Here is a 56,887-nt window from a genome sequence, read left to right on the forward strand (position 1 = left end):
GCTGGCTGAGTTGGAACGCGGTAAAACGAGCCGCCAGCCTGGGCTATACCTCTGTGTATTGGTATCGCGATGGCTTGGATGCATGGGAAGCGGCAAAACTGCCAGTGATGGCTGCGACACCCGAACCCTTTGAATAAAAAACCACAACAAGAAGGTGAACGGCCATGTACAAAATTCTGATTGCCGACGATCACCCGCTGTTTCGCGAGGCGATTCATAACGTCATCAGCGACGGTTTCCCAGGCAGCGACGTGATGGAAACCGCCGACCTGGACAGCGCCCTCGCCCTGACCCAGGAACACGACGACCTCGACCTGATCCTGCTGGACTTGAACATGCCCGGCATGCACGGCCTCAACGGGTTGATCAACCTGCGCAACGAGTCACCGACCATTCCGGTGGTGATCGTCTCGGCCGAGCAGGACAAGCAAATCGTGCTGCAAGCCATCACCTACGGCGCCGTGGGTTTCATCACCAAGTCATCACCGCGCCTGCAAATGACCGAGGCAATCCAGCAGATTCTCAACGGCAACGTGTACTTGCCGCCCGACATCATCCGCACCCAGAAAAACACCGGGCAACGGCGCATGCACGATAGCCCGGGGTTTGCCCCGGAGCTGCTGCAGGCCCTCACGCGAAAACAGTTGCTGGTGCTGGAACGCATGACCAAAGGCGAGTCGAACAAGCAGATCGCCTATACCCTGGAGATTGCCGAGACCACGGTGAAGGCCCATGTTTCGGCAATTTTGCGCAAGTTGAATGTGCATAATCGGGTACAGGCGATTTTGAGCGCGGGAGATATCGACTTCGGTTCGTACCTGCGCCGCTGACTTTATTGCCCCGTGTAGGAGCCGGCTTGCCGGCGATGAGGCCTTTAAGCCTGGCATCGCCTTCGAGGACGCCATCGCCGGCAAACCGTCTCCTACAGTTGGGCGTGTTGGCCGAGCAAATGGCTCATGGCGGTTTTCAACTTCATCGGCCTTACCGGCTTATGCATCAACGTATGCCCCAGCTCGCGGATCTGCAGCTTCAACTCGTTGCTGTAGTTGGCCGTGATCATCAACGCCGGCACCGCACGGCCTCGTCGAGCGTTGATCCGCGCCACCGCGTCCACGCCGTTCTGGTCGTCGTCGAGGTGATAATCGGCAATCAACAGGTCTGCCTCTGCATGGTAGTTGTCCACCTGCCGGGCCAGGTCCTGTTCCGACAGCGCGGTGATCACCCGGCAACCCCAGCCTTCGAGCAAGGTGCGCATGCCGGCGCAGATCGCCGCGTCGTTATCCAGCACCCACACCCGCGCGCCTTGCAGGCGTTCGAGCATGGGCTCGCTCATGCACGGGGCCGGCAATGACTTGGGTGCAGTGGCGCTCAACGGCACCTCGACCGAAAACATCGAGCCCTTGCCTGGCCAGGATTTGACGCTGATACGGTGGCCGAGGATGCCGGCGATCTTTTCCACGATGGCCAGGCCCAGGCCCAACCCGCGATCCTGGTCAGGGCGCTGCACATCGCCGCGCTTGAACTCCTGGAAAATTTCCTCCAGTCGGTCTTCGGTAATGCCCATGCCGCTGTCCCACACCTGGATCAACAGGCGCTGATGCTGGCGCCTGCACCCCAACACCACGCGACCGTTATAGGTGTAGCGAAGGGCATTGCTCAGCAGATTGCGCAGGATCCGCGCCAGCAACTGGATATCGCTGCGCACCAGCGCCGAACACCCGACAAAGTGCAGTTCGAGCCCTTCGGCACGGGCCAGTTCGGTGTACTCGGCAGCCAGGTTTTCCAGCAGTTCACTCAGGGCAAACGGCGCGATATCCGCCTTGATCACCCCAGCATCCAGCTTGGAAATATCGACCAACGTACCCAGCAGGTTTTCCACGTCTTCCAGAGAGTTGCTCACATTGCGCACCAGGGTTTCGCTGGGGCGCTCCAGCAAGGCACTGGTGAACAACCGCGCCGCGTTCAGTGGTTGCAGCAGGTCATGGCTGACGGCGGCAAGGAATTTGGTCTTGGACAGGTTGGCCTGCTCGGCCTCCAGCTTGGCTTCGCGCAGCCTTGTTTCCATGCGGCGGCGTTCGTCGATTTCCTTCAATAACTGGTCATTGAGCGAGGTGAGTTCCGACGTGCGCTGCGCCACGCGCTGCTCCAGGTGCTGATAGGCCTGGTGCAAGGCCTCGGCGGTGCGGCGGCGTTCGGTGATGTCGCGGATCAACACGAAGATCCCCACCACCTCGCCACTGGCCAACAGGTTCGGCACATAGGAGCGCAGCATGTAGCGCTCCTGGTTGTTGATGTTGGTTTCGGCAAATTCGAAGGTCACGCTCTCCCCCGCCAACGCGCGGGCGACGTAGGCGTCCAGGCGCTGGCAATGTTGCTCACTGTGCACTTCGCGCAGGCTCTGGCCGAGCATCATGCCGCGCGGCCAGCAGTACCATTCCTCATAGACTTTATTGGTGAATTCGTAGACCAGATCAGCATTCAAGTAGCCGATCAGCGCCGGCACGTTGTCGGTGATCAGGCGGATCCAGCGTTCGCTTTCCTGGGCCTTCTGCGCGGCGGCCTGCTCGCCGCGCAGGGTTTCGGCGCGTAGCCGGGCATTGATCAGCAGGTGGTTGCTGGCCTTGAGTTCGGCCATTGCCTGGTTCAGCGCGTCGGTGCGCTCGCGCACTTGCTCGGCCAGCACCACCGAATGCTGGAAGGTGGTGTAGGGGTTGTTGCCCTGGGTCATGCCGGACTCGATGCGCTCGATCAGCGCCGCGTTGATCCGCGCCAGCTTGTGGTTGTCCTGTTGCAGCCGGGCCAGTTGAGCGGAAAGGTCAGCGCCGGCCTCGGGCAATGGCGACCCCGGTGAAGGTCTGGTTGATGTGCATGCCATTGAACTGTTCTCCGTAGGTGTTGAAGCCCATCACCCGCTGGTCGCGCAAATACCCGCCGATCTGTTCCAGGTTGCCGGTGTCTTCCAGTTCCAGGCGGCGCAGGAAGCAATCGCAGCCGATGGTCAGCAACAGGTCGCCAAGGCGCGCTTGCAGGCCGTCGAACAGGGTTTCCAGATTGGGCAGGATCGGGCCAGGCTTCATGACGGTGAGCACGATGCCGTTTTCCACCGCGCAGTAGAAACTCAGGCTGAGGTCGGCGTGTACTTGCTGGATCGAGCGCACGTAGTACTGATCGTGAATGCGCACCGCCAGCGGGTGGGCGGCGAAGACGCGATGGTCGAGGTCGGCCACTGCCACGCCGATATGCCGTGCGTACTCTTCGGCAGCGGGCTCGGCGTTGAGTTCGAAGACGCGGCGTGACGGGCTGTCGGCGCCGGTGACCACCAGCTTTTCCGTGCGCGGCAGGATGTGGTGCGTGGTGAACACCTCGAAATCCAACCAGGTATTGACCAGCACCACCACCGCCGCGCCACTGTGGAATACACCGTTGAAATACACGTGGGTGTGGGTGAGGAAGTTGTCGTCACCGGCCGAGCCGCCGAAGTGCGGGATATCCCCGAGGGCCGCACTGAGCGCGGCCAATACCATTTCTTCGCGGCTGGACAGGCCGTCAAGCAAGGTCAGGGCAAACGTGTTGCCCTTGATCGGCGCCAGGGTATTGCTACGGCAACCGCCCACCAGTCGCTCGACCATGTCCTGGGCGTTGATCAGGTTGAAATGCTCCACCTGGTCGATGAGTTCGGTGGCGATGGAAAAGTGCGCATGGTTGAAGCCGACTGCCGTGATGCAGTTGCGACCGTAGCCTTGGGGGGTGATCTCACCGGCGCTGGTGCAGCCGACCACTCGCACATTGCCGAAGCACTGTTGCAAGGCCTGGCCCAGGACCTGTAGATCGTAGGACGCCGAGCAGAAAAACAGCACGAAACCCAGGTACGGATGCAGCAGTTGCCGCGCCAGTTCCTCGGCGGCCTGCCCGGCATCGGTGGCCTGGGACATGGCGCTGACTACGCCTTCACTGTTGTGCATCGTTGACTCCCCCTCTGAAGCATCAGTGTACGAAGGGCCTGGGAATGGACCTATGCTACTTGGGTACTGGGTGGGGGATTCAATGGGATGAATTGCCACTGCCTCTGCAGAGGCCGGCTTGCGCCAATCCGGCACCTGCAAAGTGAGGGGGACCAGGTGAGGACTGCCGGCAAATTCGATTTAGTCCAGGTCCGGCACTTAGGACGTAAGACCGGCCTTGACCAACATGCCAACGGCCACCAGTACACACAGGCTGGCAAACCCCATCTGCAAGGTGCGCGCAGGAATCACCGAACACAGGCGTCGACCGGCCAGCATGCCGACGATGCTCGCACCGATAAACACCCAGCCCACCGATTCGATGCGTACACCGGCATGGAACGCGCCGGCCACACCGACCAAGGAGAGCAGGCTGATCACCATCAAGGAGGTGGCGACGATGCCGCGCATCTGCACATCGGTGAGTTGCTTGAACGCCGGCACGATCAGGAAGCCACCGCCCACACCGAGCAGGCCGGATACCGCACCGGTCACCGCGCCGAGGGCGGCCAGGGTCGCGCTGCATTTGGCGGTCCAGGCGAAGCGCCCGGTCTGCTGATCGAGCATGCAGTTCTTCTGACCCCAGGACGCCGTGCCATGGCCACTCGGCCCGTCCTCACGTTTTTCACGCTGCAACATGCGCCAGGCCACCAACACCATCAAGCCACTGAACAGCCCCATCAGCAACGCTTCCGGCAGTTGATGGGCGAGAAACACACCCACCGGCGAGAACAACGCACCGAGCAAGGCGATCAACAACGCAGCGCGGTAACGCACCAGGCCATGCCGCAAACCATCGACCGCTCCCACCGCCGCCGCCGCACCAACCGCAAGCAACGACACCGGCGCGGCCTGGGTCATGCTCAAGCCCAAACCAAGCACCAGCGCCGGCACCCCAAGGATGCCGCCGCCCGCGCCGGTCAGGCCCATGACCAGGCCCATCAATAACCCCAACACACTCGCCAGCAGCATTCAGTCCACCTTGCTCAGTCGGGTCAGCCACTCGCGGCCCTTGAGCATGCCATTCCAGTAGAACCACGGCAGCAAGGTGGCCTTGAGGAACCACATCGAACGCCGCGCCTGGGTCGGGTCCAGGGGAAAGGTCGGCAGCAGCTTGCCGCCGTAGCCGAACTCTGCCAACACCACCTTGCCCTTCTCCACCGTCAATGGGCAGGAACCATAGCCATCGTATTTGAGCGGCAGCGGCGCCTGTTTGCGCAGGGCCAGCAGGTTTTCGGCGACCACCACGATCTGCTTGCGCACCGCCGCCGCGGTCTTGGCGTTGGTGGTGCCGCACACGTCACCCAGGCCGAAGATGTGTGGGTAACGCAGGTGTTGCAGGCTCTGCGGGTTCACCTCGCACCAGCCGGCGGCGTCGGACAGCGGGCTTTGGCGGATGAAGTCCGGAGAAACCTGCGGTGGGACCACGTGCAGCAGGTCGAAGGATTTTTCTTCAACGCGGGCATTGCCTTCGGCGTCCTTCACTTCGAACCAGGCCTTACGCGCTGGGCCGTCGACTTTCACCAGGTTGGCGTTGAACGCAAGGCGGGCGTTGTACTTCTCCACGTATTTCATCAACGGCGGCACGAAGGTCGCCACGCCGAACAGCGCGGCACCGGCCAGGTTGAATTCGACGTCGATGTTTTTCAGTACGCCCTGCCTGAGCCAGTGATCGCAGGACAAATACATGGCCTTTTGCGGCGCGCCTGCGCATTTGATCGGCATGGCTGGCTGGGTGAAGATCGCCTTGCCGCCCTTGAGTTGCTGCACCAGTTGCCAGGTGTAAGCGGCGTGCTGGTAGCTGTAGTTGGACGTGACGCCATGCTTGCCGAGGGTGTCTTGCAGGCCTTCGATCTTCTCCCAGGCCAGGCGCAGGCCGGGGCAGACGATCAGGTTTTGCCAGCTGACACGCTGGCCGCTGTCGAGGATCAGGGTCTGCTCGTCGGGCAGTACTTCGGTGACGGCGGCTTGCACCCAGGTAACGCCGTTGGGCAATACATCAGCCAGCGGGCGGCGGGTCTTTTTCAGGTCATAGGCGCCGCCACCCACCAGGGTCCAGGCGGGCTGGTAGCAATGCTGGTCGCTCGGTTCGATCAGGATGATATTCAGGTGCGGGTCGCGCTTGAGCAGGCTGGCCAGCAGGCCAATGCCCGCCGAGCCGCCGCCGATGACTACGATGTCGCCACTGATGGTTGGGCCCCAGTGTTGGTCGGTCATGGTCTATCGCCTTTGTCATACATGCACACAAGGGTCGCTGCCGGATGGCGTCACGCCCAGCTTTTTATGACCGCGCCGCAGTACAAGCCGGACAGGGTCTTCATTACTTGAATCACTTCGTGGCTGGCCAACCCGTAGAAGATGTATTTACCTTCCCGACGGGTGGCGACCAACCCTTCGTCACGCAGGATGCCCAACTGTTGAGACAGCGTGGGCTGGCGCACGCCGGTCAGGGCTTCCAGTTCGCCGACATTGCGCTCGCCCTGGGTCAACTGGCACAGGATCAACAAACGATCCTCATTGGCCAGGGCCTTGAGCAAGGAGCAGGCCTTGGACGCCGATGCGCGCAACTGGGCGACTTCGCCCTCACTCAGAGTAGATTCCATTTGCCTCGGGTCCTTTTTGTCACTTAAGCTCAAAACATTATGTGAAAACGTAAACTGATTGTAACTACTTTTTTCTTCATCCGGGACAACCGCCATGCCAGCGCTGATCCAAGCCTTTCTGGACGAGGCATCGTCGACCTACACCTACGTGGTATATGAAACCGATGGCGGCCCCTGTGCCATCGTCGATTCGGTGCTCAACTACGACCCGGCCTCGGGGCGCACCGACACCGCCCAGGCCGACAAGGTCATCCGCTTTGTGCGCGAGCATGGGCTGCAGGTGCAATGGCTGCTGGAAACCCACGCCCACGCTGATCACTTGTCTGCCGCGCCATACCTGCGCCGCACGCTGGGTGGCAAGATCGCCATCGGGCAGTCGATCAGCAAAGTGCAGGGCGTGTTCAAGAACCTGTTCAACCTGGAGCCGGAATTTCGCGTGGATGGCTCGCAGTTCGATCACCTGTTTGCGCCGGATGAGGTGTTTCACATCGGCACGATCAAGGCCCAGGCCCTGCATGTGCCAGGGCATACCCCGGCGGACATGGCCTATCTGATCGACGACCGACTGATCCTGGTGGGTGACACGCTGTTCATGCCGGATGTCGGCACGGCGCGCTGTGATTTCCCTGGCGGCGATGCGCGGCAGTTGTATGCGTCGATGCGCAAGTTGCTGGGCTTTCCCCTGGAAACCGAGTTGTACGTCTGCCACGACTACCCGCCTGAAGGCCGTGAGGCAAAGTGCCGGACCACGGTAGCCGAGCAGCGTGCGGGGAATATTCATGTGCATGATGGCGTGGATGAAGCCACGTTTGTCGAGATGCGCACCACGCGCGACGCAGGGCTGGGGATGCCGACGCTGTTGCTGCCGGCGATCCAGGTGAATGTGCGGGCGGGGAATATGCCGCCGGCGGAGGACAATGGTGTGGTGTACCTGAAGATTCCGGTCAACCACCTCTAACCCAGGTTGATGCCGTTGGCCGGTAGCGGCAACGCGGTTTTGTAGCGCACCTGCTTGAGGGCGAAGCTGGAGCGGATGTTGGCGACGCCCGGCACCTTGGTCAAAAAGTCCATCATGAAACGCTCCAGCGACTGGATTGTCGGCACCAGCACCCGGATCAGATAGTCCGGGTCACCGGCCATCAGGTAACACTCCATCACTTCTGGCCGGTCCGAGATCGCGCCTTCGAACTGCTGCAACGCCAACTCATTCTGCTTTTCCAGGCTGACGTGGATGAACACATTGACGTGCAGCCCCAATAGATCGGCGTCGAGCAGCGTGACTTGGTCACGGATCAAGCCCAGCTCTTCCATCGCCTTCACCCGGTTGAAACACGGCGTGGGCGACAGGTTCACCGAGCGGGCCAGGTCGGCGTTGGTGATGCGGGCGTTCTCCTGCAGGGCGTTGAGAATCCCAATATCGGTACGGTCCAGTTTGCGCATGAGACAAAATCACCTGTTTATTATGTTTATGCAGTTTTTTTATCCGCAAATGATCCCGAGCGCAATGAAACACAGATAAATATTCTTCTACGCCCCGCCTATGATTGTTGTAGGACAAGATTTCTCCTATCCGGAGACTGACTGTCAGCTAGCGCGCCCACTACAAGAAATTCACAAGATAGAGCGTAGAAAGCCATGACCCAGCAGTATGAACCACTGCGCCTGCACGTCCCTGAACCCTCGGGACGCCCAGGCTGCAAGACCGACTTCACGTACCTGCGCCTGACCGACGCCGGTCTAGTGCGCAAACCCGCCATCGACGTAGAACCCGCCGACACCGCCGACTTGGCCAAGGGCTTGATCCGCGTGCTCGACGACCAGGGCCAGGCCTTGGGGCCATGGGCCGAAGGTGTTCCCGTCGAGATCATGCGCCGCGGCATGCGCGCCATGCTCAAGACGCGGATCTTCGACAACCGCATGGTGGTCGCCCAACGTCAGAAAAAAATGTCGTTCTACATGCAGAGCCTCGGCGAAGAAGCTATCGGCAGTGCCCAGGCCCTGGCCTTGAACATCGACGACATGTGCTTCCCCACCTACCGCCAGCAAAGCATCCTGATGGCCCGCGAAGTGCCACTGGTGGACCTGATCTGCCAACTGCTGTCCAACGAGCGCGACCCGCTCAAGGGCCGTCAGTTGCCGATCATGTATTCAGTGAAAGACGCTGGCTTCTTCACGATTTCCGGCAACCTCGCCACCCAGTTCGTACAAGGCGTGGGCTGGGGCATGGCCTCGGCGATCAAGGGCGACACCAAAATCGCTTCCGCCTGGATCGGCGACGGTGCCACCGCCGAATCCGACTTCCACACCGCTCTCACCTTTGCCCACGTTTACCGCGCGCCGGTGATCCTTAACGTGGTCAACAACCAGTGGGCCATCTCCACCTTCCAAGCCATCGCCGGCGGCGAAGCCACCACCTTTGCCGGACGCGGCGTGGGTTGTGGCATCGCCTCCCTGCGTGTGGACGGCAACGACTTCATCGCGGTGTACGCTGCTTCCGCCTGGGCTGCCGAGCGTGCGCGCCGCAACCTTGGTCCTACGCTGATCGAGTGGGTCACGTATCGAGCCGGCCCGCACTCCACTTCTGATGATCCGTCGAAATATCGCCCAGCCGACGACTGGAGCCACTTCCCCCTGGGCGACCCGATTGCCCGCCTCAAGCAGCACCTGATCAAGATTGGCCAGTGGTCCGAAGAGGAACACGCGGCGGTCAGTGCAGAACTTGAAGCCGAAGTGGTCAAGGCACAGAAAGAAGCCGAACAGTACGGCACCCTCGCTGGCGGCCAGATTCCAAGCGCCGCGACCATGTTCGAAGACGTCTACAAAGAGATGCCGGAGCATTTGAAGCGCCAGCGTCAAGAGTTGGGGATCTGACATGAACGATCACAACAACAGTATTGAAGTGGAAACCGCCATGACCACCACCACCATGACCATGATCCAGGCCCTGCGCTCGGCCATGGATGTGATGCTCGAACGAGATGACAACGTGGTGGTGTTTGGCCAGGACGTCGGTTATTTCGGCGGCGTGTTCCGCTGCACCGAAGGGTTGCAGACCAAATACGGCAGCTCGCGGGTATTTGATGCACCGATCTCCGAGAGCGGCATTATCGGCGTGGCCGTGGGCATGGGCGCCTATGGCCTGCGCCCGGTGGCCGAGATCCAGTTCGCCGACTACGTCTACCCCGCCACCGACCAGATCATCTCCGAAGCGGCGCGCCTGCGTTATCGCTCGGCCGGCCAGTTCACCGCGCCACTGACCATGCGCATGCCGTGCGGCGGTGGCATCTACGGCGGCCAGACCCACAGCCAGAGTATCGAAGCGGTGTTCACCCAGGTTTGCGGGTTGCGCACGGTGATGCCGTCGAACCCCTATGACGCCAAGGGCCTGCTGATCGCCTCCATCGAGAACGATGACCCGGTGATCTTCCTTGAGCCAAAACGCCTGTACAACGGCCCATTCGATGGCCATCACGACCGCCCGGTAACCCCGTGGTCGAAACACCCGCAAGCCCAGGTGCCGGATGGTTACTACACCGTGCCGCTGGACGTGGCCGCCATCGTGCGTCCGGGCTCGGCCGTTACCGTGCTGACCTATGGCACCACCGTGTATGTGTCGCAAGTTGCCGCCGAAGAAACCGGCATCGACGCCGAGGTCATCGACCTGCGCAGCCTGTGGCCGCTGGACCTGGAAACCATCGTCAAATCCGTGAAGAAGACCGGCCGTTGCGTGGTGGTGCATGAAGCCACCCGCACCTGCGGCTTTGGTGCCGAGTTGGTGTCACTGGTGCAAGAACACTGCTTCCACCACCTGGAAGCGCCGATCGAACGCGTCACCGGTTGGGACACCCCCTACCCGCACGCGCAAGAGTGGGCGTATTTCCCAGGGCCGTCCCGAGTGGGCGCGGCGTTGAAACGGGTCATGGAGGTCTGAATGGGCACGCACGTTATCAAGATGCCGGACATTGGCGAAGGCATCGCGGAAGTTGAACTGTCGGTGTGGCATGTAAAGGTCGGTGACATGGTCGTGGAAGACCAGGTGCTGGCGGATGTAATGACCGACAAGGCGATGGTGGACATTCCCTCGCCCGTGCACGGCAAGGTGATTTCCCTCGGCGGCGAGCCGGGTGAAGTCATGGCCGTGGGCAGTATTCTGATCAGCATTGAAGTGGAAGGTGCCGGCAACGCCAAGGAAGCGCCCGCCGAGAAGGAAACGCCGAAGGCCACCCCTGTGGTTGAGGCCAAGCCTGCGCCGGTGGCGGTTGAAAGCAAACCTGCACCGGTTATCGCAGCCCAGGCGCCTGTGGCACGTGAAGCCGACGAACGCCCGCTGGCCTCCCCGGCCGTGCGCAAACACGCATTGGACGCCGGGATTCAACTGCGTCTGGTCCAGGGCACTGGCCCGGCGGGCCGGATCCTGCACGAAGATTTGGAGGCTTTCTTGCTCCAGGGTCCGACGCAGAATAAAACCGCTGCCAACCCTTACGCCGAACGCCACACCGAAGAACAGATCCCGGTGATCGGCATGCGCCGCAAGATCGCCCAGCGCATGCAGGACGCCACCCGTCGTGCCGCGCATTTCAGCTATGTGGAAGAGATCGACGTCACCGCCCTCGACGAGTTGCGCGTGCACCTCAACGAGAAGCACGGCGCCACACGCGGCAAGCTGACCCTGCTGCCATTCATCGTGCGCGCCATGGTGGTGGCACTGCGTGACTTCCCGCAGATCAACGCGCGTTACGACGACGAGGCCCAGGTCATCACCCGCCTCGGCGCCGTGCACGTGGGCGTCGCCACCCAGAGCGATGTTGGCTTGATGGTGCCGGTGGTGCGTCACGCCGAGGCCCGCAGCCTGTGGGGCAATGCCGAAGAAATCGCACGTTTGGCCACGGCTGCGCGCAATGGCAAGGCCAGCCGTGACGAGCTGTCGGGCTCGACTATCACCCTGACCAGCCTGGGAGCCTTGGGCGGCATCGTCAGCACACCGGTGCTGAACCTGCCGGAAGTGGCGATTGTTGGCGTCAACCGTATCGTGGAACGGCCGATGGTGATCAAGGGCCAGATCGTGGTGCGCAAGATGATGAACCTCTCCAGTTCCTTCGATCACCGCGTGGTCGATGGCATGGACGCGGCGCAATTCATCCAGGCCATTCGCGGCCTGCTCGAACAACCCGCCAGCCTGTTCCTGGAGTAAGGCATGACGCAGACATTGAGTACCACGCTGCTGATCATCGGCGGCGGCCCTGGCGGTTATGTGGCAGCGATCCGTGCCGGGCAACTGGGCATTCCGACCATCCTGGTGGAAGGCCAGGCGCTCGGCGGCACGTGCCTGAATATCGGCTGCATCCCATCCAAGGCCTTGATCCACGTGGCCGAGCAGTTCCAGCAAACCATCCACCACAGCCAGGGTTCGCAATTGGGCATCGAAGTGAATGTGCCGACCCTGGACATCCGCAAAAGCGTGGAATGGAAAGACGGCATTGTTGACCGCCTGACCACCGGCGTCGCCGCCTTGCTGAAGAAACACAAAGTGCAAGTGATCCACGGCTGGGCCAAGGTGGTGGACGGCAAGACCGTCGACGTCGGCGACCAGCGCATCCAGTGCGAACACTTGCTGCTGGCCACCGGCTCGAAAAGCGTCAACCTGCCGATGCTGCCGATTGGCGGGCCGGTCATTTCGTCCACCGAAGCCCTTGCGCCGAAAAGCGTGCCCAAGCGCCTGATCGTGGTCGGTGGCGGTTACATCGGCCTGGAACTGGGCATCGCTTATCGCAAGCTCGGCGCCGACGTGAGTGTGGTCGAAGCACAGGATCGCATCCTGCCGGCCTATGACGCTGAGCTAACGCAGCCGGTGAACGAATCCCTCAAGCTACTGGACGTGAAGCTGTACCTCAAGCACAGCGTCACGGGTTTTGCCGATGGCAGCCTGCAAGTACGCGACCCGAATGGCGACACCCTGTCGCTGGCAACCGATCAGGTGCTGGTTGCCGTTGGTCGCAAACCCAACACCCAGGGCTGGAACCTTGAGGCGCTGAACCTGGAGATGAACGGCGCGGCGATCAAGATCGACAGCCGCTGCCAGACCAGCATGCGCAACGTGTATGCCATCGGCGACCTGAGCGGCGAGCCGATGCTCGCGCACCGAGCGATGGCCCAAGGCGAGATGGTGGCCGAACTGATCAGCGGTAAACCCCGCGAATTCAACCCGGCCGCGATCCCGGCGGTGTGCTTTACCGACCCGGAACTGGTGGTGGTCGGCAAGACCCCGGATGACGCCAAGGCCGCCGGATTGGATTGCATCGTGTCGAGCTTCCCGTTCGCGGCCAATGGCCGGGCGATGACCCTGGAGTCCAAAACCGGCTTCGTCCGGGTGGTGGCGCGACGCGACAACCACCTGATCGTCGGCTGGCAGGCCGTGGGGATTGGTGTCTCGGAACTGTCCACCGCCTTTGGCCTGAGCCTGGAGATGGGTTCGCGCCTGGAAGACGTGGCCGGGACCATCCACGCCCATCCGACGCTCGGTGAAGCCGTGCAGGAGGCCGCGTTAAGGGCCCTGGGCCACGCGTTGCACCTGTAAACACAACCCCGGTAGGAGCCGGCGTGCCGGCGATGGCGTTTTCAAGGTCACCCTCGCCGGCAAGCCGGCTCCTACAAACCCGCCGCAGAATGAAGTATTGTTGCGCCCATCCAGAAAAAAACCGACTTGACCAACGATAGAGGGTGTCATGGGTAACGAAAGCATCAATTGGGACAAGCTGGGTTTTGACTACATCAAGACCGACAAGCGGTTTCTCCAGGTCTGGAAAAACGGCGAATGGCAAGAAGGCACCCTGACCGACGACAACGTGCTGCACATCAGCGAGGGCTCCACCGCCCTGCACTACGGCCAGCAATGCTTTGAAGGCCTCAAGGCCTATCGCTGCAAGGATGGTTCGATCAACCTGTTCCGCCCAGACCAGAACGCCGCCCGCATGCAGCGCAGCTGCGCACGCCTGCTGATGCCGCATGTGCCGACCGACGTGTTCATCGATGCCTGCAAACAAGTGGTCAAGGCCAACGAGCACTTCATCCCGCCGTACGGCAGCGGCGGCGCGCTGTACCTGCGCCCGTTCGTGATCGGCACCGGTGACAACATCGGCGTACGTACCGCGCCGGAGTTCATCTTCTCCGTGTTCTGCATCCCGGTCGGCGCCTACTTCAAAGGCGGCCTGGTGCCGCACAACTTCCAGATTTCCACCTTCGACCGTGCCGCGCCACAAGGCACCGGTGCCGCCAAGGTCGGTGGCAACTACGCCGCCAGCCTGATGCCAGGTTCCGAAGCGAAGAAATCCGGTTTTGCCGATGCGATCTACCTGGACCCGATGACCCATTCGAAAATCGAAGAAGTCGGCTCGGCCAACTTCTTCGGGATCACCCACGACAACCAGTTCATTACGCCGAAGTCGCCTTCGGTGCTGCCAGGCATCACCCGCCTGTCGCTGATCGAACTGGCCAAGACCCGCCTGGGCCTGGACGTGATCGAGGGCGAAGTGTTCATCGACAAGCTGGACCAGTTCAAGGAAGCCGGCGCCTGCGGTACGGCTGCGGTGATCTCGCCAATCGGCGGCATCCAGTACAACGGCAAGTTGCACGTGTTCCACAGCGAGACCGAAGTCGGCCCGATCACCCAGAAGCTCTACAAAGAGCTGACCGGTGTGCAGACCGGTGACGTTGAAGCGCCGGAAGGCTGGATCGTCAAGGTCTAACCCATAAACCCTGTAGGAGCCGGCTTGCCGGCGATGGCTGCCTTGAATGCTGCGATCAATTCAAGGGCCTCATCGCCGGCAAGCCGGCTCCTACAGGTTTACGCGCCGCTCTTGGGGATGTTTTCGGCAATCTTCTTGCCCATGCTGATCCTCGGTTCCACTCCATACCCCAACGCCTCATAAAACCCCGCCACCGCGTCGTTGCCACTGGTGATCTGCAGGTTGATCTTCATGCAGCCAAGCGCCGTCAATGCCTGTTCCGCATACCGCACCAGCGACGACCCCAAGCCATGCCGCCGATAGTCGGCGTGCACCGCCACCGAATACAGCCAGCCGCGATGTCCGTCATAGCCGGCCAGAATCGTTCCGATCACGGTTTTTTTATCCATTGCGACGAAAAACAGCCCGTCGTTGACCGCCAACTTTTTATCAATCGCCAGCGTCGGCAGGTTATGCGCCGTGTCATAGCCAAATGCTTCCTGCCATAACGCCACCACCTGCGCCCGGTGCGGGCGGTCGCGGTACGGCCCGATAGCGTGGCGGGACAGCAGCGCTTTTTCCATCACCAGCGTACGCTCGTTGCCGTGGTAGACGTCGCGCACAGTATGGAACCCCAGCTTGGCGTAGAACGGCTCGGCCGTCAGCGAAGACGGCACGCTCAGCACCGTCACTCCGGCTTCGCGGGCGCGTAGCTCAATCTCGATCATCAACAGCCGACCAATGCCCTGCCCTTGCAGCGCCGGGTTGACGAACACCGAGCGCACCACATTGCCGTCGAGGGCCGCAGTGGCGACGATTACCCGTTCCTGAACCGCCACCAGCACCACGCGACGCTTGAGCAGTTCCAGCACCGCCTCCGGCGTGAAGTTAGCGGCAACCCGCGCGATCACATCCGCCGGATAGTCCCGCGCATTGCTGCTGTGCAGGGCCGCCAGAATGACCTGGCTGATCCCCTCGGCATCGGCGGTTTGGGCCGTACGAACAGCGGTAGACATGCATTCTCCTTCCTGGCTCGGGTTTCACGAACGCCCTCATACTAATGTAGGAGCTGGCTTGCCAGCGATAGCGGTCTGTCAGACCCAGCGCTATCGCCGGCAAGCCGGCTCCTACAGATTGATCGCATTCCAACCCCTACAGCCGATTCGGCTGTGCCATTACCCTTTTCAGCTTTCCCGGCTGAGCCGCCCTCAGGTTTCAGCCGGGATTCATCCCGCACAAGCCACACAATATTCCCACAGCTCACCCCATGGACCCGTGCACCCATGCAAACCACCAATACTGTCTTGATGATTCGCCCGGCGCGCTTTGCCTTCAACCCGGACACCGCGATCAACAACCGCTTCCAACGCCGCCCCCTCGACCCGCTCAGTGCACAGCAGAAAGCGCTGGAAGAATTCGACGGCTATGTCGATACCCTGCGCCAGCACGGCGTGGAAGTACTGGTGGTGCAGGACACCCCGGCACCTCACACCCCCGACTCGATCTTCCCCAACAACTGGTGGAGCAGCCACGCCGACGGCAGCCTGGTGCTGTACCCGATGGAAGGCCAGAACCGACGACTGGAACGCAACAAAGGCGTGCTGCAAGTGTTGGAACAACGATTTACGGTCAAGGACACCATCGACCTCAGCCACCTGGAACAGCAGAACATCTTCCTCGAAGGCACCGGCAGCATGGTGCTCGACCGCCAGCACCGCATCAGCTACGCCTGCCACTCCGGGCGCACCCACCACGACGCGCTACGCCAGTTCGCCGAACGCCTCGACTACCAGCTCTGCGTATTTCACGCCGTCGACCGCCATCACGCGCCGATCTACCACAGCAACGTGATGATGAGCGTCGGCCGCGACCTCTCGGTGGTGTGCCTGCAAGCCCTGCCCGACGCCAGCGAACGCCAGGCCCTGGAACGCTCACTGCGCGACACCGGCAAAGACATCCTCGCCCTCGACTTCGACCAATTGGAAGCCTTCGCCGGCAACATGCTCGAAGTACATGACCGCGACGGCCAGCCGCTGCTGGTGATGTCGGCCAGCGCCTGGGGCGCCCTGCAACCCGCCCAGCGCCAGCACGTGGAGCGCCATACGCGCCCGGTGGTGGTGAACATCGACAACATCGAACGCATCGGCGGCGGCAGTGCCCGCTGCATGCTGGCGGAAGTGCACCTGCCCGCCCGCGCCACCGTCCAATAACTCAAGGAGTCTTGCCATGACCCGCTATATCGACGTCAACGATCTCTGCTACCTGGTCTCGCAAAAAGGCCTGCAAACCTGCATCACCGAGATGGCCGAGTACATCCGTGCCGACTACCTGCGCTGGCAGGATTTCGAAAAATGCGCGCGCCTGGCCAACCACTCGCCGGACGGCGTGATCGAGCTGATGCCAGTCTCTGACGCGTCGTTGTACGCGTTCAAATACGTCAACGGCCACCCGAAAAACACCCTGGCCGGCATGCTCACCGTAATGGCCTTCGGCGCCTTGGGGGATGTAGACACTGGCCTGCCCGTGCTGCTGGCGGAAATGACCCTGACCACCGCAATTCGCACTGCTGCCACCTCGGCGCTGGTCGCCCGCTACCTGGCCCGCGACAACAGCCGCAGCATGGCGCTGATCGGCAACGGCTCCCAGAGCGAATTCCAGGCCCTGGCCTTCCACGCCATGCTCGGCATCAATGAGATCCGCCTGTTCGATATCGACGCCAAAGCCACCGCCAAGCTGGCAGCCAACCTCAAGGCGTTCCCGGCGATCAAGGTGATCCTGGCCGCCAGCGTCGCCGAGGCGGTCAAAGGCGCCGACATCGTCACCACCGTCACGGCCGACAAGGCCTACGCCACCATCCTGACGGACGAGATGATCGAGCCCGGCATGCACCTCAACGCCGTCGGCGGCGACTGCCCCGGCAAGACTGAACTGGACCGACGTATCGTCGAGCGCGCCCGAGTGATCGTCGAGTACGAACCGCAAAGCCGTATCGAAGGCGAAATCCAGCACATGCCGGAAGATTCGCCGGTCACCGAACTGTGGCAAGTGATCAACGGCCAGCAGCCCGGCCGCGAAAATGCGCGCCAGGTCACTCTGTTCGATTCGGTAGGTTTTGCCATTGAAGACTATTCGGCCCTGCGCTATGTGCTGGACGTGGCCAAGGCACTGGATGTAGGCAGCGACCTGGAGCTGGTGCCGGACCTGGCCGACCCGAAAGACCTGTTCGCACGCCTGGCCCAACAACCACGCGTACAGCAGAAAAAGCGCGCCTGAAAACGCTCTGGCCTGCCGCTTTGCGTCGAGGGCGGGCCAGATTCACCTTGGTTAAAAGCCGATTCAGCGGGTGCCTCAGCCGATTCCGCTGCATTGCACGTTTTAACAGCGTAATTCGCGCTTTGTGGGAGGGGTAAACGACACAAAAAACGCACCACCATGAAGCATTCTCTCCCTCCAACAAAAACTATTTGTTTCAATTTAAAGACTGCCCTGACATCAATTACAAAATATAGGGACTCCACATGACTCCACTGCGATCACTCTTCGCCGCGTTGCTGTTGCCACTCTGCGCCACCGCCGCCCACGCCCAGGACTGGAAAGAAATCCGCTTCGGCGTATTCCCCGAGTACCCCCCCTTCGAATCCGTCGCCGCCGACGGCAGCCTGCAAGGCTTCGATATTGAGTTGGGCAACGCGATCTGTGCCAAGCTGGAAGTGAAATGCACCTGGGTGCACAACGAATTCGACGGCATGATCCCGGCCCTGCGCGCACGCAAGTTCGATGCGATCATGTCCTCCATGGCCGTGACCCCGGCCCGCGAAAAGATCATCGACTTCAGTGACCGCCTGTTCCTCAGCCCGACCTCCGTGATCACGCGCAAGAGCGCCGACTTCGGCGACACGCCGGAATCTCTGAAGGGCAAGCAAGTCGGCGTGCTGCAAGGCTCGCTGCAAGAGGCGTATGCGCGTGCGCACCTGGCCAAGCTCGGCGCGCAGATCAAGGCGTATCAGTCCCAAGACCAGAACTACGCCGACCTGCAGAACGGCCGACTCGACGCGACCCTGACCGACAAGCTCGAAGCTCAGCTCAACTTCCTGTCCAAGCCCGAAGGCGCCGACTTCAAGACCGGCCCGGCCTTCAAGGACCCGACACTGCCGCTGGATATTGCCATGGGGCTGCGCAAGAACGATCAGGAGCTGCGTGCGTTGATCAACAAGGGCATCGCCGCCGTCCAGGCCGATGGCACCTACGCACAGATCCAGAAGAAGTACTTCGGCGACCAGGACATCTACAACGAGTGATGCCAACGGCTGATCCCTGTAGGAGCCGGCTTGCCGGCGATGGCGGCCTGAAGCATTGCGCTGAACCCAAGGGCCTCATCGCCGGCAAGCCGGCTCCAACAAGGTTGTCTGCGCCCTTAAGAGACTCTCCCCATGAACGAATTCCTCAACCTGCACGGCTACGGCCCGATGCTGGCCCAAGGCGCCTGGATGACCCTCAAACTGTCATTCCTCGCCTTGGCCCTCAGCCTTGCCCTGGGCCTGATTGCCGCCGGCGCCAAGCTTTCCAGCGCCAAATGGCTGCGCGTGCCGGCCACGCTCTACACCACCTTGATTCGCAGCGTGCCGGACCTGGTGCTGATCCTGCTGATCTTCTACAGCCTGCAACTGTGGCTCAACGACCTGAGCGAAGTGTTCGGCTGGGATTACTTTGAAATCGACCCGTTTACCGCGGGCGTCGTCACCCTGGGTTTTATCTACGGCGCGTATTTCACCGAGAACTTCCGGGGCGCGATCCTCAGCGTGCCAGTCGGCCAGTTGGAAGCCGCGACCGCCTACGGCCTGAGCCGCTGGCAGCGCTTTCACCTGGTGCTGTTCCCGCAACTGATGCGCTTTGCCCTGCCGGGCCTGGGCAATAACTGGCTGGTGCTGCTCAAGTCCACGGCGCTGGTGTCGATCATCGGCCTGTCGGACCTGGTCAAGGCCGCACAGAACGCCGGCAAGACGACCAACGAGCCACTGTATTTCCTGATCCTCGCGGGCCTGGTGTACCTGGTGATCACCACCCTCTCCAACCGCATCTTCAAGCGCCTCGAACGGCGCTACAACCTCGGCATCAAGGGGATGGCGCGATGATCGAACTGTTCCAGCAATATGGCCTGGCCTATCTGTTCAGCGATGGCACAGGATTGTCCGGCGTAGCGATGACGTTGTGGTTGTTCATCATCTCTGTCGTGTTCGGTTTTTTCCTATCGATACCGTTGGCACTCGCGCGGGTTTCCGAGCACGTCTGGCTGCGCTGGCCGGTGGAGGTCTACACCTACCTGTTTCGCGGCACGCCGTTATATATCCAGTTGCTGATTTGCTACACCGGGCTGTACAGCCTGGAAGTGGTGCAGGACAACGCCCTGCTCAACCAGTTTTTCCGCAACGCGCTGAACTGCACGCTGCTGGCCTTTGTGCTCAACACCTGCGCCTACACCGTGGAAATCTTCGCCGGAGCGATCCGCAATATTCCCCATGGTGAAATCGAAGCGGCCAGCGCGTATGGCCTGCACGGCTGGCGTCTCAACCTGTTCGTGGTGGTGCCCGCCGCACTGCGCCGCGCATTGCCGGCCTACAGCAACGAAATGATCCTGATGCTGCACGCCACCTCCCTGGCGTTTACCGCCACCGTGGCTGACATCCTCAAGGTGGCCCGCGACGCCAATGCCGAAACGTTCCTGACGTTCCAGGCATTCGGCATCGCTGCCCTGCTCTACATGCTGCTGTCCTTTGCACTGGTGGGCCTGTTCCGACTGGCCGAACGTCGCTGGATGCGTTTTCTTGTTCCTACCCGAGGCTAACCCATGAATCAGTCCGCGCAGGCCCTGGCCGCTTATCCCGTTGATGAACCCGTTGCCAAACCCGCCACCGCCGCCATCAAGCTGCAAGTCGAGGGCATCCACAAACGCTACGGCGAACATGAAGTGCTCAAGGGGGTTTCCCTGAATGCGCGCCATGGCGACGTGATCAGCCTGATCGGCGCCAGCGGGTCCGGCAAAAGCACAATGCTGCGCTGCATCAATTTCCTCGAACAGCCGGACGCCGGGGTGATCACCCTGGACGGCATCAGCATCGAAATGCGCCAGGGCCGCGCCGGCACCCGTGCGCCGCATCAAGATCAGTTGCAGAACCTGCGCACGCGCCTGGCCATGGTGTTCCAGCACTTCAACCTGTGGAGCCACATGACCGTGCTGGAAAACATCACCATGGCCCCGCGCCGGGTGTTGGGCGTCAGCGCCGCCGAGGCGGAAAAACGCGCACGGATGTATTTGGACAAGGTCGGCCTGCCGGGCCGCGTGGCGGATCAATACCCGGCGTTCCTCTCCGGCGGCCAACAACAGCGCGTGGCGATTGCACGGGCGTTGGCGATGGAGCCGGAGATCATCCTGTTCGATGAACCGACTTCCGCACTCGACCCAGAACTTGTAGGAGAAGTCCTCAAAGTCATACAGACGTTGGCCGAGGAAGGTCGTACCATGCTGATGGTCACCCACGAAATGGGCTTTGCCCGCCAGGTGTCCAGCCAAGTGCTGTTCTTGCACCAGGGCCGGGTCGAGGAACACGGCGACGCCAGGATCCTCGACCACCCCAACAGCGAACGCTTGCAGCAATTTCTTTCCAACCGTTTGAAGTGAAACCCATGGATACCAAGGCCAACGGACCCCATTCCTCCCCCGCGCTGGACCGCATCGATGAAGCCATCATCGAAGTCCTACGCCACCAGGGGCGTATCACCTACGAAAAGCTCTCGTCGCTGGTGCACCTCACGCCCAGGCCCTGCCTGGAACGGGTGCGCAAGCTGGAGCGGCGCGGCGTGATCCGTGGGTATGGGGCGATCATTGATGTGCAGATGGTGTCGCCAGGGTTGTCGTTGCTGGTGCTGGTGGCCTTGTCGAACCAGAGCGGGCGCTCGGCGCAGAAGGCTTTCGAAGCCTGTGTGAAGGCTTGCCCGCAGGTGTTCGAATGCCAGTTGATCAGCGGCCCGTTTGACTACAGCCTGCGCATGCGCTGCCGGGACATGGAGCATTACCGGGTGCTGACCGAGACCTGGTTGAACAATGACGAGTTGCACATTGATAAGTTGGTGGCGCATCCGGAGTTGGCGGTGGTCAAGAACACCGCCACCGAACTGGCCTGAGCCCCAATTTCACCAAACACTGCATAACCCCTGTGGGAGCGGGCTTGCTCGCGAATGTGGAGTGTCAGTCACTTAATTTGTCACTGATACACCGCATTCGCGAGCAAGCCCGCTCCCACATTTTTTAACCGTGCCCACTTAGTATTTTCTTGCCAGGCTTGATCCCAATCATCTTCGCCTGCCCATCCTTCTGCTTCCCCGTCCGCGCCTCACTGATCAACCCCGGTATCAACTTGCCCTCCGGCAGGTTCTTCCAGAACCGGCTGGGTAAGTGCCCTTCCATCACCTTGGGGTTCAACCGCGCCGGATTGAAGATGTGGCTGTAGTAGGTCAGCCACATTGCACTGTGGGGGTCTTCGACATTCTGCGCCAATTGCCGCCAGGCCTCGGGACACTCGCGCTGATGGATCAACTGCTCACCGTCGTAATACACCCCGTCCAACGGCGTGGCGATCATCCAGCGATGCCGCCCCATGCGCCCGATGAAATGCTGGCTGGCCGATTTCAGGATGTCGTGGGCAGGCTCATGCCAGGCTACGTACTCGGGCAATTGCGGCCCGGCCTCGGCGGGTAACGCGATAAACCGCACAAACGCATGCAGGTGGTGCGCCTCACGACTGACCTGCTTGATCCGCCGCTGCAACTCACTGCCCAGCTTGTCCCCCGCCAGCATTGCCGTGCGGTCACCATGACTGACACGCCACAACACTTCGTACAACAAGCTCCAGCGCTGGTCGCCGTGGTAACAGGCGGCCGACTCCAACAGTTCCAGCAGGGCCTTGGGCACCCGCGTCTGGAAAGGCCCAGGCGCTTCGGGAATCGACTGGTCGGTGGCAAACAGGTCGGCCACCTCCGCCTCGCCCCAGCTTACCTGGCTGGGGTCTACCTGATGGCTGAGCAACCAGCGCGCCTGGTCGCGCCAGGTGCTGAACAGGTTGTCGCATTCCAGGCTGATCATCCCCACAACCCCATCTGCTGCGGTTGCGGGCGGTCGCGCAATTGTTCGCGCAGCAGCACGCTGGTGCTGTCGGCCTGTTGCGGGTGGTAGTCACTGGTGATGAAAAACGGCTTGGCCTTGGCCAGTACGCAGCGCATGCGCGCCAGGTCTTCGAAGCGGATCTTGCGTTCACGGCGCAGGTCCACCAGGCGCTGGGTGGTGCGCAGGCCGATGCCTGGGATACGAGCGATCAAGGTCGGCTCGGCGCGGTTCAAGTCCAGGGGGAACACCTCACGGTTTTCCAGGGCCCAGGCCAACTTGGGGTCGATATCCAGCGCCAGGTGGCCGGGACCTTTGAACAGTTCATTGGCGTTGAACCCATAGCTGCGCAGCAGGAAATCGGCCTGGTACAAGCGATGCTCACGCATTAACGGAGGCGCGGCCAGGGGCACGCTTTTCGGGCTGTTGGGGATGGGGCTGAACGCCGAGTAATACACGCGGCGCAGCTTGAAGTTGCCGTACAACGCCTCGGCACCGTGGAGGATGGTGCTGTCATCGGTGTCATCCGCGCCGACGATCAGTTGCGTGCTCTGCCCGGCCGGGGCAAAACGCGGCGCGCGCGGCTCGTTGCGGACCGTCTGCTCGCCGGTGTAGATGGTCTGCATGGCCTGCTTGATCGACACGATCTTTTTTTCCGGCGCCAGGGTCTGCAGGCTGGCCTCGGTCGGCAATTCGATGTTCACGCTCAGGCGATCGGCATACTTTCCGGCTTCGGCGATCAGCGCCGGGTCGGCATCGGGAATGGTCTTGAGGTGGATATAGCCGCGAAAGTCATGCTCTTCGCGCAGCAATTTGGCGACCCGCACCAACTGCTCCATGGTGTAGTCGGACGAACGGATGATGCCGGAACTGAGAAACAGCCCGCTGACGCAATTGCGTCGGTAGAAATCCAGGGTCAGGGTGACCACCTCCTCCGGGCTGAAACGCGCGCGGGGCACGTCGCTGGAGCGGCGGTTGACGCAGTACTGGCAGTCGTAAAGACAGAAGTTGGTGAGCAACACCTTGAGCAGCGACACACATCGCCCGTCCGGCGTATAACTGTGGCAGATGCCCATGCCATCGGTAGACCCCAGCCCCGCCTTGCCTTCGGAGCTGCGCTTGGGTGCGCCACTGCTGGCGCAGGACGCATCGTACTTGGCGGCGTCGGCGAGAATGCTGAGTTTTTCGATCAACTGCATGGAGGGCTACCGATACTGGTTTTTTGTACAGTACCAATAGCCACTCCTTGCCACAAGTGCCGTCTGTAGGAGCGAGCTTGCTCGCGAAGGTCGTCAACGTTAACGCAGCCATTCAGAATGATCGCGTCGTCTGGACGTGTTTCGCGAGCAAGCTCGCTCCTACAGAGGGGGTGAGTATCAGCTAGCAGTTGCCAGGAGCAGGTCCTGCACCGAACGCCCTTTGCCGCGCCCACGGTCCAGCGCATACAACGACGCCGCAATCTCATCCGCGCGAATCGGCAGCACCGACAGCAAGGTATCGCTCAAGCCGTGGCTGGCCTGGCTGAACCCTTGGATGTAGATACCGGCGTTGCAACGCTCGTCAGTGACGATGCGGTAGTCGCGCGCGACTTCGAAGTCACCCAGGTAGTCTTCCAGCGGTGCGAGCAAGGCGCGGTGCGTCTGGCGCTCATAGCCCGTGGCCAGGATTACCGCGTCGTAGTGGTTGATGCTGGTGTCGCCGTTGGCGTTGTTGCGCAGCACCAATTCAATGCCCAGCGGGCCTGGGGTGGCCTTCTCGACCACGGTCATGGTGCGGAACGCCTGGCGGGCGATGCCGGAGACTTTCTGGCGGTAGAAGATGCCGTAGATACGCTCGATCAGGTCCAGGTCCACCACCGAATAGTTGGTGTTCTGGTACTCGGCGACCAAACGCTCACGCTCGGCGCCCTCTTGCTGGAACACCAGGTCGGTGAAGGCCGGCGAGAACACTTCGTTGACGAACGGGCTGTCATCCGCCGGCTTGAGCGCCGAACCACGCAGAATCATGTCGACCTGCACCGACGGGAAGCTGTCGTTCAGGTCGATGAAGGCTTCCGCCGCGCTCTGGCCACCGCCGATGATGGCGATGCGCATGGCCTTGCCCTCGACACACGGCTGGCTGGCCATGCGCTCCAGGTACTGGGAATGATGGAACACCCGGCTGTCGCCCTTGAGCGCCTTGAACGCTTCAGGAATACGCGGCGTGCCGCCGGCGCTGACCACCACCGAACGGGTGGTGCGCACATGTTGCTCACCGAGCGCATCGCGGGAAATCACGCGCAGCGCTTCAACCTGCTGCTGGTGCAGGATCGGCTCGATGGCCAGCACTTCCTCGCCATAGCGCGCCTGGGCCTGGAACTGCCCGGCGACCCAGCGCAGGTAGTCGTTGTACTCCATGCGGCACGGGTAGAAGGTGCCCAGGTTGATGAAGTCGACCAGACGATCATGGGCTTTCAGGTAGTTGACGAAGGAATACGGGCTGGTGGGGTTGCGCAGGGTCACCAGGTCCTTGAGGAATGAAATCTGCAGCTCGCTCTGGGTCACCAGGGTATTGCCGTGCCAGCGGTAGTCGGCCTGTTTGTCGAGAAACAGCACGTCCAGTTTGCCCTGGGCCTTTTCGCGCTCCTGCAGGGCGATGGCCAGCGCCAGGTTCGAAGGGCCGAAACCGATACCGATCAGGTCGTGAACCGCGGGCGAAGCAATTGCCTGTGTCATTCCAGTGTCCTCTGGATAAGCCCCTTGGCGGTGGGGCGGGAATACCTTCAAGACCTGAACAACAGGTCGTGTGTTGATAGGAACGAGGACAGTGAAATAAAATTTAACTGATCATTGATCAGTGCGCTTCCCACTCGCGCATCCGCACCCGGCAGTGCTTCATGGCGTTGACGATGTGTTTCTCCACCAAGGCGCGAGAAATGCACAGGCGTTCGGCGATTTGCAGGTGGGTCAGGCCTTCGAGCTTGCGCAGCAGGAAGCTGTCGCGACAGGCCTGTGGCAGCTCGGCCAGGGCGCGTTCGAGCAGTTCCAGGCGTTGGCCGTGGTCGTGGTTAGTGTGCGGCGAACTGCTGGCGAAGCGTTCTTCGGCATCCAGCACATCCAGGGGTTCGACCTGGCGCAAGGCATTGCGCCGATGGCCGTCGATCACCAGGTTGAGCGCCGTGCGGTACAAAAAGGCACGGGGTTGTTCGATGGGCGTGTCGCTGGAACGCTCCAGCACCCGGACATAAGCGTCATGCACCACATCCTCGGCCACCTGACGGTTGCCCAGCTTGGCGTTGAGGAAACACACCAGCTCGCGATAGTAGTTTTCCAACATGACTCCCGACCGCCGGGTGGCGGCATTAGGTCCTTGGGTGCAAATAAAGACAGCATTCAGGTGATGGCAGTTTGAGTGCGTGCAATTTATAGTAATTCTCATCTACTTTTAAAGCAGACTTGCATCAACGGACGATTTTTTTCTTCAAGGGAGCTGTAACTGCTTATGTAACCGCCTAAATCCCCGCGCAATTCTCTCGTTTACTTGTCAGCTCCCCGCAACTGCGGTCCGAACTTTCCTGGCTGGAACCAAAGCATGAAACGCCCTCGACCTGCCCGACGCGCCTTGCTTGTTATCGCGTGCCTGATCCCCATTTTCGCCATCGCGGCCTGGCAAGTGCTGCCGCCGGGGCGTGACACCCTCACCACCGTCACCGTCACCCGCGGCAGTATCGAAAACAGCGTGACCGCCCTCGGCACCCTGCAGCCGCGCCGTTATGTGGACGTGGGGGCCCAGGCCTCCGGACAGATCCGCAAGATCCACGTCGAGGCCGGCGACCAGGTCCAGGAAGGCCAGTTACTGGTGGAGATCGACCCCTCCACGCAAAAAGCCAAGCTGGACGCCAGCCGCTACGCCATCGAAAACCTCAAGGCCCAGTTGCAGGAACAAAAGGCCCAGCACGAACTGGCACGCCAGAAGTACCAGCGCCAGCAACGCCTGGCCGCCGGCAACGCCACCCGTGAAGAAGACGTGCAAACCGCCAAGGCCGAACTGAGCGCCACCCAGGCGCGGGTCGACATGTTCCAGGCGCAGATCCAGCAAGCCCAGGCCAGCTTGCGCAGTGACGAAGCTGAATTGGGCTACACGCGCATCTACGCGCCCATGACCGGCACCGTGGTCGCGGTGGACGCGCGGGTCGGCCAGACCCTAAACGCCCAGCAGCAGACGCCGCTGATCCTGCGCATCGCCAAATTGTCACCGATGACCGTGTGGGCTGAGGTCTCGGAAGCCGATATCGGCCACGTCAAGCCGGGCATGACCGCGTATTTCACCACGTTGAGCGGCGGCAACCGGCGCTGGACCAGCACCGTGCGGCAGATCCTGCCGATTCCGCCCAAGCCATTGAATGAAACCCAAGGCAGCGGCAGCCCCAACAGCACCAGCAAAAGCGGCAGCGGCCGCGTGGTGCTGTACACCGTGCTGCTGGACGTGGACAACAGCGACAACGCGTTGATGGCCGAAATGACCACTCAGGTATTTTTCGTCGCCAGCCAGGTCAAGGACGCCCTCACCGCGCCGGTCGCCGCGTTATCGGGCACGGCGAACCCCAACGAGCAGATCGCCCAGGTCGTGGGCAAGAATGGTCGAATCGAGCAGCGCCAGGTGCAGGTAGGCATCAGCGACCGCCTGCGCGTCCAGGTGCTCGACGGTTTAAGCGAAGGTGATCACCTGCTGATCGGCCCGGCCGACGGCAACGGGGGTTGAGTTGACCACGCCCCTGATCGAACTCAAGAACATCCGCAAGTCCTACGGCGGCGGCGACAGCCCGCAGGTCGACGTGTTGCGCGGCATCGACCTGTCGATCCATGCCGGGGAATTTGTCGCCATCGTCGGTGCCTCGGGCTCCGGCAAGTCCACGTTGATGAATATCCTTGGCTGTCTCGACCGTCCAAGCACAGGCGACTACCTGTTCGCCGGGGAAAACGTCGCCCATCTGGACAGCGACGAACTCGCCTGGCTGCGCCGCGAAGCCTTTGGCTTCGTGTTCCAGGGCTACCACCTGATCCCGTCGGGCTCGGCCCAGGAAAACGTCGAGATGCCGGCGATCTACGCCGGTATCAGCGCCGCCGAACGCCATGCCCGCGCCAACGCCCTGCTCACGCGGTTGGGCCTGGCCGAGCGCACCGGCAATCGTCCGCACCAGCTTTCCGGCGGCCAGCAACAGCGGGTGTCCATTGCCCGTGCGTTGATGAACGGTGGGCATATCATCCTCGCTGACGAACCCACTGGCGCCCTCGACAGCCACAGTGGCGCCGAGGTCATGACCCTGCTCGATGAACTTGCCAGCCAGGGCCACGTGGTGATCCTGATCACCCACGACCGCGAAGTGGCGGCGCGGGCCAATCGCATCATCGAGATTCGCGATGGCTTGATCATCAGCGACTCGGCCGACGGCAGCGACGTTGCGCCAGTATTAGCGAACGGCGCCTTGCAAGCCGTGGACCTGCGCCAACGCCTGGCCGACGGTGCCGAACACAATGGCGCGTGGAAAGCCGAGCTGGTGGACGCGGTGCAAGCCGCCTGGCGGGTGATGTGGATCAATCGTTTCCGCACCGCGCTGACCCTGTTGGGGATCATCATCGGCGTGGCGTCGGTGGTGGTGATGCTGGCCGTGGGGGAAGGCAGCAAGCGGCAAGTCATGGCGCAGATGGGCGCATTCGGCTCCAACATCATCTACCTCAGCGGCACGTCGCCCAACCCGCGTACACCGCTGGGCATCGTCACCCTCAATGACGTCCACGCGCTGGCGGCCCTGCCCCAGGTGAAACACATCATGCCGGTCAACGGCAGCGAAGTCGGGGTGCGTTACGGCAACGTGGACTACATGGCCTACGTGGGCGGCAATGACACCAACTTCCCGGAGATTTTCAACTGGCCGGTGGTCGAGGGCAGTTACTTCACGGCCGCCGACGAGCGTGCCGCCGCCACCGTGGCGGTGATCGGTCATCGCGTGCGCGAGAAGCTGTTCAAGGGCGAGGTCAACCCACTCGGGCAGTACATCCTGATTGAAAACGTGCCGTTCCAGGTGATCGGAGTGCTGGCGGAAAAAGGCGCCGCCTCCGGCAACAAGGACAGTGACGACCGTGTCGCCATCCCTTACACCGCCGCCAGTGTGCGCCTGTTTGGCAGCTACAACCCTGAGTATGTGGTGATCGCGGCGGCGGATGCGCGCAAGGTCCACGAAGCCGAAGTGGCCATCGACCAGTTGATGAAAAAGCTGCACAACGGCAAGCGTGACTATGAGCTGACCAACAACGCGGCGATGATCCAGGCCGAGGCCCGTACGCAGAACACGCTGTCATTGATGCTCGGTTCCATTGCGGCGATATCTTTGCTGGTGGGCGGGATCGGCGTGATGAATATCATGCTGATGACCGTACGCGAGCGCACCCGTGAAATCGGCATCCGCATGGCCACCGGCGCACGCCAACGCGACATCCTGCGCCAGTTCCTCACCGAGGCGGTGATGCTCTCGGTGGTCGGCGGCTTGTGCGGCATCGCCCTGGCGTTGTTGGTTGGCGGCGTGTTGGTGCTGGCCAAGGTGGCGGTGCAGTTCTCCCTTTTGGCGGTGTTTGGCGCCTTTGGTTGCGCACTCGTCACCGGTGTCGTATTCGGCTTCATGCCGGCCCGTAAAGCTGCCCGGCTCGATCCGGTTAAGGCGTTGACCAGTGAATAAACAGTCCTTTTACCTTCCTGCCTTGTGCGTGTTACTCAGCGCCTGCACCGGCAACCCGCCCGCGCTCGACAGCGGGATTGCAGCGCCTGCCGCCTGGCAATTTGCCGAACGCGACGCCGCCCAGGTCACCAACCAGCAATGGTGGACGCAGTTCGGTAGCCCACAACTGAACCGGCTGGTCGAACAGGCCCGGCGAGACAGTTTCGACGTGGCCGCCGCCACCGCGCGCGTGCGCCAGGCCCAAGCCAGCGCAGTGATCGCCGGTGCGCCGCTGTTGCCGGAAGTGAAGCTCAACCTCACCACCAGCCGCCAGAAGTTGTTACGTGGCCCGGGTGGACCGGACCTTGACGCTTCGCAAAGCGATGACGCCGTCGACAACTTTGGCGCCAACCTCACCGCCAGCTACGAAGTGGACTTCTGGGGTGGCCGCGCCGCCGCCCGCGACAGCGCCCTGCATACCCTGCGCGCCAGCGAGTTTGACCAGGCCACCGTAGAGCTGACCTTGCTCAGCAGCGTGGCCGACCGCTACGCACAAACCCTGGCCGCGCAGCAGCGCCAGCAGATTGCAGAACTGAACCTGGCCAATGCGCGCAGCGTGCTCGACCTGGTGCAGACCCGCTATGACGCCGGCTCCGCCACCGCCCTGGAACTGGCCCAGCAAAAAAGCCTGGTGGCCAGCCAGCAACGTCAATTGCCGCTGATTCAGCAGCTGACCGAAGAGTCGCGGATCACGCTGGCCGCCCTTCTCGGCCAACCCGTCCAAGCCCTGGACCTTGGCAGCGAACCGTTTCAAGCCTTGACCTGGCCTGCCATCGGCGCCGGCATGCCCAGTCAATTGCTCAGCCGCCGTCCCGATATCGCCAAGGCCGAGGCGCAATTGGCGGCAGCACAGGCCGACGTCACCGTGGCCCGCGCGGCCATGCTACCCGCCATCACCCTCGGCGCGACCCTGGGCTCCGACGCCTACAAGGCCGTGGATATCCTGCGCAGCCCCTACTACACGCTGACCGCTGGGCTGGTGGCGCCGATCTTCAACAACGGTCGTTTAAGTGCTGAACGCGACAAGGCCCGCGCGCGCCAGGATGAACTGCTGCAAACCTATCGCGGTGCGATCATCAACGGCTTTGCCGACGTGGAAAAATCCCTCAGCAGCATCACCCGTCTCGACCAGCAGCGCGAATGGCAAAGCGAAGAACTGCAACAGGCCCAGACCGCCTTCCAGATCGCTGAAAGCCGCTACCAGGCAGGCGCCGAAGACCTGCTCACGGTACTGGAAACCCAGCGCACGCTGTACGCGGCCCAGGACCAGAACGTGCAACTGCGACTGTCGCGCCTGCAGGCCAGTATCGCGTTGTACAAAGCCCTGGGCGGCGGCTGGCAGACGCAGATCCGATAAACAAAACTCCGCTTTCGCACACCAACTGTCTTCTCGCCCTACATTCTTGAGCAAAGGTCCTTGGTAAAAACACCGAACTCACACGGTTGCCCAGGACCTCTTGATGACTGTCGCAAAATACCTGACATGCGCCTGTCTCTGGGTGACTGCAAGCGCTGCCCAAGAACTGATTCCTCCCACCGCCATTGACTGGTTGCTGGATTGCCCCCTGCGCACCGCTGAACGCCTGGACCCCGAAGTGCTGCAACGCACTCAATGCGGCGTCGTGAGCGTGCCGCGCAATTACGCTGCGCCCCGGCAAGGCAACCTGCGCCTCCACCTGACCCGCGTCGGCGCCCGAGACCCGCTGAATCGCGAAGGCGTGGTGTTTGCCCTGGCCGGCGATGCGCCCCAAAGGAACCAGGGCGGCACCTTTGTCATTCACCTGACCAGCCTCTGGGGCTCTTACTCCAACCCAGCGTATCGCACACTGGTCAACCGCTACGACGTCATCGAACTCAGCCCCCGCGACCTCGGCAACGACAATGGAGTCGAACAAGCCGCCCAAGACCTGGAGTTTGTCCGCACTCAACTGGGCGACGCCCAACTGCTCTACCTGGGCAATGCCGATGCGGCCCGCCTGGGCAACCGTTACGCGGCCCTGTTTCCCGAACGGGTGGCGCGCATGGTACTGGTCAATGCAAAGCAACCCGAATCGGCGGCACCCAAGGTCGAACAACTGCGCCTGAAAGAAACAGCCCAACAGGACGCCAGCAGCTGCATCAACCGCTGGATGGGCGACTTTCTGGTGTTCGGCAAGCAACCACCGTCGTCCACGCGCTGCCTCGATTCAGGCAACGGGGAGTAACCATCCGATTGCGACCTGTTGCCATCGAAAACGACACCTGCCGTTGACGCTGCATGCCGATCGTTATTAAGTGCTATTAATCCGCATTAATACGATAAATCGAACCTATGCTAAGCCGCCCGCTACGACGCAAACGCCAGAAGCTGTCCGATGTGATTGTCGAGTCGGTCAAGCGCTCCATCGTCACCGACGCCTTGAAGCCCGGCGACCGCCTGCCCACCGAACGCGAACTGATGGAAAGCTTCCAGTGCTCCAAAGGTTCGGCCCGCGAAGCGCTCAAGGCACTGGAAGTGGAAGGCCTGGTGAGCACCCGCACCGGGCCCAGCGGCGGCGCCTACCTGAACCAGGCCGGCACCGAACCGGCCAGCCGCGCGTTGCGCAACTACCTGCACTTCCAGCACCTGGACGGCGAACAGGTGTACCAACTGCGCAAAGTCATCGAAGTGGAACTGGCGGTGTCGGTGCTCGGGCGCTTGAGCGAGGACGACTACCAGGCCCTGCAAGACAATGTGGATTTTTGCAGCGCCCCCGAAGACAGCGAGGCCGGCCAGCGTGAACAGCGCCTGGCGGAACTGGAGTTCCATAACCTGCTGGCCAAGGCCTGCCCCAACCCGTTGCTGAGTTTCATGGCGCAGTTCCTCAACGATCTGCTGCGCGACCTGGTGGTGCTGAAAAAAGCCTACAAGCCCAAGCGCAAGCAGTTCGACGCCGCCAACCTGGACTATCACAAGCAGTTGCTGATCGCCTTTCGTGCCGGGGATGAAAGCGCGGTGCGCAGCTTGATGCATGAACACATGTGCGATGCCGAACACCACATGACCGCCCTTGAAGGCCAGGTCAGCCCGCACTTCCTATTGGAGTTCGATCACCACCACTGACACACCACGGTACCTACTGTGGCCCCCCAATCAATGTAGGAGCTGGCTTGCCAGCGATGGCATCGACTCAGTTCAACTGACCCACCGAGTTGCCTGCATCGCCGGCAAGCCGGCTCCTACAGAGACAGTGTTTGCCCCATCCAATAACAGGCCTGTCCACAGGCCCTTGCTCCACCGTATCGCCATTGCCACTCCTGCCAATAACTAAACCAGGGAGTCACCCCATGCAGCGTCGTACGTTGTTGAAAGCCAGTCTTACCGCAGCCGCCGCCCTCAGCCTCCCGCTGAGCATTCGGTCTGCATTCGCCGCCGAGCCCTTTACCTTTTACGGCCTCAAGTCCATGTCTGGCGCCTTTGCCAGCTATGGCAAGTTTGCCGACATGGGTTCGCGCCTGGCGGTGGAACAACACCCCGAGCTGCTCGGCCGCCCGCTGAACTACAAGGTGATCGACACCGAAGGCAACGCCGGCAAGGCCGTGCGCAAGGTGCAGGAAGCCATCCAGCAGGACGGCGCGCGGTTCTTCCAGGGCTGCACCCTGTCGTCGTCGGCACTGGCGGTGGCGAAGGAGGTGGACAAGGTCGGCGGTGTGTTCATGACCCCGGTGGGCGCCGATGAAGTCACCGGCAAGGACTGCAACAAGGCAACCTTCCGCTGGTCGGTGCCCACCTACGGCGCGATCCGTGAAACCATGGTGCCGCTGATCAAGCTGCTGCCGGACGCCAAGCGTTGGTACACCATCACCCCGCAATACGTGTTCGGCGAAGCGCTGCTCGAAGGCGCGAAGAATGTGCTCAAGGAAAACGGCCTGGAACACATCGGCAACAGCTACCACTCGTTGCAGGAACAGGAATTTTCCGGCTACCTGACCAACGCCATCGCCGCCAAGCCCGATGTGCTGGTGCTGCTCAACTTCGGCAGCCAGTCGTCCAACACCCTGCGCCAGGCGGTGAACTTCGGTATCAAGGAGCGCATGAAGGTGTTGCTGGTATGGTCCGCCGGCCTCGACCAGTTCCAGGAACTGGGCAGTGATGTGCTGGAAGGCGTGTACCTCGGCGCGCAGTACTGGCACCAGGTCGACACCCCGCTCAACCGTGAACTGGTCAAGCTCACCCAAGCCAAATACGGCATCAACCCTACCTACCCGCTGGCCGCCGATTACATCAGCACCAAGGTCATGCTCGAAGCCATCATTTCTACCGGCAGTTTCGACGGACCGACCGTGGCCAAGGCCCTGCAGGGCCTGAGCTACGAAGGGCCCACCGGCAAGGAATCGATCCGCGCCGGCGACCACCAGGTGATCAAGGATTACTACCTGCTGATCGGCAAGGCCACCGCCGACATGGCCGACAAGGATGACCTGGCCAAGGTACTCAGCGCCGGTCAGTCGTTCCCGCCCGTGGACGCCACAGGCTGCACGCTCGGCTGATCCCCTGAATTTGGTAGCGCAGGGCCGTGCAAGCGGCCTCCTGCAGAGGGTTCCTGCATGCTTAATCTTTATCTGTTCCAGATCCTCAACGGCCTTGGGCTGGGGATGATCTACTTCCTGATCGCGGTCGGGCTGACGATCATTTTCGGCCTGCTCAACTTCGTCAACTTCGCCCACGGCGCGTTCTTCCTGCTGGGTGCCTATATCTGCTACACCGCTGTGAGCCTCACTGGCAACTTCTGGCTGGCGTTGCTGATTGCGCCGCTGGTGGTGGCCGCGCTGGCCTGGGCCATCGAGCGGTTGTTGATCCAACGCATCTATCACTTACCGCACATGTTCCAGATCCTGGTAACCCTGGGTATCGCGCTGATCATCCAGGAGGCCAGCGTGATGATCTGGGGCCCGGTGGGCAAAAGCGTCGCCGTGCCGGAACTGCTGCGCGGCGTGCTGGTGGTGGGTGACTTCGTCTACCCCTACTACCGCCTGTTTCTCATCGTGTTTTCCGGGCTCGTCGGCCTGGGCCTGTGGCTGCTGCTGGAACGCACGCGCTTCGGCGCCCTGGTGCGGGCCGGCAGTGAAAGCACCGAGACCGTGTCGCTGCTGGGCACCAACATCTTCCGGCTGTTCTCCATGACCTTCGCCCTCGGCGTAGCCCTGGCCGGCGTCGCGGGCGTGCTGTTCGCCCCGTTGCGCGGCGCCCAACCCTTTGTCGGCCCGGAGATTCTCGGCGTGGCCTTCGTGGTGGTGGTGATCGGCGGCATGGGCTCGTTCAGCGGTGCGCTGGTCGGCGGTTTGCTGGTGGGCGTGGTGCAAAGCCTGATGACCACACTCTGGCCCCAGGGCGCGAGCCTGATGATCTACGGCGCAATGGCCGTGGTGATTCTGGTCCGTCCTTACGGCCTGTTTGGGAGAGCCTGACATGAGCGAAAAAAACCCCCTGCCGTTTGCCAAGACGCAATCGCGCGCGATGTTGCTGTGGGTGTTGGCGGTGCTGATCGGCCTACCGTTGATATTGCCCTCGGCGACCCTGGCCACCGAGATCCTGATCTTTGCGATGGCGGCCCTGGCCTGCAACCTGCTGCTGGGCTACACCGGCCTGCTCTCCTTCGGCCAAGGCATCTTCTTCGGGGCCGGCGCGTATTGCGCGGCGTTGCTGATGATCCACCTGCAACTGGGCCTGTTCACGGCGTTGCTCGGCGCCGCCGTGGCCGGTGGTTTCCTGGCGTTGCTGGTGGGCGCCCTGGCGATCCGTCGCACCGGCATCTACTTCGTGATGCTGACCCTGGCGTTCAGCCAGATGGCCTACTTTGTCGCCTACACACTCAGCGACTGGACCGGTGGCGACAACGGCCTGCTCAGCGTGCCGCGCCCGGAGATCCGCGTGGGTGAAACGGTGCTGCTGTCACTGGCCGACGCCCGCGCCTTCTACGGCTTTGTCGCAGTGCTGTTCCTGCTGATCTTCATCGGCGCACGCCGGGTGATTGCGTCACCGTTCGGCAGCACCTTGATGGCGATCCGCGAAAACGAAACCCGCGCCTCTGCCATCGGCTACGACACACGCCACTTCAAGATCCTGGTGTTTGTGCTGTCCGGCGCGGTCACCGGAATTGCCGGCGCGCTGTACGCGATGCTGCTGCACTTTGTGCCGCTGTCGAATATCGACCTGGCGATGTCCGAGAACATCCTGATCATGACCATCGTTGGCGGCACCGGCTCGTTGTTCGGCTCATTGCTTGGTGCCGGTTCCATCGTGCTGCTCGGGGATTTCCTCTCCGACCTGTGGCCGCGCTGGCTGATGCTGCTGGGGGTAATTCTGATCCTGGTGGTGATCTTCATGCGCGGCGGTTTGTGGGGCGGCCTCGCGTCGCTGTTCGAAAAGGTACGCGGCCATCGCAAAACGGCCGTTGTCGCCAAGGAGGAAGGGCTATGAGCATCCTTTTGGAAACCAGAGACCTGGAACTGGCCTACGGCGCGTTCCATGCGGTGAACGGCGTGAACCTCAAGGTCGAGGCGGGCACTATCCATACCATCATCGGCCCCAACGGCGCGGGCAAGACCAGCCTGTTCCACTGCCTCACCGGCGAACGCCAGGCCACCGCCGGGGCGATCCACTTCGACGGCAAGAACCTGATGCGCAAGCCTGCCCACGGCCGCGTCGGCCTGGGTATGGCGCGCTCGTTCCAGCTCACCAGCCTGTTCCAGAACCTCAGCGTGCGCGAAAACCTGCGCCTCGCCGCCCAAGGCCGCGACGGTGCACGCGCACTGAATTTCTGGCGCCGCGTCGACAGCAAGCGCGAACACCTGGAGATGGCCGACCAGGTGCTGGAGCGCCTGCAACTCACGGCCCGCGCCGGCACCCTGGCCGGTGAGTTGTCACACGGCCAGCAGCGGGTGCTGGAGGTGGGCATGTCGATCTGCTCCAAACCGAAACTGTTGATGCTGGATGAGCCCACCTCGGGCATGGGCATCGATGACATCCCAATCATGACGCAGTTGATCAGCGACCTCGGCCGCGACCACACGGTGCTGCTGATCGAACACAACATGAGCATCGTCATGTCCATCAGCCAACGCATCACGGTGATGAGCCACGGGCAGATCCTGGTCGAAGGCACACCGGAATTCGTGCGCGCCGATGAGCGTGTGCGCACTGCATACCTTGGGGAGGCTGCCTGATGCTGATCGTTGAGAACATCCATTCCTACTACGACAAGAGCCACGTGCTGGAAGGCGTGTCGCTGACCGTCAACCCTGGCGAACTGGTGACGTTGCTGGGGCGTAATGGCGCCGGCAAGACCACCACCCTGCGCAGCATTCTCGGCATCATCTGCCCGCGCCAGGGCCAGATCCACTTCAACGGCCAGGCACTGGTGGGCCAGAAGATCTTCGAAATTGCCCGCCAGGGTTTGGCGCTGGTGCCGGAGAACCGTGGGATCTTCCGCCTGCTCACGGTCGAGGAAAACCTGCGCATCGCCGCACGCAAGACCAGCCGCTGGCAGCTCGAAGACGTGTACGCCATGTTCCCGCGCCTCAAGGAGCGGCGCAAAAACGCTGGCCACGCGTTGTCCGGCGGCGAGCAACAAATGCTCGCCATCGCCCGCGCGCTGCTCAACGATCCCAAGCTGCTGATCCTCGATGAACCCACCGAAGGCCTGGCCCCGGTCATCGTCGACGAGCTGGTGAAGATCCTGCGCAAGGTCAAGGACGACGGCCTGCCGGTGCTGCTGGTGGAACAAAACCTGATGGTCTGCGACAAGCTCGCCGACCGCCATTACGTGCTTGAACAGGGCCGCGTGGTCTACGAGGGCAGCGCCGAAGCCTTCCGCGCCGACCCGACCATCAAAAACCGTTATTTGGCCCTGAGTGCCTGACCGGAGACTACTGATGAATAGTTTTGCGCAACCGCTCAAGAGCAACGCCCCGCTGATCAACCGCGACCGCTTGTGGCAATCGCTGATGGACCTGGCCCAACTGGGCGCCACCGTCAAAGGTGGCGTGTGCCGCTTGGCGCTGACCGACCTGGATCGCCAGGCCCGTGACCTGTTTGTACAATGGTGCGAGGCTGCGGGGTGCAGCGTCAGTGTCGACGCTATCGGCAATATCTTTGCGCGCCGTGCCGGGCGCAATCCGGCCCTGCCCCCGGTGATGACCGGCAGCCATATCGACACCCAACCCACCGGCGGCAAGTTCGACGGGTGCTACGGGGTAATGGCGGGACTTGAAGTCATCCGCACCCTGAATGATTTGAAGATTGAAACCGAAGCGCCGATCGAAGTGGTGGTGTGGACCAACGAAGAAGGCTCGCGTTTTCCGCCGTGCATGATGGGTTCCGGGGTGTTTGCCGGTAAGTTCGATTTGCAGGACACCCTCGACAAGCTCGATGACCAGGGCCTGTCAGTCGGCGCCGAATTGCAGCGCATCGGATACGCCGGCTCCCGCGCCGTGCTCGGCCACCCGGTCGGTGCCTACTTCGAAGCGCATATCGAACAAGGCCCGGTACTGGAAGACCAGGCCACTACCATTGGCGTGGTCATGGGTTGCCTGGGCCAGAAATGGTTCGACCTGACCTTCACCGGCGTCGAAGCCCACGCCGGCCCGACGCCGATGCACCTGCGCAAGGACGCCCTGGTCGGCGCCGCCGAGGTGGTCAGCGCGGTCAACCGCATCGCCCATCAGCAGCAACCCCACGCCTGCGGTACGGTCGGTTGCCTGAGCCTGCATCCCGGCTCGCGCAACGTGATTCCCGGCCAGGTGCACATGACCCTCGACCTGCGTCATCTGCACGCAGACAAGCTGCAAGCCATGGTTGATGAAGTGCGCAGCGTGATCGAAGCCGCCGCCGCGAGACACGGGTTGGCATATGAACTGACCCCAACCGCCGACTTCCCACCGCTGGACTTCGCCCCGGCCTGCGTCAATGCCGTACGCGAAGGCGCCGAGGCCTTGGGCTTGAGCCATATGGACATCGTAAGCGGCGCAGGCCACGACGCGATTTTTGTCGCCGAACTGGGTCCGGCCGGGATGATCTTTGTACCGTGCGAAGGCGGCATCAGCCATAACGAAATCGAAAACGCCGCGCCGGACGACCTGGCGGCGGGCTGCGCGGTGTTGTTGCGCGCCATGGTCAATGCGGCGCAGGGGGACGTGGCATGAGCGAGATCGGCCAACTGACGGCAGTGCAACTGCTGCAGCATTTTCGCGACAAGACCTTGTCGCCGGTGGAGGTCACCGAAGACGCCTTGCTGCGGATCGAACGCTTCAATCCGGTGGTGAACGCCTACTGCCACGTGGACCCGGAAGGCGCGCTGAATGCGGCGCGCGCCTCGGAACAACGCTGGCTGAACGGCCAACCCTGCGGTCCGTTGGACGGCGTGCCGTCTTCGATCAAGGACCTGACGCTGACAATCGGCATGCCCACCCGCAAGGGCTCGCGCACCTCGTCCGCCGACGGGCCGTGGGAGGTGGACGCGCCCTTCCCGGCCTTTATGCGCAAGGCCGGTGCGGTGCTGCTGGGCAAAACCACCACCCCTGAATTCGGCTGGAAAGGCGTCACCGACAATCCGCTGTACGGCATCACCCGCAACCCCTGGGACACCCGCACCACGGCGGGCGGTTCGTCCGGCGGCGCGGGCACGGCGGCGGCGTTGAACCTGGGGGTGTTGCACCAAGGCAGCGATGCGGGCGGTTCGATTCGGATTCCCTGTGCATTTACCGGCACTTTCGGGATCAAGCCAACCTTCGGTTATGTGCCGCAGTGGCCGGCCAGCTCCATGACAATCCTCTCGCACCTGGGGCCGATGACCCGCACGGTGGAAGACAGCGTATTGATGCTGCAGACCATCGCGCAACCGGATGCTCGGGACGGGTTGATCGGTGCGCCGAGGACCACACCGTGGTTGTCGGGCGCAGCGGATTTGAAAGGGCTGCGCGTGGCCTACAGTCCGAACTTCGGTTACGTGGAGGTCGACCCGCAAGTGGCCAAGGTGGTCGCGGAGGCGGTGCGAGGCCTGGAACAACTGGGCGCCCATGTCGAGCAGATCGACCCCGGCTTCAGTGACCCGCTGGAAGTCTTCAGCACCTTGTGGGCAGCCGGCGCTGCACGCCTGACCGGGCCCATGAGCGAGTCACAAAAACAACTGCTGGACCCCGGCCTGCTGCGCATCGCCCAGCGCGGCGAGCGTTTGAGCCTGGACGACTTCAGCGCGGCCCTTGAAGCACGCGCAGCCCTGGTGGCACGCATGGCGGCGTTCCATGAGCATTACGATGTGCTGGTATCGCCGATGATGCCGATCACCGCGTTCGATGCCGGGCATGACGTGCCACCGGGTTCGGGTTTGCAGGAATGGACACAGTGGACACCGTTCACCTACCCCTTCAACCTGACGCAGCAACCGGCAGCCTCGGTGCCGTGTGGGTTGGCAGCGAACGGCTTGCCGGTGGGCTTGCATGTAGTAGGCGCACGTTTTGCCGACGAGCAGGTGTTGCGGGTGTGCCACGCCTACGCGAAGGCCTTCCCGAGCGAGCACCCCCAAGCCCCACAAACCCCAACCTGAAATGCACTCCCTGTAGGAGCCGGCTTGTCGGCGATGGCGCCGTGTCAGACACCTCACCCGTCACCGACACACCCCAATCGCCGGCAAGCCGGCGCCTACAAGACCGCATATCCACGATGCGAAGCGAGTCGCTCTTGATCTTGATCTCAGGCGCCCCGTCAAACACGCTGGCCGAACGCAGGCAAGCCAGCTCCCACAGTTTCAACCACATTCCATTACACTGTCCCCCATTCATCCCCGGGGGCTTCATGGACATCGAACTGGCACGCACCTTCCTCGAAATCACCCGCTGCGGCAGCCTGGCCGCAGCAGCCGAGAAACTGCACGTCACCCAGACCGCCATCACCGCACGGGTCAAAAGCCTGGAAAGCCAGCTAGGCAGCACACTGTTCGTGCGCAACCGCGCCGGCGCCCGGCTGACCGCCGACGGCGAGGCCTTCGTGGTGTACGCCAACCAGTTGCTGCAAACCTGGGACGCGGCAAAACGCGACCTGCCGCTGCCCGATGGCTATCGCAACGTGCTGCACATCGGCGGCGAAGTCAGCCTGTGCAATCCATTGATGCTCGGCTGGGCCCAAGCGTTACGCCAACACATCCCCGGCCATGCCCTGCGCACCGAAATCCGCGAAGGCGAATACCTGTTGCGCCAACTGGAACTGGGCGTACTCGACGCTGCATTGGTGTTCCAGCCGCAATACTGGCCAGGCTTGCAGGTGGAACAGGTGCTGGAGGAAAAACTGATCCTGGTGCAGTTGGTGAGCAACCCGGCGCCCTACGTGTATATCGATTGGGGGCCCGGGTTTCGTCAACAACACGACGCCGCGCTGCCCGACAAGGCCCGTGCCGCATTGAGTTTCAACCTGGGCCCGCTGGCATTGCAGTACATCCTTGAGAATGGCGGCGCCGGCTATTTCCGCACCCGCGTGGTGCAGAGTTACCTGGACAGCGGCGTAATGCAGCGTGTGCCCAAGGCGCCGGAATTCAGCTTCCCGACGTACCTGGTGTATTCACGGGCGCGAGATTCGGCAGTGTTGCAACAGGCACTGGGGTTGCTGCGTGAGGTGGTCAAGGCCGAAAGCGACTGGTCGCAACGTTGGGACCCATTGATTTGAAGCAACAATCTCCACCGCGCATGCTAGCCTGCGGGTGTTTCCTTTTGCAGCCTGACCGATGAACAAGAAGAAGTCCGTCACTATCAGCGACATCGCCAAACGGGTTGGCATGACCACCATCACGGTGTCTCGTGCACTGAGCAAACCCGACCTGGTCAAACCGGCCACCCTGGCGCGCATCCTCGAAGTGGCGCGGGAGATGGACTACGTGCCCAACGCCTTCGCACGCGGGCTCAAGCGCAGTGAGAGCCTGATCATCGGCGTGATCACCGCCTCCGTGGACAACCCGTTCTACAGCGAAATGATCAAGGCGATTTCCCGCGAGGCCAAACAGCACGGCTACACCATCATGCTGGTGGACACCGATGAGCTGGAAGAGCTGGAAAGCAAGGCCGTGGACACCCTGTTGGGCTACCGCGTGGCGGGGATCATTCTGTCGCCGGTCTCGGATGAACCGAGCTACCAGCCCGATTATCTCGAACGCCTGGGCAACGGCAAAACCCCAGTGGTGCTGCTCGATCGCACAATCCACGACAGCCCGTTCAGCCGCGTGGTGCTCGACAACTACCACAGCGGCATCCAGGCCGCGCACTACCTGCTGCGCCAGACGCCCGACCTCAAGCGCCTGCTGGTGCTGACCGGCCCCGAGCACTCACGCATCACCGTCGAACGCCTCAAGGGCCTGCGCGAAGTGCTGGCCGAGCACCCGCAGGTGCAGGTCGAAGTACAGGCCGGCGACTACACGCTGATGCCGTCCTACCTGCACACCCTCGACTACCTGGCCGAACACTCGGCGCCGGACGCGATCATGGGCTTCAACCAGTTGATCACCCTCGGCGCCTTGCGCGCACTGCGCATGCACAACATCGCCCATGACAGCCTGACCATCTGCGGCATCGACCGCCTGCCCTTCGCCGATATCTTCGGCGTGCCCATCGCCTGCGTGGCTCACGATGCGTCTTTGGCCGGCAGCAGTGCGGTGCGCCTGTTGCTCGATCGCCTGGAAGACCCGTTCAAGCCACGGGACAAGGTGGTGATCGCCGGTCAGTTGGAAAACGGCTAGCGGCTGGTGTAGCCACCGTCGATGGGCAGGCTCACGCCGCTGATCATGCTGGCGGCGCTGCTCAACAGGAACAGCACCGGCAACGCCACCTCGACGGTTTCAGCAAAACGCCCCAATGGAATGGCCGCCAGCGCCGGGTCGCGCTTGGCCGGCTCGGACCAGGCCATGGCCGCCATCGGCGTGAGCGTGACGGTGGGGTTGACGCTGTTGACGCGAATGCCAAAGCGGCCCCACTCGGCGCATTGCACACGGGTGATCGCATCCAGCGCGGCCTTGGAGGCGCAGTAGCCGAGGTGATCGTCCAGGGCCACCAGCGAGGCTTGGCTGGAGACGTTGACGATGCTGCCGGCGATGTGTGCTTCGATCATTTTCGCCGCCACGCGGCTGGCGACCTGGGCGGCGGCGCGGGCGTTGACTTGCATCACCTGGTCGAACGCGTCGGCGCTGATGGCGGCGGCGGGCTCCAGCCGCGAGATGCCGGCGCAGTTGACCAGGCCGTGCAGCGGTGGCAGGTCGTGCAGGGCGTTATCGAGGGCGGCGCTGTCGGCGATGTCCAGGCACAAGGTGTGGCAACCGAGTTCGGCCAAGGCTTGGGCGTCGCGGCCGAGGGCAAAGACATCGGCGCCGCTGGCGATCAGTTGCAAGGCGATTTCGCGCCCAATGCCGCTGCTGGCGCCGGTGACGAGGATGCGCTGGTGGGTGAAGTCGAAGGCTGCGTTCATTCAGTTCTCCTGCAGGCTGTGCATGATCGGTTTCAGGGCCGGATACAGCTTCAGGTACTCGCCGAACGCACGGTCGTACGCCTCGACATTTTCCGCCTTGGGCTCAGCCCGCAACTCCAGTTGTACCCAGCCCTTGTCCATCTCCCCATCGCTCACCAACCCCACCGTGTGCGCCGCCAGCAACGCCGCGCCCAACGCGGCCTCAACCTCCTGCACGATGGTGTACACCGGATACCGCGTAACGTCCGCGATGATCTGCATCCACAGGTCCGAATGGCTCGCCCCGCCCACCACGATCAAGCGCGGGTCCAGGGAATGCGCGCCGCGTGTGCCCGCTTCGATGTTGTGTCGCAGGGCAAAACTCACGCCCTCCAGCACCGCGCGATACAGGTGAATACGGCTGTGGTAGAGGTTCAAGCCGACAAAACTGCCACTGGCGCGGTCATCCCACACCGGGCTGCGTTCACCCATCAGGTACGGCAGGAACAACAGGCCTTCGCTGCCGGCCGGGATGTTCATCGCGCGCTGTTCCAGCAGCATCAGGCTGTCCTGGCCGGTGGCCTTGGCTTGTTGCTCTTCGGCCTGGCAGAACTGCTCGCGAAACCAGCTGACCGAGGCACCGGCGGTGATTGCTCCGCCAAAGATGTACAGGTCGCGGTGGCCGTTGTAGACGTGGGGCATGCTCACCAAGCCATGGCGTGCATCCACTTGTTGGTTAAGGTAACCCCAGCACATGCTGGTGCCGATCATTGCCACGTGATTGCCCGGCTGCGTCACCCCTGCGGCCAGCGTTGCCATGGCCGCATCGACGCCACCAGCCAGAACCGGTGTGCCCGCCTGCAGGCCCAGACGCGCCGCCCAACCCTCCAGCAACCCACCGACGACTTCCCCGGAATACACCAGGCGCTCCGGCATCATCGCCTGCGGTATGCCCAGTGCATCAAGCATTTCGGCGGACCAGCCGCGCACCTTCACGTCGTAGACGCCACCGATATTGCCGGCACTGCTATGGTCCACCGCCAACTCGCCGGTGAGGCACCAGTTGATGTAGCTGTTGGGCGGCAGCAGGTAGCGAGTCTTGGCCCACGCCTCGGGCTGGTGCTGCTTGAGCCAGAGCATCTTGGTGAAGCCGTAGTAGCTGTCCACCGAGTTGCCGGTGATCGCGAACAGACGCTCCAGGTCCACCTGCTCGCGCACCCAGGCCACCTGCTCGCCAGCACGGCGGTCCATCCAGATCAGGCACGGGTGCAGCGGCGTGATTTGCGCATCCACCGCAATCCCGGAGCCGCCGTACAGGCTGCTGATACACAACGCCTTGACCTGCTGCGCCGCCACGCCGGCCTTGGCCATGCACTGCGCAACGCAAGCCTCGACGGCGTCCAGCCAGACCTGCGGCCATTGCTCGGCCCAGCGCACTTTCGGGGTATCCACGCGATACCCCTGGCTATGCTGGGCGATGATCGTACCTTGACCGTCCACCAGCAGCGCCTTGGTGCTCTGGGTTCCTATATCGACACCCATCACGTAGTTCATTTTCAGGCCACCGGCTTCAACAGCACCTTGATCGACTTGGTCGAGTTGGCCAACGCGAAGGCTTCGGCAAAGTCGTCCAGCGGGAAGTCATGGGTCACGATGCCCTTGGAGGTGACCAGGCCACGCTCGAACAGGTCGATGGCGATCGGGTAGCAATACGGCCCGAGATGAGCGCCGCGTACGTCCAGCTCCTTGCGGTCGCCGATGATCGACCAGTCGACGCTGGTCTCGGCACCGAACACGCTGAACTCGACAAAACGCCCGAGCTTGCGGATCAAATCCAGGCCCTGGGTCACGCCGGCTGGCACGCCGGTGGTTTCGATGTAGACGTCGCAGCCGTAGTTGTCGGTCAGGCCGTTGATGATTTCACGGGCGTTGTCGCGCGACGGGTTGATCACCACATCGGCGCCGAATTTTTTCGCCAGTTCCAGACGCTCGTCGACCATGTCGATCACCACCAGTTTCTTCGGGGTTTTCAACGCAGCGACCTGGACCATGCACAACCCGAGGGTGCCGGCACCGGCGATCACCACCACGTCGTCGAGCTGGATATCGCCACGGTTGACGGTATGGATCGAACAGGCCATCGGTTCCACCAGCGCCGAGTCTTCCAGCGACACCGATTCGGGGATCTTGTGCACGATGGCGGTCTTGGGAATGCGCATATACTGGGCCATGCCGCCTTCGGCCACTTCGCGCTGGAAGCCGAAGATGTTGTGCACTTCGCACATCCAGTACTTGCCCGACTTGCAGAAACGGCACTTGCCGCACGGCACGATCTGCTCGGCGATGACCTTGTCGCCCACCGCGACGTCGAAGTGCTCTTCGGCGCCCTCGCCCACTTCCACCACATAGCCAAAAAATTCGTGCCCCGGTACGACCGGCGCCTTCACCCACGGGTTGTCGCCGCCCCAGAACATCGCCGCGCCCGAGTGGCACTTGCAGTCACTGGCGCAGATGCCACAGGCAGCGATACGGATCACCAGTTCATTGGCGCGTGCCTGGGGTTTGCCGATGCGTTCCAGGCGGTAGTCTTTGGGGCCGTGGCAGACGACGGCTTGCATTTCGGTGTGCTTGTCCATGGTGTCGGGTCCTGTGCTTGTGAGGAGTTTATTTGTGGCGCTGACGGCTGATAAAAATCGCCAGCAAAATGATTGCGCCCTTGATCACGCTCTGGACATAGGGCGACACGCCCAGCATGTTCAGGCCGTTGTTCAACACGCCGAGCAACATGGCGCCGAGTAAGGTGCCGACGATCACCCCGCGCCCACCGGCAATCGAGGCACCGCCGAGTACCACGGCGGCAATCGCGTCCAGTTCGAACGACACGCCGGCGTTCGGCTGGCCGCTCATCAGGCGCGAGGTCAATACCAGACCGGCAATCGCCGCCGTAAGGCCGCTGATGCCGTACACCAGCAACTTGAAACGCGCCGCACGCACGCCGGACAACCGCACCGCTTCTTCATTGCCGCCGATGGCGTAGATGTAGCGGCCGATGCGCGTGTGTTGCAGCAGCACGTAGGCCGCCAGGTAGGTGAGCAGCATGATCAGGATCGGCACCTGGATACCGAACAGGCTTTCGCGGCCGAAAAACGCAAACCAATCCGGCAACCCGGAAATCGGGTAGCCATCGGTGTACATCAGGCCCAGGCCACGGGCGATGCCCATGGTCGCCAGGGTCACGATGATCGGCGGCATGTGCAGGTAGGCCACGAACAAGCCGTTGCCGATGCCAAAGGCCACGCCGATCAACATGCCTGCGCCAATCGCCAGGCCGGGCGGCAGGCCCGCGACCATCAACCCGGCGGTGAGCGTGCCGGACAAGGCCATCACCGGCCCTACCGACAGATCGATGCCGCCGGTGAGGATCACGCAGGTCATGCCCACTGCGATGATCGCGTTGATCGACACCTGGCGGGCGATGTTCGACAGGTTGCTGGCAGTGAGGAAGGTGTCGCTGGCGAGGATCATCACCAGGGTCACCACCACCAGCCCGACGAAGGGATAAAATGCCGGCGAGCGCACCAGCCGCGCCAGGTTCAGCCGCAACCGGCTGCTGTCGCCGGTACTAATGGACGTATTCACTTGAGCCCCCTGTTGCATGGCGCATGACCTCTTGAGGATTGACGGCAGATGCTTCGAGTACCTTGACGATGGCGCCCTTGTGGAACACGGCGACGCGGTCGCACATGCCGATGACTTCCGGCAATTCGGAGGAAATCATGATGATTGCGTAGCCTTGTTCGGTGAGGCTGCGCATCAGCGCGTAGATCTGCGCCTTGGCCCCCACGTCGATGCCACGGGTGGGTTCGTCGAACACCAGCACGTCGCAGTGATGGTTGATCCAACGGGCGATCACCACCTTTTGCTGGTTGCCGCCGCTGAGGTTGAACACCCGGCTTTCACTGCTGGGGGCCTTGATCGACAGTTGCTTCATCAGGCCTTCGACGCTGGCGCATTCGCGGTTCTTGTCGATCAGGCCCGAGGCGTTCTGGTATTTGGGCAGGTTGTTCAACGAGATGTTTTCGCGAATGCTGAAGTCGGTGATCAGCCCTTCGCTCTTGCGGCTTTCCGGCAGCAGGCCGATGCCGTGGGCCAGGGCCTGGGCCGGGTCGTCGAGGGTGATTTTCTCGCCGCGCAGCCATACGTCTTTGCTCACCGACGGCAGCGCGCCCATCATGCCCAGGGCCAGTTCGGTACGACCGGAACCGACCAGGCCGGCAAAGCCGAGGATCTCGCCCTTGTGCAGCTGGAAGCTGTTGTGCGGGCCGTTGCGCACCAGTTGGATGTCCTTGACCTCCAGCAACAGCGGGCCACGCTCGGTGTTCGGTTTGGGTGGAAAACTGCATTCCAGGCGGCGCCCGACCATCATCTCGACCAGCCGGTCGATATCACTGTCAGCCACATCGGTAACGCCCACATTGCCGCCGTCGCGCAACACGCTGATGCGGTCGCACACCTGGAAAATCTCCTCCAGGTGATGGGAGATGAAAATCACCGCCACGCCCTGGCGCTTGAGTTCGCGCATGATGTCGAACAGCAGCTCAGCCTCGCTCGGTGTCAGCGTGGCAGTCGGTTCATCCAACACCAGCAGGCGCGCATCCAGGGCCAGGGCCTTGGCGATTTCGACAAACTGCTGCTCGGCCACGCTCAGGTGATTGACCGCACATTGCAGGTCGATGGTCACGCCGAGGCGCTTGAACAAGGCCTCGCTGGCCTCGACCATTTCGCGCTTGCGCAACAGGCCGAAACGGTTACTCAGCTCATGGCCGAGGAAGATGTTTTCCACGGCAGTGAGGTAGGGAATCAGGCTGAACTCCTGGAACACGATGCCGATACCGGCGGCGATTGCGTCGCGATAAGTCGCGAACTGCTGCGCCTGGCCATCGATCAGGATCTGGCCTTCGTCTTGATGCTCGACGCCACCGAGGATCTTCATCAGCGTCGATTTGCCCGCGCCATTTTCGCCGAGCAAGGCATGAATCTCACCGCGCTCGACTTGCAGGTTGATGGACTTGAGGGCCTGTACGCCCGGGTACCGCTTACAGATGTTTTCCAACTTCAGAAGACTGCTCATACCACCGACCTCGTATTCAGAAGGATGACCTGGGCCCCACGTCAGGCGTGGGGCCTAGGCGATTTACCAGCTGAAATCCTTGGCCTTGGCCTGGTCGATCAGGGTGATGTCCACCGGGATGGTGGCCGGCACCTGCGAGCCCCACTTCTTGGCCAGGGCAATGCCCAGCGCCAGGCGGATCTGGTCGCGCGGATACTGCGCTGAGGTGGCGATGAACTTGCTACCGGGCTTCTGGATCGCCTTGATCGCTTCCGGCGCGCCGTCGACGCTGACCAGCTTCACGTCCAACCCGCTGGCTTCGATGGCCGAGAGCGCGCCGAGGGAGCCGTTGTCATTCACACTGAAAATGCCCTTTAGGGCGGGCTGGGCCTGCAGCATGTTTTCGGTGACGGTCAGCGCCTGGTCACGCTCCTGCTTGCCGTTCTGGATGCTGACGATCTTGATATCGGGGTGCTTGGCCACGGCCTCTTTGCAACCGCGCACACGCTCCAGGATCGGCACCACGGCGATGCCGTCGAGGATCGCGATATTGCCCTTGTCGCCGATGTTCTTGGCCAGGTATTCACAGGCCTGGAAGCCAGCGTCAAAGTTCTTCGAGCCGACGAAGGAATCCAGCGGGCCGTCGGCCTGGGCGTCTACCGCGACGACCACGACACCGGCGGCGTGGGCCGACTTGACCGCCGATTGCACGCCGACCGAATCCGTAGGGTTGATCAGCAGGATGTCGATGCCTTTTTGCAGCATGTCTTCGACGTCACTGACTTGCTTGGACACGTCGTGACGGGCGTCGGTGATGATCAGTTTCGCGCCGATGGTCGCGCCGGCTTCTTCCAGGGCGTTTTTCATGGTGACGAAGTAGGGATTGTTGATTTCCTGGAAGGACGCGCCGATGCGGATCGGCTTGGCAGCGTCGGCGAATGCTGGGGAGACAGTGCCGAGGGTGATGCTTACAGCCAATAAACACAGGGTTTTCGGGAGCATTTTCATGGCGTGATTCTCTGTTTTGTTTTTATTGTTAGAGCAAATGTTATCGTTAACATTTTGCGAGAAACTAGCAAGGAAACAGGGGGTGTGCAAGCCCCCACTGGTCGCCTCGGCTGACACGGTCCTTGTAGGAGCCGGCTTGCTGGCGATGGCATCCACTCGCCGTACCTGACACACCGAGGTGTCAGCATCGCCGGCAAGCCGGCTCCTACAGTAGGTCTGTGTGCAGCGCAAAACTCGCACATTCCCCACCACCAACTAAGCTCAGACTCCAACAAAAAAACACCGAGCAACCCGCCATGGACCACCCCACCGAGACCTTTCGCGCCCGTTACCGCGCCACTGTCGCACCCCACTACAACCCTTGGCTGCACGCCAGTTTCGTGTTCGGCTACGGCATCGTGTGCATCGCCCTGGCCTGGTCATCCACGCATCAGATCAGCGCTGTGCAATGGCTGACCGTGCCGCTGACCCTGGTGTTCTTCAACCTCTGCATCTACCTCGTGCACCGTCACCTCGGCCACCACAAGCACGCCTTGGCCCGGCTGTTCTACGCACGCCACACCGGCGATCATCACAGTTTCTTCACCCCCGGCCACATGACCTACGACAGCCCCCGCGACTGGCGCGTCATCCTGTTCCCGGCCTGGCTGATCGTGCTGCACAGCCTGGCAATCACTCTGCCTGCCTGGTGGTTGCTCAAACAATTGAGCCCCAATGTCGCCGGCCTGTTCGCGGGGTGCATGATCCTCGGGTATTTACTTTACGAAGTGTTTCACGCCTGCGAGCACCTGCCCGCCAGCCACCCAGTGGCGCGCTTGCCGTGGATCCGCCAGATGCACCATCTGCACGCCCTGCATCACCGCTGTGAACTGATGCAGGGTCGCAACTTCAACATCGTCCTTCCCCTGATGGATTACCTGTTCGGCACCCTGCATTGGGAACCGAGCATCAACGACAACCAGGCATCGTCATGAGTACCCGTCCCAAAAAACTACGTCATCTGCTGTTTCTACTGCTTCTGGCGGTGGTCGCCTTTCTGCTGTTGATGCCGACCAAAGTGCAACCCGTAAACTGGACGCCACCCACGGCGCCGTCGATGAAGAGCGGCCTTTACACCGAGAACCAGCGCCTCAAGGGCGTGCAGAAAATCGGCGCCCAGGACATCGCCGGGCCCGAGGCCTTGCTGCTGGACGCCCAGGGCTTTTTGATCAGCGGCTTGCATGACGGGCGCATCATCCGCACCTCGCCCGACAGCCGCAGCCTGGAAGTATTGGCCAATACCGGCGGAAGGCCCCTGGGCCTGGCGCTGCACCCGGATGGGCGCCTGATCATTGCCGACGGGATCAAGGGCTTGCTCGCCCTGGATGCAAAACACCAACTCACTACGTTGAGCACCAGTGCCAACGGCCTGCCCTTCGGTTTCACCGATGACGTCACCGTGGACGCGAGCGGGCGTTATGCCTACTTCAGCGATGCGTCGAGTCGCTGGGGCTACGGGCAGGACGGCGAAGCGGTGATCGAACATGGCGGCGACGGTCGGCTGCTGCGCTATGACTTCAGCAACGGCAGCACCGACGTGCTACTGGACCAACTGCAATTTGCCAACGGCGTGGCCTTGGGGCCGGATGAAAACTTCGTGCTGGTGAATGAAACCGGCGCCTACCGTATCAGCCGTTACTGGCTCAAGGGCGAGCGCGCCGGCACCCATGACCTGTTTATCGACAACCTGCCCGGCCTGCCGGACAACCTTAGCTTCAACGGCCAGGACCGTTTCTGGGTAGCGCTGTATTCGCCACGCAATCCGTTGCTTGACAGCTTTGCCGGCTACCCATTGCTGCGCAAGGTGATGGTACGGGCGCTGATGGTGGTGCCCAAGCCTATCGAACGCAAAGCCTTCGTGCTGGGCTTGGATCCCGAAGGTAAGGTCATCGCCAACCTGCAGGACGGCAGCCCGGGGAACTACTCGCCGATCACCACCGCACGGGAATATGGAAACTGGTTGTACCTGGGCTCGTTGAAAGGCACGAGCATGGCGCGGCTACCGCTGGACCTGGCATTGGCGGGCGAATAAAAAAAGGGGCAGCCTCGTCAGGCTGCCCCTTCTCACTCACACCGTTGAATCAGTGAACGATGTTCTGGGTGCAGATGTGCCCGAAGGTCACGTAAGGCACGTTCTCGCCACCCACGCCCACGCCAGGGAACTCGTCCAGCTCGATACGCCAGCCGCCGAAGTTGAAAGTGGTGTCCCAGGTGTAGGTGACGCCCGTGCTGCTGTCCGGATACTGCACACGGTTATCGCCGAAGCAGTCGCCGATACCGGAACTGGCCTGGGATGTGCCCGCACTGTTGGTGGTGGCCTTGAAGTCGGTCCAGTGGAACTCGGCACCGTCAAAGCGTTTGTCGATACGCAGAACCGGCGTAACGCCCAGCAGCGGTGCGCCCGTGGAGTCGGACCAATTGGTGGTCCAGTTCACCGTACGTCCCGCCTGGGTCGCCATCCAGAAAATCGACGCCGGTACACGCACGATATTGTCACCCTTCACATCAGACGTGTTCAGGCGCGGCGTAGAGCCCAGGCTCAACTGGTATTGCTTGGTCGAATCCTGAACCACGGCCGGATTGGCCCGCACACGCACCTTCACCGTGGTGCCCGGCGTGACACTCGGGTAGGTCGAGGTCGAGCCGGCAGGGATGGTGACCCAATTGACGCCGTCAAAACGATCGAAAATCCATTGGTTGCGGCTGCCGTTCGCGTCACCGGCCAGGTACATGCTCACGCTTTGGCCACGCACCGCCTTGAAGTCGAAGTAATCGACATCGTTGGCGTTGTCGAGGTTGCCGGTCACCTTGTTCATCGAGTCCGGCAGCACAAAGGCGGTTTGCGGCGTGTCATTGGGCTCATAGGCATCGACGTTGGTATCCACCGCCACGCCAAAGCTGAATTGCGAGCTGCTGGCGACCTTGGCGACCATGTACCAGTAGTAATCACCGGCCGGCAGCACGCCGTTGAGGTACTCGTCGGCATTGCCTGCGGCATCCGAGGAACCCACCACGCTCAGGTTGCCCTGGCCGTCGTCCTGGAACAGGGTCAGCGACATGTCGGTGCCCGCGCTCTGGTTGACCAGTTGCACCTGGACCCGCGCGTTTTCTGGCAGGTTGAAGTGATAAGCGAACTCTTCACCTTGAGCCACACCCGTGATGGTGTAGAGCGTGTTGATATCCAGGGTGGGGAACAGCGGGACGAAGGCCGCAACGGCAGCGCTCTTCAGCTCGGCCTGGCCGGGCTTTTTCAACTCACCGACCACGGTGTTGAAAGGCGCGGATTTGACGGACTGCGTGACAGCCTTGGACTGACCGGTCTTGGCTGCCTTCAGCTTTTGCTTGAGGCTGGCCGGGACCTTCGCCGCGTCCAGCTTGCCGCCGGATTTCAGGGCTTTGTCCACGGCCTGCCTGACCACTTCGACATTGAGTTTCTGAGGGTATTGCTCGGCCAGGGCAAAGGCCGAAACGAAGCAGGAGGCCGCCATGGCCGCGCCCAGCATAAAGGCTTTTTTAGATTTCATTTTTTATCCATCCATAGTTAAAAACTGAAGGTCAGGTGACATCCGGTCACCTGGGATGGAATCTAGCCGCATACTGTATGCATGTCCAGTATTTTTATTTGCTAATACCCCGTCATTTCCAAATAGCCCACCCCACCGTCAAACCGTACCGGCCCTTCCCAGTACGGAATGCTCAGGTTCATCCAGGCGTTCGGGTTGACGGCTTGGGTGATGATATCCAACTGTTTGCCAGGGATTTTCAGCGACCAGCGCGTGGGAATCTTGCGCCCATCAATCGTGGTGGTTTCCAACGGTGTCAGTTGGATATCTGCGTTGTGCAGCGTTTGCGTCTGGCCTTGCGCGTCGATCCAGGTGCCCGTGAGATACCCAGCGCCGTCGGCTTGCCGTACCCGAAACAACATCAACTGCTCGCCCCGGTCCAGGTGCAGGGAAAACCAGTCCCAGCCGGTCTGGCCGGCGCTCAGCGGTTGGCTGCTCCACTCGCGGTCGAGCCAGGCCGGGCCGGTGACTTTATAGACCTCGCCATCGATAGTGACGCTACCACTGGCACTGAAAAACGGCTGGCTGTAGTAGTACGACGCTTGGCCCTGGTCGGACTTGCGGCTGTAGCCGTTGTCGCCCTGCAACACCAGTGAGCGACTGGACGTCAGGTGCAGGTCATAGGCGAATTGCGCACCACTGGCCTTGAGTTGCATGTCGGCCAAGCTGCTCGCGGCGCCGGGACGGGTGACAAAGTTCCAATCGTCGATCCAGGCGTTGAACGGCTGCGCCTGGGCCCCGGCCTGGCCCACGCCGCCGCCGCGCGCAAAGCGTTCGGCGGCATAGTGGTGAGTGGCGGACGTCACGGCGGCGTGGCCAAGCCAGATTGTCGAATCACGCCAGCTCGCCTCGGTCGGCCCGGCCTTGCGCGCATTGCGGAACAACGTCCACTGCACGCCGAAGACATTGCCCTGCGCGTCCTTGAGGTTGGCGGTGACGTACCACCACTCGATACGAAAGCCCTGATGGGGGCCATGGTCCTCAGGAAAACTGAACACTTTGCCGGGCACCACTTGGGCAAAGTCCGCCGCGTCACTGCCCAGGCCGGCGAAGCTTTCCTGCGGCTCAGGGACTTTGTCACAAGCGACCAGTAAGCAGCACATCCACAACAGGCACTTAATCTTCATTGGCAAACGTCCTCAACAGATCCGCCGGACGGCTGCGATACAACTGCCACAACGGCCATGCCGAGGCCAGCAACGTCGCAACCATCGCCAACCCGAGCAATTGCGCGAGTTGCCACGGGAACACCTGCAACGGCAGGCGCCAACCGAAAGCCTGCACATTGATCACCGCGTCCAGGCACCAAGCCAACAGCAAGCCGAGCGGCAAGGCCAGGACCAGGGTAAGCACCGCCAACAGCCAGGTCTGGCCGAGATTGAGCAGCATCAATTGCCGGCGCGTGACGCCCAATGCCCACAGTGGTGCGAGCTGGCCCAGGCGACTCTGGCTCTGGGTCAACAGGCTGATGAACAGCGCCACGCCGGCCACGCCCAGCGTCAGGCTGTTCAGGGCAGCAGTGGCGGCGAAGGTACGTTCGAACACCTGGCTCGACCAGCCCTTGAGTTGCTGTTGATCGACGATACGGCTGTCGTCCAGGGCAAAGGCGCGCTGCACCTCACGGGTCAGCAACGCCACATCCGAAGGTGACACACGCAGGTTGAAACGCGCCGGAGACAGCGTCGGCCAATGGGTCAGCAGGTGCTTGGAATTGACCAACACATGGCCTTTGGGGTTGCCGTAATCGGCGTAGATCCCCACTATCTTTGGCGTCCAGGTGCCTTGAGGCGTGGGGATACTCAGGGTATCGCCCAACTTCACCGCCAGCCTGCGCGCCAGTTGCTCGCTGAGCATCAACGTGTCGCCTTGCTGCAGTTGATCCCACGGCTCGCTCGACGCCTCCAACAGCGGCCAATGCTGGCGATAAGTGGGGTCGTCGACCACGCCAAACACATCCGCCGGCCAGCCCTGCAACTGCACCGCAACCTGCCAGGTGGGCAGCACCGTCTGCACCAGCGGTTGTTGCGCCAACCAACGGCTCAGTTGCTGCGCCTGGGCCGGGTTTTGTGGGTTGAGGTACAACTCGGCGGTGAGACGCTGCTCCAACCAATTGTTGAAGGTATGACGAAACCCCGAGGTCATGGAGCCCGCCCCGATATTCGCGGCCAAGGCCAACAGCAGCGCCATCAGGGCCAGGCTCAACGCCGGCAATTGCTGACGGCAATCAGCGAGAAACCACTGGCCCAGCACCGAGCGGCTGCGTCCCAGAACAGCCTTGAGCAGGCCATTGAGCACCACCGGCAACCCCAGGGCCGCGCCGAGCAGCAACGCAGCCATCAGCACGAAGCCGGCAGCCAGGCTGTGACCGAACCACAGCGCCAGCACAGCGATTACCAACGCGGTACTGGCCACCCACCCTTGACGCCGCAACCAACGCCCATGGGCCTCATGCCAGGCCTGGGCATTGGCCAGCGCCAACAAGGGCAAGCGCGCCGCCCGCCACAGGCTGCTGGCACCGGCCAGCAACGCGCCGAGCAAACTCAAGCCCAACCCCGCGCCCCACCACCAAGGGCTCAGGCTCAATTGACCCGGCACCTCGGCACCATATAAACCACGCAGGCTGGCAGCGACATCGGGCAGCAACAGACTCGCCAGCAGGTAGCCGCTGGCCACGCCCAACACGCCCCCCAGCAACGAAAGCACGCCGAGTTCGACGCCCAGGCTGATAATCAACAGACGCACACTGACGCCGCAGGCGCGCAAGGTGCGCAACAGCCCGCGCCGTTGCTCCAGGGCAAGACCAATGGCGGCGTGCACGATAAACAACCCGACCACAAAGGACAGAAAGCCCAATGCATCGAGGTTCAGGTGAAAGCTTTCGGTAAGACGCGCAAGGTTATTGTCCTCGCCCTGCTTGAGTTGCAGCCCGGCGGGCGGCGTGGGCTGGCCAGCGGCGAAAGCCTTGTCCACTAACAGCCGCGACAGGCGATCAGGCATCTCCAGCACAGGCTGGGCAAAGCCGATATCGGTGAGCAACAATCCGGGGGCCATATCGGCCTGGGCTTGCAGCGGCGGCAGGGCGTGTCCGTTCAGGGTGATGGGCTGTTGACCTGCATGCAGCCCCAAGTCCTGCAAGGTCTGCGGCGCAATCCAGGTACGCCCCGGCGGATCGAAAAACGCCAGCATCTGCGCCTGGCTCATGCGCTGCCCCGCCACTGCGCCACTGCCCGGCAACGACAACGGGTCGATGCCCATCAATTGCAGGCGCACATGCTCCAGCCCCTTGAGTTGCACCCGCCCTTGAACCACCGGCGACACCGGCCATCCCGCGCGCCGCAACTGTGCAAATACGTCCTGTGGGAAGCTGGCGCCGTCCGGCGTGCCAAGACTGGCCTGGGGCTCGCCGCCGATCAAATGACTGGCGCGGGCATAGCTGTCCCGCGCCTGGCTGTTGAGGGCCTGCACGCCGATCAGCAACGCGGTGGCCAGCCACAAACCGGTGAGCACGCTGAAAAACTGCACGGGATGGCGCCGCCAATGGCTGAGCAGCGCACGCAAGGTCCAATAAAAAACCGCCATTTCAAACAGCGCTCGCCGGCACGACACGACCACGCTGCAGTACCACCTGCCGGTCCAGGCATGCGGCGATACGCGGGCTATGGGTGACCATCAACAAGCTGGTGGGGCTGTCACGCAGCAAGTCCAGCAGCAGTTGCAACACCTCGTCGCTGGTCGCTTCGTCCAGGTTGCCGGTGGGTTCGTCGGCCAATAGCAGGCCCGGCCGTGACGCCAATGCGCGCCCCACCGCGACCCGTTGCTGCTGGCCGCCGGAAAGCTGTTCCGGATAACGCTTGAGCAGATCGCCCAGGCCCAGACGCTCCACCAACTGTGCCTGCCAGTGCGGGTCAAACCGTCCTGCCAACCGCGCCTGGAACGCAAGGTTGTCCTCGACCCGCAGGCTGCTGATCAGGTTGAACTGCTGGAACACCAGCCCGATCTCCGTGCGCCGCCAGTGGGCCAGCTGCGCTTCGCTGAGTTGATCGAGACGCCGCTCGCCGACCTGGATGCTGCCCCCCTCCACCCGATCCAACCCGGCCACCAGGTGCAGCAAGGTGCTCTTGCCACTGCCCGACTCACCCATCAACGCCAGGCTGCTGCGCTCGGCCAGGTGCAGATCCACACCGGCCAACACCGCCAACGGTCCCTGGGGGGTGGCATAGCTTTTGAACACACCTTGCACCTGCAGCATGACGACACTCGTTTGAGGGGGGGGCAATCGAGAATAACGGCTGCCGATCCCGGTCATGCAAATTTTTCACATCGATTTCACCGACTGCCCACCCACCCCTCTTTAAATTACCGGCCAAGCGTCACTTGTTGGCAACTTGTTAGTTGTCAAGCTTCACAACTTTTTACATGCAAAATGTTCAGCGAAAAGACAGCCGCCGTGTGACAGCCTCTTGTTCCATTACCGGCATTCGCCCACACGTTGCGCCTA

At 62.2% G+C, this 56,887-nt stretch carries 52 protein-coding genes (1 of these 52 only partly in view); 31 read left to right on the plus strand and 21 right to left on the minus strand.

Annotated features, from left to right (window positions below; genetic code table 11):
- Both RB216_RS18625 and RB216_RS18630 read left to right on the plus strand, forming a co-directional pair.
- A protein-coding gene (locus RB216_RS18625) for a PQQ-dependent catabolism-associated CXXCW motif protein (RefSeq protein WP_308907718.1) crosses the window boundary here: on the plus strand, positions 1-137 show its 3' portion. 403 nt of this gene lie to the left of the window's left edge; 137 of the gene's 540 nt are visible here — the last part of the coding sequence; its start codon lies off the left edge, out of view; the stop codon is at positions 135-137.
- A 27-nt stretch (positions 138-164) separates the two neighbouring features.
- Complete coding sequence (locus RB216_RS18630) at positions 165-830, plus strand: response regulator transcription factor (RefSeq protein ID WP_028616973.1); 666 nt, start codon at positions 165-167, stop codon at positions 828-830.
- Between the two features lie 92 nt (positions 831-922).
- On the opposite strand, the gene RB216_RS18635 is transcribed toward RB216_RS18630, so the two are convergent.
- From RB216_RS18635 to RB216_RS18655, 5 genes are all read right to left on the minus strand, one after another.
- Positions 923-2,875, minus strand: coding sequence for a PAS domain-containing hybrid sensor histidine kinase/response regulator (locus tag RB216_RS18635; RefSeq protein WP_068937215.1), 1,953 nt, complete (start codon positions 2,873-2,875; stop codon positions 923-925).
- Positions 2,817-3,962, minus strand: coding sequence for a nitric oxide-sensing protein NosP (nosP, locus tag RB216_RS18640; protein WP_028616975.1), 1,146 nt, complete (start codon positions 3,960-3,962; stop codon positions 2,817-2,819). The genes RB216_RS18635 and nosP overlap by 59 nt, the downstream gene beginning before the upstream one ends.
- 198 nt (positions 3,963-4,160) lie before the next feature.
- Positions 4,161-4,973, minus strand: a complete 813-nt coding sequence (locus tag RB216_RS18645) for a sulfite exporter TauE/SafE family protein (RefSeq protein ID WP_122684008.1) — start codon at positions 4,971-4,973, stop codon at positions 4,161-4,163.
- Positions 4,974-6,218 (minus strand): NAD(P)/FAD-dependent oxidoreductase, encoded by a 1,245-nt coding sequence (locus tag RB216_RS18650; RefSeq protein ID WP_028616977.1) that lies wholly within the window; start codon positions 6,216-6,218, stop codon positions 4,974-4,976.
- A gap of 50 nt (positions 6,219-6,268) precedes the next feature.
- Entirely contained in the window at positions 6,269-6,604 is a 336-nt protein-coding gene (locus RB216_RS18655; protein ID WP_005789341.1) for an ArsR/SmtB family transcription factor, read from the minus strand.
- 94 nt (positions 6,605-6,698) lie between these two features.
- On the opposite strand from RB216_RS18655, the gene RB216_RS18660 reads away from it, so the two are divergent.
- Positions 6,699-7,562: an MBL fold metallo-hydrolase gene (locus RB216_RS18660; RefSeq protein WP_068937211.1), complete on the plus strand. Its 864-nt coding sequence runs from the start codon at positions 6,699-6,701 to the stop codon at positions 7,560-7,562.
- On the opposite strand, the gene bkdR is transcribed toward RB216_RS18660, so the two are convergent.
- Positions 7,559-8,044 carry a Bkd operon transcriptional regulator BkdR gene (bkdR, locus tag RB216_RS18665; protein WP_010209335.1) on the minus strand — a complete coding sequence of 162 codons (486 nt, stop codon included), beginning with the start codon at positions 8,042-8,044 and terminating at the stop codon, positions 7,559-7,561. The two genes, RB216_RS18660 and bkdR, sit on opposite strands and share 4 nt — an antisense overlap.
- Positions 8,045-8,239: 195 nt before the next feature.
- Between bkdR and RB216_RS18670 the strand changes: the two genes are divergently transcribed.
- From RB216_RS18670 to RB216_RS18690, 5 genes are all read left to right on the plus strand, one after another.
- The gene (locus RB216_RS18670; RefSeq protein ID WP_028616979.1) at positions 8,240-9,475 is read left to right on the plus strand and encodes a 3-methyl-2-oxobutanoate dehydrogenase (2-methylpropanoyl-transferring) subunit alpha; all 1,236 of its coding nucleotides are present in this window, start codon (positions 8,240-8,242) and stop codon (positions 9,473-9,475) included.
- Between the two features lies 1 nt (position 9,476).
- Positions 9,477-10,535: an alpha-ketoacid dehydrogenase subunit beta gene (locus RB216_RS18675; protein WP_016978112.1), complete on the plus strand. Its 1,059-nt coding sequence runs from the start codon at positions 9,477-9,479 to the stop codon at positions 10,533-10,535.
- The gene (locus tag RB216_RS18680) at positions 10,536-11,795 is read left to right on the plus strand and encodes a dihydrolipoamide acetyltransferase family protein (protein ID WP_305381725.1); all 1,260 of its coding nucleotides are present in this window, start codon (positions 10,536-10,538) and stop codon (positions 11,793-11,795) included. It abuts the gene before it with no gap.
- Positions 11,796-11,798: 3 nt separating this feature from the next.
- A complete protein-coding gene (lpdA, locus tag RB216_RS18685) occupies positions 11,799-13,178 on the plus strand; it encodes a dihydrolipoyl dehydrogenase (RefSeq protein WP_308907719.1) in 1,380 nt (459 codons plus the stop codon).
- 148 nt (positions 13,179-13,326) lie between these two features.
- Positions 13,327-14,346 (plus strand): branched-chain amino acid aminotransferase, encoded by a 1,020-nt coding sequence (locus RB216_RS18690; protein WP_028616982.1) that lies wholly within the window; start codon positions 13,327-13,329, stop codon positions 14,344-14,346.
- A gap of 98 nt (positions 14,347-14,444) precedes the next feature.
- Here RB216_RS18690 and RB216_RS18695 read toward each other — a convergent pair whose 3' ends face one another.
- On the minus strand, positions 14,445-15,341 hold the full coding sequence (locus tag RB216_RS18695) for a GNAT family acetyltransferase (protein ID WP_308907720.1): 897 nt from the start codon (positions 15,339-15,341) through the stop codon (positions 14,445-14,447).
- Between the two features lie 267 nt (positions 15,342-15,608).
- Here RB216_RS18695 and ctlX point away from each other — a divergent pair, with 267 nt between their 5' ends.
- The 7 genes from ctlX (at position 15,609) to RB216_RS18730 (ending at position 21,504) form a co-directional block, all read left to right on the plus strand.
- Positions 15,609-16,535: a citrulline utilization hydrolase CtlX gene (gene ctlX, locus RB216_RS18700; protein ID WP_028616984.1), complete on the plus strand. Its 927-nt coding sequence runs from the start codon at positions 15,609-15,611 to the stop codon at positions 16,533-16,535.
- A gap of 16 nt (positions 16,536-16,551) precedes the next feature.
- Positions 16,552-17,598, plus strand: a complete 1,047-nt coding sequence (gene ocd / locus RB216_RS18705; protein ID WP_028616985.1) for an ornithine cyclodeaminase — start codon at positions 16,552-16,554, stop codon at positions 17,596-17,598.
- Positions 17,599-17,843: 245 nt separating this feature from the next.
- Positions 17,844-18,623: an ABC transporter substrate-binding protein gene (locus RB216_RS18710; RefSeq protein ID WP_028616986.1), complete on the plus strand. Its 780-nt coding sequence runs from the start codon at positions 17,844-17,846 to the stop codon at positions 18,621-18,623.
- Positions 18,624-18,755: 132 nt separating this feature from the next.
- The gene (locus RB216_RS18715; RefSeq protein ID WP_028616987.1) at positions 18,756-19,457 is read left to right on the plus strand and encodes an ABC transporter permease; all 702 of its coding nucleotides are present in this window, start codon (positions 18,756-18,758) and stop codon (positions 19,455-19,457) included.
- Positions 19,454-20,167, plus strand: coding sequence for an ABC transporter permease (locus RB216_RS18720; protein ID WP_068937204.1), 714 nt, complete (start codon positions 19,454-19,456; stop codon positions 20,165-20,167). Before RB216_RS18715 ends, RB216_RS18720 begins: the two co-directional genes overlap by 4 nt.
- A gap of 3 nt (positions 20,168-20,170) precedes the next feature.
- Positions 20,171-21,001 (plus strand): ABC transporter ATP-binding protein, encoded by an 831-nt coding sequence (locus tag RB216_RS18725; protein ID WP_016974876.1) that lies wholly within the window; start codon positions 20,171-20,173, stop codon positions 20,999-21,001.
- A gap of 5 nt (positions 21,002-21,006) precedes the next feature.
- Entirely contained in the window at positions 21,007-21,504 is a 498-nt protein-coding gene (locus RB216_RS18730; RefSeq protein WP_016974875.1) for an Lrp/AsnC family transcriptional regulator, read from the plus strand.
- Positions 21,505-21,628: 124 nt separating this feature from the next.
- Here the strand turns inward: RB216_RS18730 and RB216_RS18735 are convergent, their stop codons facing one another.
- The 4 genes from RB216_RS18735 to RB216_RS18750 all read right to left on the minus strand — a co-directional run bounded on the left by RB216_RS18735 (position 21,629) and on the right by RB216_RS18750 (position 25,795).
- A complete protein-coding gene (locus RB216_RS18735) occupies positions 21,629-22,462 on the minus strand; it encodes a TIGR03915 family putative DNA repair protein (protein WP_068937203.1) in 834 nt (277 codons plus the stop codon).
- Positions 22,459-23,679 (minus strand): putative DNA modification/repair radical SAM protein, encoded by a 1,221-nt coding sequence (locus RB216_RS18740; protein WP_016974873.1) that lies wholly within the window; start codon positions 23,677-23,679, stop codon positions 22,459-22,461. Before RB216_RS18740 ends, RB216_RS18735 begins: the two co-directional genes overlap by 4 nt.
- A gap of 177 nt (positions 23,680-23,856) precedes the next feature.
- The gene (locus tag RB216_RS18745; RefSeq protein WP_016974872.1) at positions 23,857-25,194 is read right to left on the minus strand and encodes a lysine N(6)-hydroxylase/L-ornithine N(5)-oxygenase family protein; all 1,338 of its coding nucleotides are present in this window, start codon (positions 25,192-25,194) and stop codon (positions 23,857-23,859) included.
- 118 nt (positions 25,195-25,312) lie between these two features.
- Positions 25,313-25,795: a sigma-70 family RNA polymerase sigma factor gene (locus tag RB216_RS18750; RefSeq protein ID WP_028616992.1), complete on the minus strand. Its 483-nt coding sequence runs from the start codon at positions 25,793-25,795 to the stop codon at positions 25,313-25,315.
- A 255-nt stretch (positions 25,796-26,050) separates the two neighbouring features.
- On the opposite strand from RB216_RS18750, the gene RB216_RS18755 reads away from it, so the two are divergent.
- The 14 genes from RB216_RS18755 to RB216_RS18820 all read left to right on the plus strand — a co-directional run bounded on the left by RB216_RS18755 (position 26,051) and on the right by RB216_RS18820 (position 41,968).
- Complete coding sequence (locus RB216_RS18755; protein WP_028616993.1) at positions 26,051-27,220, plus strand: efflux RND transporter periplasmic adaptor subunit; 1,170 nt, start codon at positions 26,051-26,053, stop codon at positions 27,218-27,220.
- 1 nt (position 27,221) lies between these two features.
- Complete coding sequence (locus RB216_RS18760) at positions 27,222-29,192, plus strand: MacB family efflux pump subunit (RefSeq protein WP_028616994.1); 1,971 nt, start codon at positions 27,222-27,224, stop codon at positions 29,190-29,192.
- Complete coding sequence (locus RB216_RS18765; RefSeq protein ID WP_068937201.1) at positions 29,185-30,588, plus strand: efflux transporter outer membrane subunit; 1,404 nt, start codon at positions 29,185-29,187, stop codon at positions 30,586-30,588. Before RB216_RS18760 ends, RB216_RS18765 begins: the two co-directional genes overlap by 8 nt.
- A 103-nt stretch (positions 30,589-30,691) precedes the next feature.
- Positions 30,692-31,435, plus strand: coding sequence for an alpha/beta fold hydrolase (locus RB216_RS18770; protein ID WP_236318178.1), 744 nt, complete (start codon positions 30,692-30,694; stop codon positions 31,433-31,435).
- Between the two features lie 107 nt (positions 31,436-31,542).
- Complete coding sequence (locus RB216_RS18775) at positions 31,543-32,313, plus strand: FadR/GntR family transcriptional regulator (RefSeq protein WP_068937199.1); 771 nt, start codon at positions 31,543-31,545, stop codon at positions 32,311-32,313.
- 224 nt (positions 32,314-32,537) lie between these two features.
- A complete protein-coding gene (locus RB216_RS18780; RefSeq protein ID WP_028616997.1) occupies positions 32,538-33,740 on the plus strand; it encodes an ABC transporter substrate-binding protein in 1,203 nt (400 codons plus the stop codon).
- 57 nt (positions 33,741-33,797) lie between these two features.
- Positions 33,798-34,658: a branched-chain amino acid ABC transporter permease gene (locus RB216_RS18785; protein ID WP_016974865.1), complete on the plus strand. Its 861-nt coding sequence runs from the start codon at positions 33,798-33,800 to the stop codon at positions 34,656-34,658.
- 1 nt (position 34,659) lies between these two features.
- Positions 34,660-35,670 (plus strand): branched-chain amino acid ABC transporter permease, encoded by a 1,011-nt coding sequence (locus RB216_RS18790; protein ID WP_028616998.1) that lies wholly within the window; start codon positions 34,660-34,662, stop codon positions 35,668-35,670.
- Entirely contained in the window at positions 35,667-36,416 is a 750-nt protein-coding gene (locus RB216_RS18795; protein ID WP_028616999.1) for an ABC transporter ATP-binding protein, read from the plus strand. The genes RB216_RS18790 and RB216_RS18795 overlap by 4 nt, the downstream gene beginning before the upstream one ends.
- Entirely contained in the window at positions 36,416-37,111 is a 696-nt protein-coding gene (locus RB216_RS18800) for an ABC transporter ATP-binding protein (RefSeq protein WP_028617000.1), read from the plus strand. Before RB216_RS18795 ends, RB216_RS18800 begins: the two co-directional genes overlap by 1 nt.
- 13 nt (positions 37,112-37,124) lie before the next feature.
- Entirely contained in the window at positions 37,125-38,393 is a 1,269-nt protein-coding gene (locus RB216_RS18805) for a Zn-dependent hydrolase (protein WP_028617001.1), read from the plus strand.
- The gene (locus tag RB216_RS18810; RefSeq protein ID WP_308907721.1) at positions 38,390-39,793 is read left to right on the plus strand and encodes an amidase; all 1,404 of its coding nucleotides are present in this window, start codon (positions 38,390-38,392) and stop codon (positions 39,791-39,793) included. Before RB216_RS18805 ends, RB216_RS18810 begins: the two co-directional genes overlap by 4 nt.
- A 248-nt stretch (positions 39,794-40,041) precedes the next feature.
- A complete protein-coding gene (locus RB216_RS18815) occupies positions 40,042-40,905 on the plus strand; it encodes a LysR family transcriptional regulator (RefSeq protein ID WP_308907722.1) in 864 nt (287 codons plus the stop codon).
- Between the two features lie 58 nt (positions 40,906-40,963).
- Positions 40,964-41,968, plus strand: a complete 1,005-nt coding sequence (locus RB216_RS18820; protein ID WP_028617004.1) for a LacI family DNA-binding transcriptional regulator — start codon at positions 40,964-40,966, stop codon at positions 41,966-41,968.
- Here the strand turns inward: RB216_RS18820 and RB216_RS18825 are convergent.
- The 6 genes from RB216_RS18825 to RB216_RS18850 all read right to left on the minus strand — a co-directional run bounded on the left by RB216_RS18825 (position 41,965) and on the right by RB216_RS18850 (position 48,787).
- Positions 41,965-42,690: an SDR family oxidoreductase gene (locus tag RB216_RS18825; protein ID WP_068937196.1), complete on the minus strand. Its 726-nt coding sequence runs from the start codon at positions 42,688-42,690 to the stop codon at positions 41,965-41,967. The genes RB216_RS18820 and RB216_RS18825 overlap by 4 nt on opposite strands.
- A complete protein-coding gene (locus RB216_RS18830) occupies positions 42,691-44,223 on the minus strand; it encodes an FGGY-family carbohydrate kinase (protein WP_236318162.1) in 1,533 nt (510 codons plus the stop codon).
- Positions 44,224-44,225: 2 nt separating this feature from the next.
- Positions 44,226-45,305: an alcohol dehydrogenase catalytic domain-containing protein gene (locus tag RB216_RS18835; protein WP_236318160.1), complete on the minus strand. Its 1,080-nt coding sequence runs from the start codon at positions 45,303-45,305 to the stop codon at positions 44,226-44,228.
- A gap of 28 nt (positions 45,306-45,333) precedes the next feature.
- Positions 45,334-46,326: an ABC transporter permease gene (locus tag RB216_RS18840; RefSeq protein WP_122729311.1), complete on the minus strand. Its 993-nt coding sequence runs from the start codon at positions 46,324-46,326 to the stop codon at positions 45,334-45,336.
- Positions 46,292-47,800: a sugar ABC transporter ATP-binding protein gene (locus RB216_RS18845; protein ID WP_308907723.1), complete on the minus strand. Its 1,509-nt coding sequence runs from the start codon at positions 47,798-47,800 to the stop codon at positions 46,292-46,294. The genes RB216_RS18840 and RB216_RS18845 overlap by 35 nt, the downstream gene beginning before the upstream one ends.
- Before the next feature lie 63 nt (positions 47,801-47,863).
- Positions 47,864-48,787, minus strand: coding sequence for a substrate-binding domain-containing protein (locus RB216_RS18850; RefSeq protein WP_028617010.1), 924 nt, complete (start codon positions 48,785-48,787; stop codon positions 47,864-47,866).
- Positions 48,788-49,083: 296 nt separating this feature from the next.
- Here RB216_RS18850 and RB216_RS18855 point away from each other — a divergent pair, with 296 nt between their 5' ends.
- Together RB216_RS18855 and RB216_RS18860 are read left to right on the plus strand one after the other, a co-directional pair.
- On the plus strand, positions 49,084-49,761 hold the full coding sequence (locus RB216_RS18855) for a sterol desaturase family protein (RefSeq protein ID WP_308907724.1): 678 nt from the start codon (positions 49,084-49,086) through the stop codon (positions 49,759-49,761).
- Positions 49,758-50,858: an SMP-30/gluconolactonase/LRE family protein gene (locus RB216_RS18860; RefSeq protein WP_068937192.1), complete on the plus strand. Its 1,101-nt coding sequence runs from the start codon at positions 49,758-49,760 to the stop codon at positions 50,856-50,858. Before RB216_RS18855 ends, RB216_RS18860 begins: the two co-directional genes overlap by 4 nt.
- Before the next feature lie 49 nt (positions 50,859-50,907).
- Here the strand turns inward: RB216_RS18860 and RB216_RS18865 are convergent, their stop codons facing one another.
- The 4 genes from RB216_RS18865 to RB216_RS18880 all read right to left on the minus strand — a co-directional run bounded on the left by RB216_RS18865 (position 50,908) and on the right by RB216_RS18880 (position 56,638).
- Entirely contained in the window at positions 50,908-52,350 is a 1,443-nt protein-coding gene (locus RB216_RS18865; RefSeq protein ID WP_308907725.1) for a PPC domain-containing protein, read from the minus strand.
- A gap of 101 nt (positions 52,351-52,451) precedes the next feature.
- Complete coding sequence (locus RB216_RS18870) at positions 52,452-53,516, minus strand: lipocalin-like domain-containing protein (RefSeq protein ID WP_308907726.1); 1,065 nt, start codon at positions 53,514-53,516, stop codon at positions 52,452-52,454.
- Positions 53,506-55,968 carry an ABC transporter permease gene (locus RB216_RS18875; RefSeq protein ID WP_308907727.1) on the minus strand — a complete coding sequence of 821 codons (2,463 nt, stop codon included), beginning with the start codon at positions 55,966-55,968 and terminating at the stop codon, positions 53,506-53,508. The genes RB216_RS18870 and RB216_RS18875 overlap by 11 nt, the downstream gene beginning before the upstream one ends.
- 1 nt (position 55,969) lies before the next feature.
- Positions 55,970-56,638: an ABC transporter ATP-binding protein gene (locus RB216_RS18880; RefSeq protein ID WP_028617016.1), complete on the minus strand. Its 669-nt coding sequence runs from the start codon at positions 56,636-56,638 to the stop codon at positions 55,970-55,972.
- Between the last annotated feature and the right edge of the window lie 249 nt (positions 56,639-56,887).

The sequence above is a fragment of the Pseudomonas canadensis genome, assembly GCF_030980095.1.
In the GTDB taxonomy this organism is placed as follows: Bacteria; Pseudomonadota; Gammaproteobacteria; order Pseudomonadales; family Pseudomonadaceae; genus Aquipseudomonas; species Aquipseudomonas canadensis.

What these genes read in the sequence shown, in the direction of transcription:
- RB216_RS18630 (WP_028616973.1), top strand. Translation starts at nt 165, where the DNA reads ATGTACAAAATTCTGATTGCCGACGATCACCCGCTGTTTCGCGAGGCG.
- RB216_RS18635 (WP_068937215.1), bottom strand. Translation starts at nt 2,875, where the DNA reads ATGGCATGCACATCAACCAGACCTTCACCGGGGTCGCCATTGCCCGAG.
- nosP (WP_028616975.1), bottom strand. Translation starts at nt 3,962, where the DNA reads ATGCACAACAGTGAAGGCGTAGTCAGCGCCATGTCCCAGGCCACCGAT.
- RB216_RS18645 (WP_122684008.1), bottom strand. Translation starts at nt 4,973, where the DNA reads ATGCTGCTGGCGAGTGTGTTGGGGTTATTGATGGGCCTGGTCATGGGC.
- RB216_RS18650 (WP_028616977.1), bottom strand. Translation starts at nt 6,218, where the DNA reads ATGACCGACCAACACTGGGGCCCAACCATCAGTGGCGACATCGTAGTC.
- RB216_RS18655 (WP_005789341.1), bottom strand. Translation starts at nt 6,604, where the DNA reads ATGGAATCTACTCTGAGTGAGGGCGAAGTCGCCCAGTTGCGCGCATCG.
- RB216_RS18660 (WP_068937211.1), top strand. Translation starts at nt 6,699, where the DNA reads ATGCCAGCGCTGATCCAAGCCTTTCTGGACGAGGCATCGTCGACCTAC.
- bkdR (WP_010209335.1), bottom strand. Translation starts at nt 8,044, where the DNA reads ATGCGCAAACTGGACCGTACCGATATTGGGATTCTCAACGCCCTGCAG.
- RB216_RS18670 (WP_028616979.1), top strand. Translation starts at nt 8,240, where the DNA reads ATGACCCAGCAGTATGAACCACTGCGCCTGCACGTCCCTGAACCCTCG.
- RB216_RS18675 (WP_016978112.1), top strand. Translation starts at nt 9,477, where the DNA reads ATGAACGATCACAACAACAGTATTGAAGTGGAAACCGCCATGACCACC.
- RB216_RS18680 (WP_305381725.1), top strand. Translation starts at nt 10,536, where the DNA reads ATGGGCACGCACGTTATCAAGATGCCGGACATTGGCGAAGGCATCGCG.
- lpdA (WP_308907719.1), top strand. Translation starts at nt 11,799, where the DNA reads ATGACGCAGACATTGAGTACCACGCTGCTGATCATCGGCGGCGGCCCT.
- RB216_RS18690 (WP_028616982.1), top strand. Translation starts at nt 13,327, where the DNA reads ATGGGTAACGAAAGCATCAATTGGGACAAGCTGGGTTTTGACTACATC.
- RB216_RS18695 (WP_308907720.1), bottom strand. Translation starts at nt 15,341, where the DNA reads ATGTCTACCGCTGTTCGTACGGCCCAAACCGCCGATGCCGAGGGGATC.
- ctlX (WP_028616984.1), top strand. Translation starts at nt 15,609, where the DNA reads ATGCAAACCACCAATACTGTCTTGATGATTCGCCCGGCGCGCTTTGCC.
- ocd (WP_028616985.1), top strand. Translation starts at nt 16,552, where the DNA reads ATGACCCGCTATATCGACGTCAACGATCTCTGCTACCTGGTCTCGCAA.
- RB216_RS18710 (WP_028616986.1), top strand. Translation starts at nt 17,844, where the DNA reads ATGACTCCACTGCGATCACTCTTCGCCGCGTTGCTGTTGCCACTCTGC.
- RB216_RS18715 (WP_028616987.1), top strand. Translation starts at nt 18,756, where the DNA reads ATGAACGAATTCCTCAACCTGCACGGCTACGGCCCGATGCTGGCCCAA.
- RB216_RS18720 (WP_068937204.1), top strand. Translation starts at nt 19,454, where the DNA reads ATGATCGAACTGTTCCAGCAATATGGCCTGGCCTATCTGTTCAGCGAT.
- RB216_RS18725 (WP_016974876.1), top strand. Translation starts at nt 20,171, where the DNA reads ATGAATCAGTCCGCGCAGGCCCTGGCCGCTTATCCCGTTGATGAACCC.
- RB216_RS18730 (WP_016974875.1), top strand. Translation starts at nt 21,007, where the DNA reads ATGGATACCAAGGCCAACGGACCCCATTCCTCCCCCGCGCTGGACCGC.
- RB216_RS18735 (WP_068937203.1), bottom strand. Translation starts at nt 22,462, where the DNA reads ATGATCAGCCTGGAATGCGACAACCTGTTCAGCACCTGGCGCGACCAG.
- RB216_RS18740 (WP_016974873.1), bottom strand. Translation starts at nt 23,679, where the DNA reads ATGCAGTTGATCGAAAAACTCAGCATTCTCGCCGACGCCGCCAAGTAC.
- RB216_RS18745 (WP_016974872.1), bottom strand. Translation starts at nt 25,194, where the DNA reads ATGACACAGGCAATTGCTTCGCCCGCGGTTCACGACCTGATCGGTATC.
- RB216_RS18750 (WP_028616992.1), bottom strand. Translation starts at nt 25,795, where the DNA reads ATGTTGGAAAACTACTATCGCGAGCTGGTGTGTTTCCTCAACGCCAAG.
- RB216_RS18755 (WP_028616993.1), top strand. Translation starts at nt 26,051, where the DNA reads ATGAAACGCCCTCGACCTGCCCGACGCGCCTTGCTTGTTATCGCGTGC.
- RB216_RS18770 (WP_236318178.1), top strand. Translation starts at nt 30,692, where the DNA reads ATGACTGTCGCAAAATACCTGACATGCGCCTGTCTCTGGGTGACTGCA.
- RB216_RS18775 (WP_068937199.1), top strand. Translation starts at nt 31,543, where the DNA reads ATGCTAAGCCGCCCGCTACGACGCAAACGCCAGAAGCTGTCCGATGTG.
- RB216_RS18780 (WP_028616997.1), top strand. Translation starts at nt 32,538, where the DNA reads ATGCAGCGTCGTACGTTGTTGAAAGCCAGTCTTACCGCAGCCGCCGCC.
- RB216_RS18785 (WP_016974865.1), top strand. Translation starts at nt 33,798, where the DNA reads ATGCTTAATCTTTATCTGTTCCAGATCCTCAACGGCCTTGGGCTGGGG.
- RB216_RS18790 (WP_028616998.1), top strand. Translation starts at nt 34,660, where the DNA reads ATGAGCGAAAAAAACCCCCTGCCGTTTGCCAAGACGCAATCGCGCGCG.
- RB216_RS18795 (WP_028616999.1), top strand. Translation starts at nt 35,667, where the DNA reads ATGAGCATCCTTTTGGAAACCAGAGACCTGGAACTGGCCTACGGCGCG.
- RB216_RS18800 (WP_028617000.1), top strand. Translation starts at nt 36,416, where the DNA reads ATGCTGATCGTTGAGAACATCCATTCCTACTACGACAAGAGCCACGTG.
- RB216_RS18805 (WP_028617001.1), top strand. Translation starts at nt 37,125, where the DNA reads ATGAATAGTTTTGCGCAACCGCTCAAGAGCAACGCCCCGCTGATCAAC.
- RB216_RS18810 (WP_308907721.1), top strand. Translation starts at nt 38,390, where the DNA reads ATGAGCGAGATCGGCCAACTGACGGCAGTGCAACTGCTGCAGCATTTT.
- RB216_RS18815 (WP_308907722.1), top strand. Translation starts at nt 40,042, where the DNA reads ATGGACATCGAACTGGCACGCACCTTCCTCGAAATCACCCGCTGCGGC.
- RB216_RS18820 (WP_028617004.1), top strand. Translation starts at nt 40,964, where the DNA reads ATGAACAAGAAGAAGTCCGTCACTATCAGCGACATCGCCAAACGGGTT.
- RB216_RS18825 (WP_068937196.1), bottom strand. Translation starts at nt 42,690, where the DNA reads ATGAACGCAGCCTTCGACTTCACCCACCAGCGCATCCTCGTCACCGGC.
- RB216_RS18830 (WP_236318162.1), bottom strand. Translation starts at nt 44,223, where the DNA reads ATGAACTACGTGATGGGTGTCGATATAGGAACCCAGAGCACCAAGGCG.
- RB216_RS18835 (WP_236318160.1), bottom strand. Translation starts at nt 45,305, where the DNA reads ATGGACAAGCACACCGAAATGCAAGCCGTCGTCTGCCACGGCCCCAAA.
- RB216_RS18840 (WP_122729311.1), bottom strand. Translation starts at nt 46,326, where the DNA reads ATGCAACAGGGGGCTCAAGTGAATACGTCCATTAGTACCGGCGACAGC.
- RB216_RS18845 (WP_308907723.1), bottom strand. Translation starts at nt 47,800, where the DNA reads ATGAGCAGTCTTCTGAAGTTGGAAAACATCTGTAAGCGGTACCCGGGC.
- RB216_RS18850 (WP_028617010.1), bottom strand. Translation starts at nt 48,787, where the DNA reads ATGAAAATGCTCCCGAAAACCCTGTGTTTATTGGCTGTAAGCATCACC.
- RB216_RS18855 (WP_308907724.1), top strand. Translation starts at nt 49,084, where the DNA reads ATGGACCACCCCACCGAGACCTTTCGCGCCCGTTACCGCGCCACTGTC.
- RB216_RS18860 (WP_068937192.1), top strand. Translation starts at nt 49,758, where the DNA reads ATGAGTACCCGTCCCAAAAAACTACGTCATCTGCTGTTTCTACTGCTT.
- RB216_RS18865 (WP_308907725.1), bottom strand. Translation starts at nt 52,350, where the DNA reads ATGAAATCTAAAAAAGCCTTTATGCTGGGCGCGGCCATGGCGGCCTCC.
- RB216_RS18870 (WP_308907726.1), bottom strand. Translation starts at nt 53,516, where the DNA reads ATGAAGATTAAGTGCCTGTTGTGGATGTGCTGCTTACTGGTCGCTTGT.
- RB216_RS18875 (WP_308907727.1), bottom strand. Translation starts at nt 55,968, where the DNA reads ATGGCGGTTTTTTATTGGACCTTGCGTGCGCTGCTCAGCCATTGGCGG.
- RB216_RS18880 (WP_028617016.1), bottom strand. Translation starts at nt 56,638, where the DNA reads ATGCTGCAGGTGCAAGGTGTGTTCAAAAGCTATGCCACCCCCCAGGGA.